Annotated in this window: 46 protein-coding genes and 1 tRNA gene (2 of these 47 cut by a window edge); 18 read left to right on the forward strand and 29 right to left on the reverse strand. The window is 71.0% G+C overall.

Translation table 11 applies throughout. From position 1 onward, the window contains the following. Nucleotides 1-744: the beginning of a hypothetical protein gene (locus ACIQRL_RS07255; protein WP_401328300.1), read on the reverse strand. 1017 nt of this gene lie to the left of the window's left edge; only the first 744 of its 1761 coding nucleotides appear in the window; it begins with the start codon at nt 742-744; its stop codon lies off the left edge, out of view. A gap of 328 nt (nt 745-1072) precedes the next feature. Continuing rightward, the gene (locus tag ACIQRL_RS07260; RefSeq protein ID WP_401328303.1) at nt 1073-2203 is read right to left on the reverse strand and encodes an alpha/beta hydrolase; all 1131 of its coding nucleotides are present in this window, start codon (nt 2201-2203) and stop codon (nt 1073-1075) included. Nucleotides 2204-2402: 199 nt separating this feature from the next. Here ACIQRL_RS07260 and ACIQRL_RS07265 point away from each other — a divergent pair, with 199 nt between their 5' ends. From ACIQRL_RS07265 to ACIQRL_RS07290, 6 genes are all read left to right on the forward strand, one after another. Beyond that, nucleotides 2403-4232: a phosphatidylglycerol lysyltransferase domain-containing protein gene (locus tag ACIQRL_RS07265; RefSeq protein ID WP_401328305.1), complete on the forward strand. Its 1830-nt coding sequence runs from the start codon at nt 2403-2405 to the stop codon at nt 4230-4232. A gap of 192 nt (nt 4233-4424) precedes the next feature. Further along, entirely contained in the window at nt 4425-5336 is a 912-nt protein-coding gene (gene folP / locus ACIQRL_RS07270; protein ID WP_401328308.1) for a dihydropteroate synthase, read from the forward strand. Then, on the forward strand, nt 5333-5827 hold the full coding sequence (locus ACIQRL_RS07275) for a nuclear transport factor 2 family protein (protein WP_401328311.1): 495 nt from the start codon (nt 5333-5335) through the stop codon (nt 5825-5827). Before folP ends, ACIQRL_RS07275 begins: the two co-directional genes overlap by 4 nt. Nucleotides 5828-6074: 247 nt before the next feature. Continuing rightward, nucleotides 6075-6434, forward strand: coding sequence for a dihydroneopterin aldolase (gene folB / locus ACIQRL_RS07280; RefSeq protein ID WP_401328314.1), 360 nt, complete (start codon nt 6075-6077; stop codon nt 6432-6434). Then, a complete protein-coding gene (gene folK / locus ACIQRL_RS07285) occupies nt 6431-7042 on the forward strand; it encodes a 2-amino-4-hydroxy-6-hydroxymethyldihydropteridine diphosphokinase (RefSeq protein ID WP_401328316.1) in 612 nt (203 codons plus the stop codon). The genes folB and folK overlap by 4 nt, the downstream gene beginning before the upstream one ends. A 73-nt stretch (nt 7043-7115) precedes the next feature. After that, nucleotides 7116-7604, forward strand: a complete 489-nt coding sequence (locus ACIQRL_RS07290) for a DUF3180 domain-containing protein (protein ID WP_401328318.1) — start codon at nt 7116-7118, stop codon at nt 7602-7604. Nucleotides 7605-7709: 105 nt separating this feature from the next. On the opposite strand, the gene folE is transcribed toward ACIQRL_RS07290, so the two are convergent. The 6 genes from folE to dacB form a co-directional block, all read right to left on the reverse strand. After that, entirely contained in the window at nt 7710-8315 is a 606-nt protein-coding gene (gene folE / locus ACIQRL_RS07295) for a GTP cyclohydrolase I FolE (RefSeq protein ID WP_266761221.1), read from the reverse strand. A gap of 146 nt (nt 8316-8461) precedes the next feature. Then, nucleotides 8462-10489 carry an ATP-dependent zinc metalloprotease FtsH gene (ftsH, locus tag ACIQRL_RS07300; RefSeq protein ID WP_401328322.1) on the reverse strand — a complete coding sequence of 676 codons (2028 nt, stop codon included), beginning with the start codon at nt 10487-10489 and terminating at the stop codon, nt 8462-8464. Nucleotides 10490-10689: 200 nt separating this feature from the next. Further along, the gene (gene hpt, locus ACIQRL_RS07305) at nt 10690-11250 is read right to left on the reverse strand and encodes a hypoxanthine phosphoribosyltransferase (protein WP_037625953.1); all 561 of its coding nucleotides are present in this window, start codon (nt 11248-11250) and stop codon (nt 10690-10692) included. Nucleotides 11251-11418: 168 nt separating this feature from the next. Beyond that, complete coding sequence (gene tilS, locus ACIQRL_RS07310) at nt 11419-12582, reverse strand: tRNA lysidine(34) synthetase TilS (protein WP_401328326.1); 1164 nt, start codon at nt 12580-12582, stop codon at nt 11419-11421. Between the two features lie 192 nt (nt 12583-12774). Further along, nucleotides 12775-13923: a zinc-dependent metalloprotease gene (locus tag ACIQRL_RS07315; RefSeq protein ID WP_401328329.1), complete on the reverse strand. Its 1149-nt coding sequence runs from the start codon at nt 13921-13923 to the stop codon at nt 12775-12777. A gap of 131 nt (nt 13924-14054) precedes the next feature. After that, the gene (gene dacB / locus ACIQRL_RS07320) at nt 14055-15611 is read right to left on the reverse strand and encodes a D-alanyl-D-alanine carboxypeptidase/D-alanyl-D-alanine-endopeptidase (protein ID WP_401328331.1); all 1557 of its coding nucleotides are present in this window, start codon (nt 15609-15611) and stop codon (nt 14055-14057) included. 79 nt (nt 15612-15690) lie between these two features. On the opposite strand from dacB, the gene ACIQRL_RS07325 reads away from it, so the two are divergent. Both ACIQRL_RS07325 and ACIQRL_RS07330 read left to right on the forward strand, forming a co-directional pair. Further along, the gene (locus ACIQRL_RS07325) at nt 15691-16182 is read left to right on the forward strand and encodes an inorganic diphosphatase (protein WP_328558164.1); all 492 of its coding nucleotides are present in this window, start codon (nt 15691-15693) and stop codon (nt 16180-16182) included. 156 nt (nt 16183-16338) lie between these two features. Continuing rightward, nucleotides 16339-17997, forward strand: a complete 1659-nt coding sequence (locus ACIQRL_RS07330) for a threonine/serine exporter ThrE family protein (RefSeq protein ID WP_401328333.1) — start codon at nt 16339-16341, stop codon at nt 17995-17997. Between the two features lie 46 nt (nt 17998-18043). Here the strand turns inward: ACIQRL_RS07330 and ACIQRL_RS07335 are convergent, their stop codons facing one another. After that, complete coding sequence (locus tag ACIQRL_RS07335; RefSeq protein WP_401329516.1) at nt 18044-19171, reverse strand: DedA family protein; 1128 nt, start codon at nt 19169-19171, stop codon at nt 18044-18046. Between the two features lie 142 nt (nt 19172-19313). Here ACIQRL_RS07335 and ACIQRL_RS07340 point away from each other — a divergent pair, with 142 nt between their 5' ends. Continuing rightward, the gene (locus ACIQRL_RS07340) at nt 19314-19679 is read left to right on the forward strand and encodes a YbjQ family protein (protein ID WP_401328336.1); all 366 of its coding nucleotides are present in this window, start codon (nt 19314-19316) and stop codon (nt 19677-19679) included. Nucleotides 19680-19839: 160 nt separating this feature from the next. Here the strand turns inward: ACIQRL_RS07340 and ACIQRL_RS07345 are convergent, their stop codons facing one another. Next, nucleotides 19840-20607, reverse strand: a complete 768-nt coding sequence (locus tag ACIQRL_RS07345) for a MerR family transcriptional regulator (RefSeq protein ID WP_401328338.1) — start codon at nt 20605-20607, stop codon at nt 19840-19842. Nucleotides 20608-20759: 152 nt separating this feature from the next. On the opposite strand from ACIQRL_RS07345, the gene ACIQRL_RS07350 reads away from it, so the two are divergent. Together ACIQRL_RS07350 and ACIQRL_RS07355 are read left to right on the forward strand one after the other, a co-directional pair. After that, complete coding sequence (locus ACIQRL_RS07350) at nt 20760-22046, forward strand: ion channel protein (protein WP_401328340.1); 1287 nt, start codon at nt 20760-20762, stop codon at nt 22044-22046. A 118-nt stretch (nt 22047-22164) separates the two neighbouring features. Beyond that, nucleotides 22165-23571: a glutamate decarboxylase gene (locus ACIQRL_RS07355; RefSeq protein ID WP_401328342.1), complete on the forward strand. Its 1407-nt coding sequence runs from the start codon at nt 22165-22167 to the stop codon at nt 23569-23571. A 22-nt stretch (nt 23572-23593) separates the two neighbouring features. Here the strand turns inward: ACIQRL_RS07355 and ACIQRL_RS07360 are convergent, their stop codons facing one another. The 4 genes from ACIQRL_RS07360 to ACIQRL_RS07375 all read right to left on the reverse strand — a co-directional run bounded on the left by ACIQRL_RS07360 (nt 23594) and on the right by ACIQRL_RS07375 (nt 26978). Continuing rightward, nucleotides 23594-23791, reverse strand: coding sequence for a hypothetical protein (locus ACIQRL_RS07360; RefSeq protein WP_401328345.1), 198 nt, complete (start codon nt 23789-23791; stop codon nt 23594-23596). Between the two features lie 73 nt (nt 23792-23864). Continuing rightward, a complete protein-coding gene (locus ACIQRL_RS07365) occupies nt 23865-24413 on the reverse strand; it encodes a DinB family protein (RefSeq protein ID WP_401328346.1) in 549 nt (182 codons plus the stop codon). A 144-nt stretch (nt 24414-24557) separates the two neighbouring features. Further along, nucleotides 24558-26018 carry an aldehyde dehydrogenase family protein gene (locus ACIQRL_RS07370; protein ID WP_401328349.1) on the reverse strand — a complete coding sequence of 487 codons (1461 nt, stop codon included), beginning with the start codon at nt 26016-26018 and terminating at the stop codon, nt 24558-24560. 135 nt (nt 26019-26153) lie between these two features. Next, a complete protein-coding gene (locus ACIQRL_RS07375; protein ID WP_266765787.1) occupies nt 26154-26978 on the reverse strand; it encodes a helix-turn-helix transcriptional regulator in 825 nt (274 codons plus the stop codon). A gap of 338 nt (nt 26979-27316) precedes the next feature. Here ACIQRL_RS07375 and ACIQRL_RS07380 point away from each other — a divergent pair, with 338 nt between their 5' ends. Next, a complete protein-coding gene (locus ACIQRL_RS07380) occupies nt 27317-27838 on the forward strand; it encodes an ATP-binding protein (RefSeq protein WP_401328351.1) in 522 nt (173 codons plus the stop codon). 156 nt (nt 27839-27994) lie between these two features. On the opposite strand, the gene ACIQRL_RS07385 is transcribed toward ACIQRL_RS07380, so the two are convergent. The 4 genes from ACIQRL_RS07385 to ACIQRL_RS07400 all read right to left on the reverse strand — a co-directional run bounded on the left by ACIQRL_RS07385 (nt 27995) and on the right by ACIQRL_RS07400 (nt 30003). Continuing rightward, the gene (locus ACIQRL_RS07385) at nt 27995-28279 is read right to left on the reverse strand and encodes a DUF397 domain-containing protein (protein WP_103552684.1); all 285 of its coding nucleotides are present in this window, start codon (nt 28277-28279) and stop codon (nt 27995-27997) included. Between the two features lie 205 nt (nt 28280-28484). Beyond that, on the reverse strand, nt 28485-28967 hold the full coding sequence (locus tag ACIQRL_RS07390) for an SRPBCC domain-containing protein (protein ID WP_401328354.1): 483 nt from the start codon (nt 28965-28967) through the stop codon (nt 28485-28487). A 143-nt stretch (nt 28968-29110) separates the two neighbouring features. Then, complete coding sequence (locus ACIQRL_RS07395) at nt 29111-29488, reverse strand: ArsR/SmtB family transcription factor (RefSeq protein ID WP_401329519.1); 378 nt, start codon at nt 29486-29488, stop codon at nt 29111-29113. Between the two features lie 128 nt (nt 29489-29616). Then, nucleotides 29617-30003 carry a VOC family protein gene (locus tag ACIQRL_RS07400; RefSeq protein ID WP_401328357.1) on the reverse strand — a complete coding sequence of 129 codons (387 nt, stop codon included), beginning with the start codon at nt 30001-30003 and terminating at the stop codon, nt 29617-29619. A 327-nt stretch (nt 30004-30330) separates the two neighbouring features. Here ACIQRL_RS07400 and ACIQRL_RS07405 point away from each other — a divergent pair, with 327 nt between their 5' ends. Further along, nucleotides 30331-30855 (forward strand): hypothetical protein, encoded by a 525-nt coding sequence (locus ACIQRL_RS07405; protein ID WP_401328359.1) that lies wholly within the window; start codon nt 30331-30333, stop codon nt 30853-30855. Nucleotides 30856-31112: 257 nt separating this feature from the next. Next, nucleotides 31113-31670 carry a DUF4232 domain-containing protein gene (locus ACIQRL_RS07410; RefSeq protein ID WP_401328361.1) on the forward strand — a complete coding sequence of 186 codons (558 nt, stop codon included), beginning with the start codon at nt 31113-31115 and terminating at the stop codon, nt 31668-31670. A gap of 209 nt (nt 31671-31879) precedes the next feature. Here the strand turns inward: ACIQRL_RS07410 and ACIQRL_RS07415 are convergent, their stop codons facing one another. After that, a complete protein-coding gene (locus tag ACIQRL_RS07415; protein WP_401328363.1) occupies nt 31880-33007 on the reverse strand; it encodes a DUF2786 domain-containing protein in 1128 nt (375 codons plus the stop codon). 282 nt (nt 33008-33289) lie between these two features. On the opposite strand from ACIQRL_RS07415, the gene ACIQRL_RS07420 reads away from it, so the two are divergent. Both ACIQRL_RS07420 and ACIQRL_RS07425 read left to right on the forward strand, forming a co-directional pair. Then, nucleotides 33290-34033, forward strand: coding sequence for a Clp protease N-terminal domain-containing protein (locus ACIQRL_RS07420; protein ID WP_401328366.1), 744 nt, complete (start codon nt 33290-33292; stop codon nt 34031-34033). Nucleotides 34034-34171: 138 nt separating this feature from the next. Further along, nucleotides 34172-35863 carry a bifunctional 3'-5' exonuclease/DNA polymerase gene (locus ACIQRL_RS07425; RefSeq protein ID WP_401328368.1) on the forward strand — a complete coding sequence of 564 codons (1692 nt, stop codon included), beginning with the start codon at nt 34172-34174 and terminating at the stop codon, nt 35861-35863. 147 nt (nt 35864-36010) lie between these two features. Here the strand turns inward: ACIQRL_RS07425 and ACIQRL_RS07430 are convergent, their stop codons facing one another. From ACIQRL_RS07430 to ACIQRL_RS07445, 4 genes are all read right to left on the reverse strand, one after another. Further along, a complete protein-coding gene (locus ACIQRL_RS07430; RefSeq protein ID WP_401328370.1) occupies nt 36011-39967 on the reverse strand; it encodes a BTAD domain-containing putative transcriptional regulator in 3957 nt (1318 codons plus the stop codon). A 303-nt stretch (nt 39968-40270) separates the two neighbouring features. Then, a complete protein-coding gene (locus ACIQRL_RS07435) occupies nt 40271-41185 on the reverse strand; it encodes a glycosyltransferase family 2 protein (RefSeq protein ID WP_401328373.1) in 915 nt (304 codons plus the stop codon). A gap of 113 nt (nt 41186-41298) precedes the next feature. Next, nucleotides 41299-41724: a DUF3052 domain-containing protein gene (locus tag ACIQRL_RS07440; protein WP_401328376.1), complete on the reverse strand. Its 426-nt coding sequence runs from the start codon at nt 41722-41724 to the stop codon at nt 41299-41301. 28 nt (nt 41725-41752) lie between these two features. After that, nucleotides 41753-42049, reverse strand: a complete 297-nt coding sequence (locus ACIQRL_RS07445; protein ID WP_401328379.1) for a hypothetical protein — start codon at nt 42047-42049, stop codon at nt 41753-41755. Nucleotides 42050-42496: 447 nt separating this feature from the next. Here ACIQRL_RS07445 and ACIQRL_RS07450 point away from each other — a divergent pair, with 447 nt between their 5' ends. Then, nucleotides 42497-44059: an APC family permease gene (locus tag ACIQRL_RS07450; RefSeq protein ID WP_401328382.1), complete on the forward strand. Its 1563-nt coding sequence runs from the start codon at nt 42497-42499 to the stop codon at nt 44057-44059. Here ACIQRL_RS07450 and ACIQRL_RS07455 read toward each other — a convergent pair. Further along, nucleotides 44005-44385: a hypothetical protein gene (locus tag ACIQRL_RS07455; RefSeq protein ID WP_401328385.1), complete on the reverse strand. Its 381-nt coding sequence runs from the start codon at nt 44383-44385 to the stop codon at nt 44005-44007. The two genes, ACIQRL_RS07450 and ACIQRL_RS07455, sit on opposite strands and share 55 nt — an antisense overlap. A 305-nt stretch (nt 44386-44690) precedes the next feature. Here ACIQRL_RS07455 and ACIQRL_RS07460 point away from each other — a divergent pair, with 305 nt between their 5' ends. After that, nucleotides 44691-47261: a hypothetical protein gene (locus ACIQRL_RS07460; protein WP_401328388.1), complete on the forward strand. Its 2571-nt coding sequence runs from the start codon at nt 44691-44693 to the stop codon at nt 47259-47261. Nucleotides 47262-47694: 433 nt separating this feature from the next. Here the strand turns inward: ACIQRL_RS07460 and ACIQRL_RS07465 are convergent. The 5 genes from ACIQRL_RS07465 to topA all read right to left on the reverse strand — a co-directional run. Continuing rightward, nucleotides 47695-47768, reverse strand: a tRNA-Thr gene (locus ACIQRL_RS07465). Between the two features lie 108 nt (nt 47769-47876). Continuing rightward, nucleotides 47877-49460 carry an alpha/beta hydrolase gene (locus ACIQRL_RS07470; protein WP_401328391.1) on the reverse strand — a complete coding sequence of 528 codons (1584 nt, stop codon included), beginning with the start codon at nt 49458-49460 and terminating at the stop codon, nt 47877-47879. 354 nt (nt 49461-49814) lie between these two features. Next, a complete protein-coding gene (locus ACIQRL_RS07475; protein ID WP_261704718.1) occupies nt 49815-51020 on the reverse strand; it encodes a DNA polymerase III subunit delta' in 1206 nt (401 codons plus the stop codon). Between the two features lie 285 nt (nt 51021-51305). Beyond that, a complete protein-coding gene (gene tmk / locus ACIQRL_RS07480; RefSeq protein WP_401328392.1) occupies nt 51306-54695 on the reverse strand; it encodes a dTMP kinase in 3390 nt (1129 codons plus the stop codon). A 107-nt stretch (nt 54696-54802) separates the two neighbouring features. Next, on the reverse strand, nt 54803-57523 hold the 3' portion of the coding sequence (gene topA / locus ACIQRL_RS07485; protein ID WP_401328395.1) for a type I DNA topoisomerase. It continues 78 nt past the right edge of the window; only the last 2721 of its 2799 coding nucleotides appear in the window; the start codon falls outside the window, past its right edge; it ends in the stop codon at nt 54803-54805.

Consider the following 57523-nt stretch of genomic DNA (forward strand, 5'->3'; position numbering starts at 1 on the left):
GGAGTCCGTGTCGTCGTCGGGCGCCATGAAGGCCTCGATGGCCTCCGCCCCGCTCACGGCGACGGACAGCGCGCCCCGGGACCCTCCCGACGCTTCGGTTTCCTCCGGCTCGCCCGACGCGTCGGGTTCGTCGGACGTCTCTACGGCCTCGGGCGTGTCCGGCGCGTCCACCGCTTCGGGGGAGTCCGTCACGTCCGGGGAATCCGGCGTGTCGGGGGAGTCGGGCGTGTCGGTGGTCTCCACCGCGTCCGGAGCCGTCCGCGCGGCCGGCAGGGCGCGGGCCGGCACCGAGGCCTCTATGGCGAGCTGCCGACGCCCCTCCAGGGCCGTCGCCCGCTCCGTCTCCGCCGTGGCGTACCGCCGCAGCAGCGCCGCGTGCTCATTGCGCAGGCCGGCCAGTTCGGTGCGCTTGGCGCGCAGCTTCTGCTCCAGCTTGACGCGCAGTTCGCGCGACTCGTCGAGGTCTGTCTCCAGTTCGGCGATGCGCTCCTCATGGCGCCACTCGTCGCTCGCCCGCGCGCGCGTGAGGTCGGCGACGCGTTTGCCCGCCGAGGTGTCCCATTGGCGCATGACGACCGCACCGGCGACCGCCGTCACCGCGGCAGCCGCGGCCAGGACACGGAGCGCGAACGCATCCGTGAACAGCCAGGGCCCTACGGCGCAGACGAGCGACACGCCGGCGATCGCCGAAGGAGGCAGCACCCTGTGCAAGGGCGGGGAATGGCGGTGGCGTCCACGTGGCATGGCCAGAAACTTACCGCGCGTAGGCGAATCTTGGTGCCCCACACGGTAAAAACACAGTCACCCCGGAACCTTTGTCCTGTACCAACCGTCGACAGAACACACCGCTTGTGCCGCAAGGCCCGTCACGTCCCCCGGTCACGCCGGCTCCTCGATCAATTCCGACGGCTCCGGACGGTTCACCGAATCGGAATCATCGAGGCGCGACATTTCCCCGAGGGGCGACATTTCTCCGTGCCGAGCACCCTAATTCGTCCGCTCGGCGCGTCGGGGCCGGCACGAGCCGACGCGCCGGTACCGCACGGTCGGAGTCCTGGCGGCGCGGCACCCGTCAGCGCTCGCTCAGCCGCCCGCTGATCCACTGCAGTGTCCCCGGGATCTCCCGCCGCCAGGTGTTGAAGTTGTGGCCGCCGCTGTCGAGGATGATCGACGAGATCCTGGTGAGCCGTCTGGACTTCACCAGGTCTATGAAGTCCAGCGTGGCCTTGTAGTTGGATTCACCCGTCCTGCTGCTGCTGACGAGCAGTGAGGTGTCGGGCGCGGGCTTGTTCTTCAGGTACCAGCGCAGGTCGGCGGCATTGCGCAATGCCTTGTCGCCGCGGAAGAGGTCGCCCGTCGTGCGGTCGATCGGCGCCTTGTAGTACGGCGACAGGCCGGCGCCCGCGGCGTACACCCCGGGGTGGTGGAGGGCGAGTTTGAGGGCGCAGTATCCGCCCGTCGAATCGCCGACGATGCCCCAGCTCCTGGGGTTTCGGCCCACCCTGTAGTGGTCCGATACGGCCTCGGGGAGATCCTTGGCGAAGAACGACTCGGTCTGCGGACCGCCGGGAATGTCCACGCACTCGGTGTCCCGCGGGGGAGCGACGGTCGGCCGCAGCATGACGAGGATCATCGGCTGGATCCTGCCGTTCCTGACCAAACGATTCGCCGTCTGCGGGAAGTGCAGAGCCTTGACGAGCGCCTGGGCGGTGCCGGGATAGCCGGTCAGCACGGTGACGGCCGGGAACGTACGGGTGCGGTACTGCGGCTGGAAGTACTCGGGCGGCAGGTAGACATACGCGGGTGAGGCGATACGGGTCGTACGGCCGACGATGTCGATCTTCTGGATCTGGCCGCCGGTCTGCGGCCGGGCCCCGCCCGAGACGGCCACCTGCTCGGTGTCCAGCACCTGGAGGGGGCCGCCGCCCGGACCGCCCGCGCCGTTGTGGTCGACGACCACACCCTCGCCCTTCTCCCGGCCGAGGAGATCCGCCCAGCTGGCGTAGAACCCGAACGCCTGGTTGGCGCACAGGCCGATCGAGGCGAACAGCGTCACCTGGGTGGCCAGCAGCAGCCCCACACGCCCGCTGACGGACCACCAGGTGCTCCGGGCGAGCCGCGGCCACCACCACACCGTGCCGATGAACAGCAGCACGGCGATCAGGATCACCAATGCCAGCACTTTGTTGCTCGTGAGACCCATGGGTTGTTCCGCCTGCGCTTTCCGTCCGGGTCCGTCCCGCTCATTGGCGAGGCCTTGCCCTGGACTTTCCTTGCCTTTTGAACCGGCTTTCCGGAAGGGAGTGAACCTGTCCCCCCAAGACACCGTCCTAGAGGGCGCAATGTCGCCGGATGCCGGAATGGCACCGGATTCAAGGTCTCTCGCAGAACCACGGGATGCGATGTCTGTCAGGATAGATGGGGAATTGTCGGGTGGGGTTCCAGGCCGAACAGGACGGACGCGGCGCATACTCCGCGGTCCGAGCCCGGAGGCCGTCCCCGCCCTGGTCGCCAGGGCCTGCACCCTCGTAGGTCTGCTGGACATCGCCGCGGGCGTCTTCCCGCGCTTCCGTCACAGCCGTATGCACGCCCTGGCCGAGGTGCTGCCCGGCGCGTTCGGGCCCTTCGCCGCGGCGCTGTCGCTCAGCGCGGGCGTGCTCCTGCTGCTGCTCGCCCACGGGCTGCGCCGCCGCAAGCGCAGGGCGTGGCGCGCCGCGGTCCTGCTGCTCCCCGCGGGTGCCGTCGCGCAGTTCGCGTACCGCCACTCGGTCATCGGCGTCGTCATCTCGGCCGCGCTGCTCGCACCGCTGCTGCGCAACCGCGGCGAGTTCGCGGCGCTGCCCGATCCGCGCAGCCGCTGGCGCGCGCTCGCCAACTTCGTGCTCATGGGTGCCGGTTCCCTCGCCCTCGGACTCGTCATCGTCAGCGTCCACGAGGACCGCATGATCGGCGACCCGAGCCTGGCCGACCGCATCAGCCACGTCCTGTACGGCCTGGTCGGCTTCGAAGGCCCCGTCGACTACGCAGGACCCACCTCCTGGACCGTCGCCTTCTCCCTCGGCGCGCTCGGCTGGCTGACCGCCGTCACCACCATCTATTTCGCCTTCCGGCCCGAACACCCCGCCGCCCGCCTCACGGAGGACGACGAGGCCCGGCTGCGCGTCCTCCTGGACAAGCACGGCGCCCGGGACTCCCTCGGCCACTTCGCGCTCCGTCGCGACAAGGCGGTCGTCTTCTCGCCCAGCGGGAAGGCGGCGGTCACCTACCGGGTCGTCTCCGGGGTGATGCTCGCCAGCGGTGACCCCATCGGCGACGTGGAGGCCTGGCCCGGCGCGATCGAACGCTTCATGGACGAGGCCAGGGCGCACTCCTGGACGCCCGCCGTCATGGGCTGCTCCGAGACGGGCGGCGAGGTGTGGACCCGCGAAACCGGCCTCGACGCCCTCGAACTGGGGGACGAGGCGGTGGTGGATGTCGCGGATTTCTCCCTGTCCGGGCGCGCGATGCGGAACGTGCGCCAGATGGTCAAGCGCATCGAACGCGCTGGCTACGAGACCCGGGTACGGCGCATCCGTGACCTCGGCGAAGGAGAACTGGACCGGATACGGCGGGCCGCCGAGGACTGGCGCGGCACCGACACCGAGCGCGGTTTCTCCATGGCGCTCGGCCGGATCGGCGACCCGTCCGACGGCGACTGTCTGATCGCCACCGCGCACAAGGCCGACGACCGGCCCGGCCCGTACGGCGACCTGAAGGCCGTCCTGCACTTCGTCCCGTGGGGTGCGGACGGCGTGTCGCTCGACCTCATGCGCCGCGACCGCGCCGCCGACCCCGGCATGAACGAACTCCTCATCGTGGCGGCGCTCCAGGCGTCACCCCGCCTCGGCATCGAGCGGATCTCGCTCAACTTCGCGATGTTCCGCTCGGCGCTCGCCCGCGGCGAGAAGATCGGCGCCGGGCCCGTGCTGCGCGCCTGGCGCGGACTGCTGGTGTTCCTGTCCCGCTGGTTCCAGATCGAGTCGCTGTACAAGTTCAACGCCAAGTTCAACCCGCGCTGGGAGCCGCGCTTCGTCGTCTACGCCGCTTCCCGCGACCTCCCCCGCATCGGCCTCGCCGCCATGCAGGCCGAGGGCTTCGTCAACCTCGCCCTGCCCCGGATCCTGCGCCGCCGCACACCGGCCCCGCGGCCCTGCGCGCACACACCGGCGGAGCGGGACATGAGGCCCGCGTAGCCGGCCTGCCGGGCGGTGCCCCGAAGCGACGCCCTCGGGCCCTCGCACGAGAGGCACCGCCTCCCGGCCGGAGGCCCCGGCGGATTCCTCCCGGCCGCAGGCCCCGCCGCGAGGGATCCGCACCCGCGTATCGGGAACCACGGGGACCGGCCGAGGGCGATGAGGGCTCCCGCAGGAGCCTAGGCTGGACGTATGAGTATCGAGCGCGGGCGCGGCCGAGTCGCGGGACTGCCGACGTGGGACCGCTGCGCGGTCATGGGGGTCGTGAACGTCACCCCCGATTCCTTCTCCGACGGCGGCCGCTGGTTCGACACGACGGCCGCGGTCAAGCACGGTCTCGGCCTGGTCGCCGAGGGCGCCGACCTCGTGGACGTGGGCGGCGAGTCCACCCGCCCCGGGGCCACCCGCGTCGACGAGGCGGAGGAGCTCAAGCGGGTCATCCCGGTCGTCCGCGGCCTCGCCTCCGAAGGCGTCACGGTCTCCGTGGACACCATGCGCGCCTCCGTCGCCGAGCGGTCCCTCGCGGCGGGCGCCGCCCTCGTCAACGACGTCAGCGGCGGTCTCGCGGACCCCGCGATGATCCCGGCCGTCGCGGCTGCGGGTGCTCCCTTCGTGGTCATGCACTGGCGCGGCTTCCTGGCGGGCGGCAACGTCCAGGGGGCGTACGAGGACGTCGTCTCCGAGGTTCTCGACGAGCTGCACGCACGCGTGGAGGCCGTTCTGGCGGGCGGCATCGCCCCGGACCGCATCGTCGTCGACCCAGGACTCGGCTTCTCCAAGAACCCCGAGCACGACCTGGCCCTGCTCGCCCACCTCGACCGCCTCCGCGCCCTCGGCCACCCGCTGCTGGTCGCCGCCTCCCGCAAGCGTTTCCTCGGCCGTGTCCTGGCCGGCCCCGAGGGTGCCCCGCCTCCCGCGCGCGAGCGCGACGCCGCCACCGCCGCCGTCTCCGCGATCGCCGCCCAGCAGGGCGCCTGGGCGGTCCGCGTGCACGAGGTACGGGCCACCGCCGACGCCGTACGGGTAGCCCGCGCCGTCGAGGGTGCCCGGACCGGCGGGGCATCGGGTGCCGTCGGCGGTCCGGCCGCAGAGGGAGCCCGGTGAGCACACCGCGTACCGACGTCGAGCAGGTCGAACTCGCCAACACGGCGTTCTACGAGGCGATGGAACGGGGTGACTTCGAGGAGCTGTCCTCGCTGTGGCTGGCCCCGCTGGACACGTCCGACGACGACTTCGAGGGCGAGGGCGCCGTCGTCTCCTGCGTCCACCCCGGCTGGCCCGTCCTCAACGGACGCGGCGAGGTGCTCCGCTCGTACGCGCTGATCATGGCGAACACGGAGTACATCCAGTTCTTCCTCACCGACGTCCGCGTCTCCGTGTCCGGTGACACGGCCCTGGTCACCTGCACCGAGAACATCCTCAGTGGCGGCCCCGCCCCCGACGACGGCGACGAGCTCGGCCCGCTCGTCGGCCAGCTCGTCGTCGCCACGAACGTGTTCCGCCGTACCGCCGACGGCTGGAAACTCTGGTCCCACCACGCCTCCCCCGTGCTGGCCGAGTCCGGCGAGGAAGAGGACGAGGACACCGCCGGTTGAGTGGGTGTACGGCCCGCAGGGACCAATGGGCGATTGGAATCGTCCGCCCGGGGTAGGGGCGGCTACCAACCCGTGAGCCGCCGTGTTCCCCAGGGGAAACGCCCGGTGAAGCCTCGTGGCCTTCGCCGGGGCGCCCGTCCCCGAGGGCGGGCGTTGTCAGTGCCCGCAGGTAGATTCGTTCGAGGCCGGTGTGCCGACCGCATTCGGCGCACGACGGCCGTCACCGACAATTGCAGGAGTGATTCGCGTGGATCGTGTCGCGCTGCGCGGCCTCAAGGCCCGCGGGCACCACGGCGTCTTCCAGAAGGAGCGCGAGGAGGGCCAGACCTTCATCGTGGACCTGACGCTGGGCCTGGACACCCGGCCGGCCGCGGCCGACGACGACCTGGCGAAGACCGTGCACTACGGCATCGTGGCGGAAGAGGTCGTCGCCGTGGTCGAGGGCGAGCCGGTCGATCTCATCGAGACGCTCGCGGAGCGCATCGCCCAGACGTGTCTCAAGCACGAAGGGGTCCAGGAGGTCGAGGTCTGCGTCCACAAACCGGACGCGCCGATCACGGTCCCCTTCGACGACGTGACCGTCACGATCATCCGGAGCCGAGTATGACCGCATCCTTCACCGAGGGTCAGAGCGACCCGACCGTACAGCCGGTGCCCGCCTCCGTCGTCGAGCGGGTGGACGCCGCCGACACGACCCTGCAGAACCCCCGGCGCGCGGTGATCTCCCTCGGTTCGAACCTGGGCAACCGCCTGGAGACCCTCCAGGGCGCCATCGACGCCCTGGAGGACACCCCCGGCGTCCGGGTCAAGTCCGTCTCCCCCGTCTACGAGACCGAGCCGTGGGGCGTCGAACCGGGCAGCCAGCCCTCGTACTTCAACGCGGTCGTGGTGCTCAGGACCACCCTCCCGCCGTCCTCGCTCCTGGAGCGGGCCCACGCGGTCGAGGAGGCCTTCCACCGTGTGCGGGACGAGCGCTGGGGCCCGCGCACGATCGACGTGGACATCGTGGCGTACGCCGATGTCGTCTCCGACGACCCGGTGCTGACCCTCCCTCACCCGCGCGCCCACGAGCGGGCCTTCGTCCTCGCCCCCTGGCACGACGTGGATCCCGAGGCGCAGCTCCCCGGCCACGGCGCGGTCGCCCAGCTCCTCGCGGCGGTCACGTGCGACGGTGTCGCGGCCCGCACCGATCTGGAACTCCGGCTGCCCGAGTAGTCGTTAAGGTCAAGACGACCACAGGCCGGCCCGACACGGGGCCCGGCCACAGGCGGGCTACCGAAGGGGCATCGTGAAAGAGCTGCGTATCAGGACACTGGCCGCCGTGTTCTTGGTGGCCGGAGTGCTGTCCTGGGCGGGCGCCCGCCTGTGGAACGCGGTGGGCACGCTGCCCCGGGTCCCGCTGGCCGCCCCCATCGTCCTCGCCCTGATCGCGATCGTCCTCCTCGCGACGGCCCTGTCGCTGCGCGCCCGCCTCAAGGCGCAGCGCGAGCGGCGTCCCGGCGCCAAGGGCGTCGATCCGCTGATGGCCGCCCGCGCGGTCGTCTTCGGTCAGGCGAGTGCCCTGGTGGCCGCGCTGGTGGCGGGCATGTACGGCGGCACCGGCGTCTTCCTCCTGGAATCACTGGAGGTTCCGGCCCGCCGCGACCAGGCCATCTACGCCGGCCTCTCCGTCATCGCCGGAATCGGCGTGATAGCGGCCGCCTTCTTCCTGGAGCGCGTCTGCAAACTCCCGGAGGACGACGACGAACACCACGGCGGGGTCGCGCCGGTGGCGTAACCCCGGCGGGGCCCAGCCCAGGGCAGGACCCCCAGCCCGAGGCGGGCCCGCGTCGGCGGAGGGGTCCTGCCCGCCGTCCGTTCCGGGTCCATTCCGGGTCCGCTGTTAGCGGGCCATGATGAGGCTCATCGCCTCGTTGCGCGTCGCGGCGTCCCGGAGCTGTCCGCGCACCGCCGACGTGATGGTCTTCGCGCCCGGCTTGCGGATGCCGCGCATGGACATGCACATGTGCTCGCACTCGACGACGACGATCACACCGCGCGGCTCCAGGATCTCCATCAGGGAGTCGGCGATCTGCGTCGTCAGCCGCTCCTGCACCTGGGGGCGCCGGGCGTAGACGTCGACGAGGCGGGCCAGCTTGGACAGGCCGGTGATCTTGCCGCTGGTGGCCGGGATGTAGCCGACGTGCGCGACACCGCGGAACGGGACCAGGTGATGTTCACACGTACTGAACACCTCGATGTCCTTCACCAGCACCATCTCGTCGTGGCCCAGGTCGAACGTCGTCGTCAGCACGTCCTCCGGCTGCTGCCACAGGCCCGCGAATATCTCCTTGTACGCCCGCGCGACCCGCCCCGGCGTCTCCCTCAGGCCCTCACGGTCCGGGTCCTCGCCGACCGCGATCAGGAGCTCTCGTACGGCGTTCTCGGCACGCTTCTCGTCGAACTCGCCGATCACGCCCTCGCCGTCCAGCGTCACGGGGTCGGTCATCTGGTCCTCGTTCCTGTGGATCCTGCGCGTGCCTCGACGCGTCCAAAAGGTGCGGGCACACGAAAATGCCGCGCCCCCCAGGCTAGAACCTGGGGGGCGCGGCATCCATTCCGGGCCTGGTGAGGCCGCCCGGAGCCGAGACTGTGTCAGCTCTCGGTGCGGTCCTCCGGGGCCGCCTCCGTCGCCGGGACGGACTCCGTCGCGGTGGCGATGGCCGCCGCCGAGCCGTTCGCCCCGTTCGTCAGTGACAGCTCCTTGGGGGAGAGCACCGGCGGGCGGGTGGACGGCGTGCGACGGGAGGAGCCGGTCCACGCGGGGCGGGCCGGGCGCTTGACGATGGGAGCGAAGACCTCGGCGATCTGCTCCTTGCTCAGCGTCTCCTTCTCCAGCAGCTGGAGCACCAGCGCGTCGAGCACGTCGCGGTTCTCGACCAGGATTTCCCAGGCCTCGTTGTGCGCGTTCTCGATGAGCTTCTTGACCTCTTCGTCGACGAGCGCGGCGACCTCTTCCGAGTAGTCGCGCGGGTGCGACATCTCCCGGCCCAGGAAGGGCTCGGTGTTGTCGCCGCCGAACTTGATCGCGCCGAGACGCTCGGTCATGCCGTACTGCGTGACCATCGCGCGAGCGGTGGCCGTGGCCTTCTCGATGTCGTTCGCCGCACCGGTGGTCGGGTCGTGGAAGACGAGCTCCTCGGCCGCGCGGCCGCCCAGCATGTACGCGAGCTGGTCCAGCATCTCGTTGCGCGTGGTGGAGTACTTGTCCTCGTCCGGCAGGACCATCGTGTAGCCGAGGGCACGGCCGCGCGACAGGATCGTGATCTTGTGGACCGGGTCGGAGTTCGGAGAAGCCGCCGCGACCAGGGCGTGTCCGCCCTCGTGGTACGCGGTGATCTTCTTCTCCTTGTCCGACATGATCCGGGTCCGCTTCTGCGGGCCCGCGACCACGCGGTCGATCGCCTCGTCCAGCATGGAGTTGTCGATCAGCTTCTGGTTGCTGCGCGCCGTGAGCAGCGCCGCCTCGTTCAGCACGTTCGCCAGGTCGGCGCCCGTGAAGCCGGGGGTCCGGCGCGACACTGCGGACAGGTCGACGTCCGGAGCGACCGGCTTGCCCTTCTGGTGAACCTTGAGGATCTCCAGACGGCCCTGCATGTCCGGGCGGTCGACCGCGATCTGACGGTCGAAGCGGCCGGGGCGCAGGAGGGCCGGGTCGAGGATGTCGGGACGGTTCGTGGCGGCGATCAGGATGACGCCGCCCTTCACGTCGAAGCCGTCCATCTCGACGAGCAGCTGGTTGAGGGTCTGCTCGCGCTCGTCGTGACCACCGCCGAGGCCGGCGCCGCGATGGCGGCCGACCGCGTCGATCTCGTCGACGAAGACGATCGCCGGAGCGTTCGCCTTGGCCTGCTCGAACAGGTCACGGACTCGGGAGGCACCGACACCGACGAACATCTCGACGAAGTCGGAACCCGAGATCGAGTAGAACGGAACGCCGGCTTCGCCCGCGACGGCGCGCGCGAGGAGCGTCTTGCCCGTACCAGGAGGCCCGTACAGCAGGACACCCTTGGGGATCTTCGCGCCGACGGCCTGGAACTTCGCCGGCTCCTGGAGGAACTCCTTGATCTCCTGGAGCTCCTCGACGGCCTCGTCCGAGCCCGCGACGTCCGAGAACGTCGTCTTCGGGGTGTCCTTGGTGATGAGCTTCGCCTTGGACTTCCCGAAGTTCATGACCCGGGAGCCGCCACCCTGCATCTGGTTCATCAGGAACAGGAAGACGACGACGATGAGGACGAAGGGAAGCAGAGAGAGCAGGATGCCCACGAAGGGGTTCTGCTTGGACGGCGAGACGGTGTAGCCGTCCGGGATCTGCTTGTTCTGGTACTTGTCCTGCAGTGTGTTGGCGAGGGCAACGCCCTGGTCGCCGATGTAGCTCGCCTGGATCTTCGAGCTGCCGTCAACCTTCTCGCCGTCCTTCAGCGAGACCTTGATGACCTGCTCGTCGCCAGTGGTGATCTTGGCTGACTGGGCCTTGTTGTCGTTGATCGCCCGGACGACCTGGCCGGTGTCCACCGTCTTGTAGCCGCCGGACGAACCGACGACCTGCATCAACACGACCACGGCAAGGACGGCCAGCACGATCCACATGACCGGCCCACGGAAGTATCGCTTCACGTCCATCCATACGGAGCGATGTCGCCCCGTCCCTCCTGCCATAGTGAGTTTGATAAAGACTGTTCTTCGGACGGTACCCCAGCATTGTCACCCGAAGCCGCAGGGGACTGCTGTCAATCCCGTCCACGCATGCTCCAACGGCGCGAAACCCGCTGGGGTTCCCGAAACGTCCTGGAAGGACTGAGCCGCCCTCAGGAAGAGGGCGCTCAGCCGCCGTAGACGTGCGGCGCGAGCGTACCGACGAACGGGAGGTTGCGGTACTTCTCGGCGTAGTCCAGGCCATACCCGATGACGAACTCGTTCGGGATGTCGAAGCCGACCCACTCCACGTCGATCGCGACCTTGGCCGCGTCCGGCTTGCGCAGCAGCGTGCACACCTTGAGCGAGGCGGGCTCACGGGAGCCGAGGTTCGAGATCAGCCAGGACAGGGTCAGCCCCGAGTCGATGATGTCCTCGACGATCAGGACGTGCTTGCCCTTGATGTCGGTGTCCAGGTCCTTGAGGATCCGCACCACACCGGAGGACTGGGTGCCCGCGCCGTACGACGACACGGCCATCCAGTCCATGGTGACGGGGGTGGACAGCGCACGCGCGAGGTCCGCCATGACCATCACGGCGCCCTTGAGTACACCGACGATCAGCAGATCCTTGCCCGCGTACTCCGCGTCGATCTTCGCGGCCAGCTCAGCCAGCTTCGCGTCGATCTCTTCCTTGGTGATGAGCACCGACTTGAGGTCGGTGCCCATGTCTTTCGCGTCCACCCGCATCACTTTCGGTCGTCCGTCCCACTTTTTTTGGGCTCGTTCACCTGCGGGGCGCCCGTGTCACTGGCGGCGGTCCCCTTCGGCTCACCCGCGCGGCCGCTCGGACCGCCCGCGACCCGAGTGAAGGGGTCCCGGGGAGCCGCGTGAGCGGCCCCGGTGCAGGGTCCGGTTTCAGCCTTGCCGAATCACCAGTCTGCCACCCTGGCGCTGAGCGACGACTTTGCCCGGGAGATTGATGGCTCCCTGACCGCGCCATCCGGTGATCAGCCGGTCGATCTCCTCGATGTGGCGGGCGAACAGCGAACCGGCCGGAGCGCCCGCCTCGATGGCCGCGCGGCGCAGGATCCGGCGGCGTACGGCGGGCGGCAGGGCGTAGAGCTTGGCGCACTCCAGGAGGCCGGCCGCGTCGCGTACGGACGCCTCCGCCTGGCTGGCCCACGCGTCGAGCGCGTCGGCGTCGTCCCGGGAGAGCTGGGCCGTACGGGCGAGTGCCTCGACGACTCCTTTGCCGAGCGCCTTCTCCAGGGCGGGCAGGCCCTCGTGGCGGAGCCGGGAGCGGGTGTAGGCCGGATCGGCGTTGTGCGGGTCGTCCCAGACGGGCAGCGACTGGACCATGCACGCCTTGCGGGCGGTCTGCCGGTCCAGGTGCAGGAAGGGACGGCGGTAACGGCCGTCGGCCCCCGAGACCGCAGCCATTCCGGACAGCGAGCGGATGCCGGAGCCACGGGCGAGACCGAGCAGGACCGTCTCCGCCTGGTCGTCGCGGGTGTGGCCGAGGAGGATCGCGGAGGCGCCGTGGCGCTCGGCGGCGGAGTCCAGGGCGGCGTACCGGGCGTCGCGGGCGGCGGCCTCGGGGCCTCCGTCGCGGCCGACGGTCACGGCGATGGACTCGGCCGGGGCGAGCCCCAGCTCGGTGAGGCGCAGCACGACTTCGCCGGCGCGCAGTTCGGAGCCGGGCTGCAGACCGTGGTCGACGGTGATGCCACCGGCGCGGATGCCGAGTTTGGGGGCTTCGAAGGCGAGGGCGGAGGCGAGCGCCATGGAGTCGGCGCCGCCGGAGCAGGCGACGAGCACGAGCGGCGCCGGGGATCCGTCCGTGCCCGGCCGGGGCCGGGAGCTCGGGGGGAGCGGCTCGTGCGGGGCGCGTACGGGCGCGGCCGTGCCGCGCCGCGTTCCGGGGGCGGGGACGCGCTCCGCGTCGGGCGCGCAGGGGCGCGCGGCACCGCGTGCGGGCGTGCGCCGGGTGTCGGGGGCGGGCGGTTGCTCGGTGAGGATGTCGTGGAGTACGCGGCGGACCGCCAGGCGTATCGCCGCGACCGCAGGATGGGGACCCATGTCCGGTTCCCTTCATGAAGTTTTCGGGGGGTTAGCCCGGGATCGGTCACTCAGAGTGTGTCGATGGTGACAGAACCGGGGCGTTCCCCGAGCATTGCACGCCTACCCGTGCTTCACGGTCCCTCGGACGGGTGATAGCAGGAGCGTTTGCCTGCCATCGGCCGGATTCGTTTCACGACCGTCCCGTAGGGTTCACGACTCCGCCTTGCGGTGCACCCGCGCGACCCAGTCCGCCGGTTTGGCGATCTCCGTCTTGGTCGGGAGCGTGTTCGGAGAGGTCCACACACGGTTGAAGCCGTCCATGCCGACCTCGCCGACGACCGCACGTACGAACCGCTCGCCGTCCCTGTACTGCCGGAGCTTGGCGTCCAGGCCGAGCAGCTTGCGCAGGGCCATGTCGAGGCGGGAGGCGCCCTTGGCGCGGCGCTGCTGGAATTTCTCGCGGATCTCGGCGACGGAGGGGACGACCGCGGGCCCGACGCCGTCCATCACGAAGTCGGCGTGTCCCTCCAGGAGGGACATCACGGCGGTGAGCCGGCCGAGGATCTCCCGCTGGGCGGGCGTCTGCACGATTTCCACGAGGGAACGTCCGCCGTCGTCCTCCTCGGTGTCCGGGCGGGAGCCGGAGAGCGACTGGGCGGCCTCCCTGACGCGTTCCAGGACGGTCATGGGGTCGACCTCGGTCTCCGCCAAGAACGACTGGATTTCGCCCTCCAGGTGGTCGCGCAGCCAGGGCACGGCCGAGAACTGGGTGCGGTGCGTCTCCTCGTGGAGGCACACCCACAGGCGGAAGTCGTGCGGCTGGACGTCGAGTTCGCGCTCCACGTGCACGATGTTCGGGGCCACCAGAAGGAGCCTGCCGCCGCCGTTGCCCGAGCCGGTCGGTGCCCCGGCGGGCAGGTCCCGGGTCGCGGGCGCGAACGTCTCGTACTGGCCGAGGACCCGCGACGACAGGAACGACAGCAGCATGCCCAGTTCGACACCGGTGACCTTGCCGCCGACGGCGCCGAGGACCGCTCCGCCCGCGGTGTTCCCGCGCCGTTCCTGCATCTTGTCCAGAAGGGGCTTGAGGATCTCCCGGAACCCGGCGACGTTCGCCCGGACCCAGCCGGGGCGGTCGACGACGAGGACGGGGGTGTCGTGGACGACGTCGTCACCCATACGGGTGAAGCCCCGGACATGCTCCTCCGAGGCCTTCGCGTGCCGGCGCAGCTCCGCGACGATGGCCCTGGCCTCGTCGCGGCTCACCTCGGGGCCCGGCCGTACGAGCCGGGTCGCGGTCGCCACCGCGAGATTCCAGTCGACCATCCCAGTAGATGCAGCACCACCGATGCTCGTCATGCGTCAACCGTACGTGAGCGGGTCCGGCTGCGGTGAGGGGTACGACGCCGGATGCGCCCCGACCGAGGGGCTGGTGGTGCTTCTGGTGCCCGCGGGTCGAGAGGGGGCGGGGTTCCGCCTTCGGCGTGCGGCTACCGGCAGCCGCACGCGACCAGTGCCGTCGCCGTGTGGTCCAACGCGGCCCGCGCCTCCAGGGGGTTCGGGGGGTGGGCGGCGTCGGAGGTCAGGAAGGCGAAGGCCAGCAGGCGGCCGTCCTTGTCGACGACGGTGCCGGCGAGGGTGTTGACGCCGGTCAGGGTGCCGGTCTTGGCGCGGACGACACCGGTGGCGGTGGGGGCGTCGGTGTAACGGGTGCTGAGGGTGCCGGTGAAGCCGGCGACGGGCAGGCCGGTGAGGACCGAACGGAGTTCGGGGTGGGCCGGGTCGCCGGCCTTGGCCAGCAGGGCGGTGAGCAGGTCGGCGGAGACCTTGTCGGCGCGGTTCAGGCCACTGCCGTCCGCGAACTGCGCCCCGGACAGCGGGAGTCCGAGCTTCTTCAGCTGGGCGCGGATCGCCTTCGCGTCGCCGTCGAAGCTGGGTTCCCCACCGGAAGCGAGGGCGACCTGGCGGGCGAGGGCCTCCGCGATGTCGTTGTCACTGTTGGTCAGCATCCGCTCGACCAGGGCGGACAGCGGCGGCGAGGAGACGGAGGCGAGGGCCTGCGAGCGGCTCGTCGCCTTCGAGGGGCCGGGCGCCGTCGTGGTGATGCCGTGGTCGTGGAGCAGGTCCGCGAACGTGCGCGCGGCGGCCGCCGCCGGGTCGGGGGCACGCCCGGCCGGCCCGCTGGTCGTGTCGTCCAGACGGCCCTCGTCGGCCATCAGGGCGGTGACCTTCGCGATGTTCTCGTTGACTCCGATGGGGTGAAGGGCGGGGCCGGAGTACAGCGAGGTGTCGTAGGAGAGCGTCACGTGGTCCATGTGACGGGCCTTCAGGGCGGTGGCCGTCTCCTCGGCGAGGGTGCTCAGGTCCGCCCAGCCGTCCGCGGGCTTGCGGGCGGTCAGCGTGGGGTCGCCGCCGCCGACGAGCACGAGCTCCTTGGTGTCGGGCTCCAGGACCGTACGCGTCTGGATGCGGTGGTCGGGGCCCTGCGCCGTGAGGGCGGCGACCGCGGTCGCGATCTTCGTCGTGGAGGCGGGTGTCTGGACCTGGTCGGCGCCCTTGCCGTAGAGCCGCCTGCCGGTCGCCACGTCGACCACGACGGCGGTGCGGACCGCGCCGAGGACGGGGTTGGCCAGCAGCGGGTCGAGGACGCTCGCGAGGGCCTTCTCGGCGGGTGCGGGCGCGGCGCTCGCGGAGCCGCCGAGTCCGGTCAGCACGGAGGCGGCGCTGGGGGCGGGCCGGGGTGACGTTCGGGGCGTAGCGGATGTACGTGCGTGATCTGTGACACCCTCCGGCTCCCGCGATGCGGCCCAGTCCCGCTCGGCCGTACGCTGGCCGGTGGAGTCCCAGGGACCGGCCACGGCCGCCGCCCCGGCCGCCAGGGCCAGGCCCACGGTGGCCGCGACGGCTGTGAGCTGCGGTGTCGTCAACCGCACGGCACGCGGCCGCATGGCTTGGGTGACCCGCGCCACATGCGGTTTCACCGTCCGCGCGACCCGCACCACATGCGGTCTCGCAGCCCGCCAAGCCCTCAGCTCTGGCACGACCACCAGCCCCTTTCGCGATCACCCACCTGCGTGAGGGACACTTAATCACCAGAACTATGTGCTGATCATGGAGGAGCCACCGGTGGAGTTCGACGTCACGATCGAGATTCCGAAGGGTTCACGGAACAAGTACGAGGTGGACCACGAGACCGGTCGGATCCGTCTGGACCGTCGACTCTTCACCTCGACCAGCTACCCGGCCGACTACGGCTTCGTCGAGAACACTCTCGGCGAGGACGGAGACCCGCTGGATGCCCTGGTCATCCTGGACGAGCCGACCTTCCCGGGCTGCCTCATCCAGTGCCGCACCATCGGCATGTTCCGTATGACGGACGAGGCCGGCGGCGACGACAAGCTGCTGTGCGTCCCGGCGCACGACCCGCGTGTGGAGCACCTGCGCGACATCCACCACGTGTCGGAGTTCGACCGCCTGGAGATCCAGCACTTCTTCGAGGTCTACAAGGACCTGGAGCCCGGCAAGTCCGTCGAGGGCGCCGACTGGGTCGGCCGCACCGAGGCCGAGGCCGAGATCGAGCGTTCCTACAAGCGCTTCAAGGACCAGGGCGGTCACTGACCTCCCCGCGGGCGGTCACTGACCTCTCCCGCTTCCGAACGGGCCGCGTGATCCCCATGGGGGTCGCGCGGCCCGTTCGTGTGTCCGTACGCATACTGAGGCATACGGAAGGCAAGATGGAGAACCACACAGAGGCGAAAGGCGAGGCGGGAGTTGGTGGCGGACCCGGAAGCGGAAGACCGCAAGCCGCAGTCGGACGAGGTGAGGAGTGCTTTCAGCCCGCCCGCCGGTGTGGCGGCCCCGGGGCCGGCGGCGGCCGACGAGGAGTCGTCGACGACATCGGAGTTCGCGCTGCCCGTGGGTCTCGACGCACCCCAGCACGCCGGGCCCGAGCAGGAAGGCTCGGCGTTCAGCACGCCGCGCACCTACAGCGCCAAGCAGGCGCCGCCCGCCTTCACACCGGCCACCGGCATCCCCCTGGTCAGCCTGACCAAGGACGCGCCGTGGCAGGACCGGATGCGCACGATGCTGCGCATGCCGGTGACCGAGCGGCCCGCGCCCGAACCCGTGCACAAGGAGGACGAGTCCGGGCCCGCCGTACCGCGTGTCCTCGACCTGACCCTGCGCATCGGCGAACTGCTGCTCGCGGGCGGTGAGGGCGCCGAGGACGTGGAGACGGCGATGTTCGCGGTCTGCCGCTCCTACGGCCTTGACCGCTGCGAGCCGACCGTCACCTTCACCCTGCTGTCGATCTCGCACCAGCCGTCCCTGGTGGACGATCCGGTGACGGCGTCACGGACGGTGCGCCGCCGGGGCACCGACTACACGCGCCTGGCGGCCGTCTACCGGCTCGTGGACGACCTGAGCGACCCGGAGACCGCGATCTCCCTGGAGGAGGCCTACGGGCGGCTCGCGGAGATCCGGCGCAACCGGCACCCGTATCCCGGCTGGGTGCTGACGGCCTCCGGCGGGCTGCTCGCCGGCGCGGCCTCCGTGCTCGTCGGCGGTGACGCGATCGTGTTCGTCGCCGCGGCGCTCGGCGCGATGCTGGGCGACCGGCTCGCCTGGCTGTGCGCGGGGCGCGGGCTGCCGGAGTTCTACCAGTTCACGGTGGCCGCGATGCCGCCGGCCGCGATAGGGGTCGCGCTCGCGCTGGCGCACGTCGATGTGAACGCCTCCGCGGTGATCACCGGTGGGCTCTTCGCGCTGCTGCCGGGGCGGGCGCTCGTCGCGGGGGTGCAGGACGGGCTGACCGGCTTCTACATCACCGCGTCCGCTCGGCTGCTCGAAGTCATGTACTTCTTCGTGGGGATCGTCTCCGGCGTCCTTCTGGTGCTCTATTTCGGCGTCAAGCTGGGCACGCAGCTCAACCCGGACGCCGGACTGCACATCTCCGAGCGGCCGCTGCTCCAGATCGCCGCGTCCATGCTGCTGTCGCTCACCTTCGCGGTCCTGCTCCAGCAGGAACGATCCACCGTCCTCGCGGTGACCCTCAACGGGGGCGTGGCCTGGTCGGTGTACGGGGCGATGCACTACGCGGGAGGGCTCTCCCCGGTGGCCTCCACGGCCGTCGCCGCGGGCCTGGTGGGTCTCTTCGGGCAGCTTCTCTCGCGCTACCGGTTCGCGTCCGCGCTGCCGTACACGACGGCCGCGATCGGGCCCCTGCTGCCCGGTTCGGCGACCTACTTCGGGCTGCTGTCCATCGCCCAGAACGAGGTCGACAAGGGCTTGGTGTCGCTCACCAAGGCGGCGGCCCTCGCGATGGCCATCGCGATCGGCGTGAACCTGGGTTCGGAGATCTCGCGGCTGTTCCTGCGTCTGCCGGGCGGCTCCGCGAGTGGGCGGCGGGCCGCCAAGCGGACGCGCGGGTTCTGAGGCCCGGTCCCAGGAGACCTGGTCCCAGGAGGCCCGGGCGGGCGGCTCAGTTCTGCGTCGGGCCCTGGCCGTAGGGGTACTCCGAGCCGTACCGCTGCTGCGGGTGGCCCTGGGGGTGCTGCTGAGGGTCCTGCTGCTGGGGGTGTGCCTGACCCTGGTCGTAGCCCTGCTGGTAACCCTGGTCGTACTGCTGCTGGTCGTAGCCGTAGCCCTGGTCCGAGCCGTACGGCTGCTGGTACTGCGGCTGCGGCTGCTGCTGGGGCTGCTGGTACTGCTGCTGGGGCGGGTAGCCGCCGTTGCCCTGATGGCCATAGCCGTTGCCGTTGCCGTGATGGCCGTAGCCGCCCTGGTCGTGGCCCTGCTGGTTCCCGTACGACTGGCCGTGCCCCTGGTTGCCGTACGACTGGCCGTGGCCCCGGTTGCCGTACTGCGAGTCCTGGCCCTCGTGGACCGGCGGCACGCGGAGCGGCCTGGTCGCGTCGTCCATGACGGGCGCGGCGGAACGGGTGTGGGCCGCCGCGGGCTGGGGCGGGACGGGCTCCTGGGGCGGGTTCTTCTTGGCCTGGGAACGGGCGCGCAGGAACTCGATGATGATCGGGACCACCGAGACGAGCACGATCAGGATCAGGATCAGCTCGATGTTCTTGTTGACGAACTCGATCTTGCCGAGCCAGGAGCCCAGCAGCGTGACGCCCGCGCCCCACAGGACGCCGCCGATGACGTTGAAGGTGAGGAAGGGGCGGTACTTCATGCCGCTGACGCCGGCGATGATCGGCGTGAACGTGCGCACGACAGGCACGAAGCGGGCCAGTACGAGGGACTTGGGCCCGTACTTCTCGAAGAACTCGTTGGCCTTGACCACGTTCTCCTGCTTGAACAGGCGGGAGTTCGGGCGGGTGAAGAGCGAGGGCCCCACCTTTTTGCCGAAGAGGAAGCCCGCCTGGTCGCCGAGGACCGCGGCGAGGCAGATCAGCGGGATCGCCGCCCACAACGGGAAGTCCATCGCGCCCGTGGCGATCAGCAGACCGCAGGTGAACAGCAGCGAGTCGCCCGGCAGGAAGAAGCCGATCAGCAGGCCGGACTCGGCGAAGACGACGAGCAGCAGCCCCCAGATGCCGAAGTTGTCCAGGAGCGTGTTCGGATCCAGCCAGCTGGGACCGAGGGCAAGCGTCATCACGGTTCCGGGCTCCTGAGGGGTGAGGAAGGTACGGCGGTCCTGTACGGCCGGCCAAAGCTATCAACGCATTGTGTCCACGCCAGGTTCCACCCGTGACTCCAGGATGCACTGTGCGACGACTGGGACAAAGCTGTGGACCATGGGCATCGATGAATACGGCGGCGGCCAGAGTCCCCACGCTGACGTCATGGTCGTGACGACGAACGACGTTCCCGGCCATCGCGTCGAGCAGGTCATCGGCGAGGTCTTCGGCCTCACCGTGCGCTCGCGTCATCTGGGCAGCCAGATCGGCGCGGGCCTGAAGTCGATGATCGGCGGTGAGCTCAAGGGGCTCACCAAGACGCTGGTGGAGACCCGCAACCAGGCCATGGAGCGGCTCGTCGACCAGGCACGCGCGCGGGGCGCCAACGGTGTGCTCATGTTCCGCTTCGACGTGTCCGAGGCGGCGGACCTGGGCACCGAGGTGTGCGCCTACGGCACGGCCGTGGTCCTGGTGAAGGAATAGCCCCCGCCGCAGGACGGTGGCCCGCACCGGTGGAGGCGGCGGGCCCTGGACTCCGCCGGCGGCCGCTCCGTACGGGTTCCCCCGGCGACCGGTCCGTACGGGTAAGGGGCGCCCGCCCCTGTCGGCGCCCCTTACCCGTCAGGCTTCGCCGGTTTCCCTGTCAGGCTTCCCCGGTGTGCCGGGCGGCGTTCGCCGTGATCGCGTCCCTCAGGTGCTCGGCCAGCCCCGGCCGCATGGAGTCGTAGAACTCCTTGAACCGCTCGTCGGTGACGTACATGTCGCCGAGTCCCCGATGGATCTCGTACGTGCACACGTAGAACCATGTGGTGATGTGCTGCCGGTGCTCCTCGGCCATGTCCATGGCCCGCTCGCCGTCGGACCGCTCCCCGGCCTCCATCAGGGCGTCGTAGCGCTCGCCCCAGGAGGCCACCTCGGCCTGCATGCGCTTCCAGTCGTCCTTGGTGTAGCGGGCGGCGCGGCGCTGCGACTCGGCGTACGTGTCCGTGCCGCCCCAGCGGCGCTCGGCCTCCTCCGCGTGCGCCTCCGGGTCCTTGTCCCCGAAGACCTCGAACCTCTCCTCGGGCGTGAGGTTGATGCCCATCGTGCGTGCCTCCATGGCGTGTTCCACGGCCGCGGCCATCTTCTGCAGCTTCTCGATCCGGGCGGTCAGCAGGTCGTGCTGGCGGCGCAGATGCGCGCGCGGGTCCGCTTCCGGGTCGTCGAGCAGGGCGGCGACCTCGTCGAGCGGGAAGCCGAGCTCCCGGTAGAACAGGATCTGCTGCAGCCGGTCGAGGTCGGCGTCGTCGTAACGCCGATGACCCGCCTGGCTGCGTTCCCCGGGCGCGAGCAGACCGATCTCGTCGTAGTGGTGCAGTGTGCGCACCGTGACCCCGGCGAATCCGGCGACCTGGCCCACTGAGTAGCTCACCTTCCGCTCCTTCCTTCGGTACGCCCTTCACGATGGGGCCTGACGCGACGTGAGGTGCAAGCCCGAAGTCCCGGCGTCCGGTGGCCGTCCGGGACGCGTCCAGGCGCGACGCTCGGGATGTTATGTCCGTTTCGCGCGCTTAGGGTGAGCCCGTGACCCACGAAGCGGCTCCCCCGGGACCGGCCCTCGCCCGGGCGACGCCCGCAAAAACTCTGCTGCCGCTGTTCCTTCCGTCCGTGGTCGTCGGCGCCGTCTCGGCCCTTCTCTACGTGGGCGTGAGCAAGCTGGCCGACCAACTCAAGGACGTTCTCTGGACGGACCTGCCGGACGCGCTCGGCATCGGCGGCTACTCCTCGTTCTGGATGATCGTCATGCTCACCACCACCGGCATCCTGGTCGGTCTGGTGGTGTGGAAGGCGCCGGGGCACGCGGGCCCCGACCCGGCCACCGTGGGGCTCCAGGCGGAGCCGATGGCGCCCTTCATCCTGCCCGGACTCCTGGTGGCGACCGCGCTGATGCTGGCGGGCGGCCCGAGCCTCGGCCCCGAGAACCCGATCATCGCCACCAACGTCGCGCTGGCGTTCTGGGCGGGCCGCAGGTTCGCGCCCGCGGCACCCGGCGCGCTGTGGGTGATGCTGGCCGAGGCGGGGACGATCGGCTCCCTGTTCGGTACGCCGGTCGCGGCGGCGCTGGTCATCTCCGAGGCGCTCGCCGGACGGCAGGTGAAGGGACTGCTGTGGGACAACCTCTTCGCGCCTCTGACGGCGGCTTCGGTGGGCTCGATCACCACGGCGCTGATCGGCCATCCGAGTTTCGCCCTGGATATGCCCCCGCTCGGTGATCCCGGCTGGGCCGATGTGCTCTCCGCGCTGGTGATCGCCTCCGCAGCGGCTGTACTCGGCATGGCCGGGGTCTACGTGTTCCCCTACGTCCACAAGGTGTTCTCGCTCCTGCGCCACCCCATGATCGCCCTGCCCGTCGGCGGGCTCGTCCTCGGCCTGCTGGGCTGTCTGGGCGGCCCGCTCACGCTGTTCAAGGGCCTGGACCAGGTCGATGAGATGGCCCGGAACCCCGACGCCTACTCGGCGGGCCGGTACGCACTGATGGCCGTGGTGAAGCTGGCCGCGCTGATCGTCGCGACGTCCTGCGGGTTCCGGGGCGGACGGATCTTCCCGGCCGTCTTCGCCGGTGCCGCGTTCGGTCTGTGCGCCCACGCGCTCGTGTCCTCGGTCCCGGCCTCGCTGGGCCTGGCCGCCGGAGTACTGGGCGTGCTGCTCGCGACCACCCGGCAGGGCTGGGTGAGCCTGTTCACGGCCGCCGTCCTGGTGTCCTCGCCCACGATCATCGCCCTGCTCTGCATCGCCTCCCTGCCGGCCTGGCTGCTGGTGACCGGACGGCCGCAGCTGCAACTGCGCGACGACGGAAGTTCGGTCCGGTGAACCACCGGGTGGCCCTCATCCGATGAACCAGATGAACCAAAAGGGGACGCACCGTCCCGCCGAACCGTTGGGAGAACCAAAGGGACGCCCCGTCCCGCTGAACTTTTGGGAGAAGCTCATGCCGCTCCACCAGGGCCAACAGAAGCCCGACGACCACCCACTCTCCGTCAACCCCTTCTACGGCGAGACCAATCCGGTCAGCGGCATGATCGAGGCACCGCCGAAGCACCGCCTCCCGGACGGCCCGCTGCCCCCCACGACCGCGCTGCAGCTCGTCCACGACGAGCTCATGCTGGACGGGAACTCACGGCTGAACCTGGCCACCTTCGTCACGACCTGGATGGAACCGCAGGCCGGGGTCCTGATGGCGGAGTGCCGGGACAAGAACATGATCGACAAGGACGAGTACCCCCGCACGGCCGAACTGGAGCGGCGCTGTGTGTCGATGCTCGCCGACCTGTGGAACGCGCCGGATCCGTCGGCCGCGGTGGGCTGTTCCACGACCGGGTCGAGCGAGGCGTGCATGCTCGCCGGCTTGGCGCTGAAGCGGCGCTGGACACTGCGCAACGCGGACCGCTACCCGGGCGCGCGGCCCAACCTCGTCATGGGCGTGAACGTCCAGGTGTGCTGGGAGAAGTTCTGCAACTTCTGGGAGGTCGAGGCCCGCCAGGTCCCCATGGAGGGCGACCGGTTCCACCTCGACCCCCAGGCCGCGGCCGAGCTGTGCGACGAGAACACCATCGGGGTCGTCGGCATCCTCGGCTCCACCTTCGACGGGTCGTACGAGCCGATCCAGGAGCTGTGCGCGGCGCTGGACCGGCTCCAGGAGCGCACGGGCCTCGACATACCGGTCCATGTCGACGGCGCGTCCGGGGCGATGGTCGCGCCGTTCATCGACGAGGACCTGGTCTGGGATTTCCGGCTGCCCAGGGTGTCGTCGATCAACACCTCCGGGCACAAGTACGGCCTGGTCTACCCGGGCGTCGGCTGGGCGCTGTGGCGGACGGCGGCCGAGCTGCCGGAGGAACTGGTCTTCCGGGTGAACTACCTGGGCGGCGACATGCCGACCTTCGCGCTCAACTTCTCCCGCCCCGGAGCACAGGTCGTGGCGCAGTACTACACGTTCCTGAGACTCGGCCGTGAGGGCTACCGGACGGTGCAGCAGACGACCCGGGACGTGGCGCGCGCGCTCGCCGAACGGATCGACTGCATGGGCGACTTCCGGCTCATCACCCGGGGCGACGAACTGCCGGTGTTCGCCTTCACGACGGCGCCCGAGGTGACCGCGTACGACGTCTTCGACGTGTCCCGGAGAATGCGCGAGAGCGGCTGGCTGCTGCCCGCGTACACCTTCCCGGAGAACCGGGAGGACCTGTCCGTGCTGCGCGTGGTGTGCCGCAACGGCTTCACGTCCGACCTCGCCGACCTCTTCATCGAGGACCTGACCCGGCTGCTGCCCGAACTGCGCCGCCAGCCGGGTCCGATGACCCACGACAAGGAGGCGGCGACGAGTTTCCACCACTAGCGAGCCCTCGCGCCCTACCCGCTCACGGCTCTCCGGGAAGAGCCGCGAGCGGCGGGTGGCTGCCGATGGCGGCCGGTGGCTGCGAACGGCGGCCGGCACAGAGCACGAGGAGACGGATCGCCGGCATGCCGTGAGACGGCGCGCCCAGGCTCAGGCGCATGCCGGCGATCACAGGCCGCGTGCGCTGCGTGCCGTCCGCGCCGCATGCCGTCATGCGCATCCCTGCGATCGTGCTGGTGATCGCGTGATCGCCCGCCGTGTGCGCTGCGTGCCCTCCGGCCCGGGGGCAGGGCTCAGCCCCAGGAGGTGCCCTGCTCCAGCGCCACCAGTTCGAAGGCCGTCTTGCCGTCCAGGGACTCGCGGATGATGTCGGCGTGCCCGGCGTGCCGGGCCGTCTCGCGGATCAGGTGGAGAGCCAGCCAGCGCATCGAGACGCGGCCCTCGGGCGGGAACCAGGGGTCGTTCGGGAGCGCGAAGGTGTCGTCGAGGCTCGGCACCGAGCCCAGGAACGCCTCCGTCTCGGCGGCGACCTTCTCCCAGTACGCGAGCTGCGAGGCGACCGACTCGCCGTCGGCGAGGACGAAGCACTCGTGCCAGTTCGACTCGTCCCGCTTCACCGCGGGCTGCTCGCCCTTGGCGCGGGCCACCCAGCCCTGCTCGACCTCGGCGACATGCTTGAGCAGCCCGGAGAGGGAGAGTTCACTGGCGCTCGGCCGGCTCGCGGCCTGCTCCTCGGTCAGCCCGAGCAGCGACCGGCGGATGCCGCCGCGCTGCTCCTCGATGAAGGCGAGCAGCGCCCCGCGCTCGTCGCCCTGCTCTTCCGCTCGCACATGCGTGACCATGACCGGCCGCCTTTCATCGGGTCCTTCTGACTGACACCGATGACGCTACGGACCCTTGCGGTCAGGTTCTGTCCGCAAGGGTCCGGGCACGCTGAACGATCACGCGAAGGCATATCGGAAGGGGAGGTCACAGGGTCGGACGGGTCAGAAGGGGAAGCGGCTCCGTCCGTGCTGCACCGAGATCCACTTCGTCGTGGTGAAGGAGTCGACCGTCGTCTCGCCGTTCAGGCGGCCGATGCCGGAGTGCTTCTCGCCGCCGAAGGGGACGAGGGGCTCGTCGTGGACGGTGCCGTCGTTGACGTGGAACATGCCGGTGTCGATCTGCTTGGCGAAGTTCACGCCGCGCTCGATGTCGGCCGTGTGGACGGCGCCCGAGAGGCCGTACGGGGTGTCGTTGGCGATCCGGACCGCCTCCTCCTCCCCGTCGAACGGGACGAGGAAGACGACCGGGCCGAAGATCTCCTGCCGGAGCAGGTCGGAGTCGGCGGGGAGGCCGGTCAGGACGGAGGGCTCGACCATGTTGTCCGTGGTCGAGCCGTGCAGCAGGGCGGTGGCGCCCTCCGCGATCGCCTGCTCGACGACGCTCGACAGCGCGTCCGCCTGGGAGGAGTTGATGACCGGGCCGATGACCGTCTGCGGGTCGCTCGGGTCGCCGGTCTTCAGCGTCCTGACCTTGGCCACGAACTTCTCGGTGAACTCGGCCTCGATCGACCGGTCCACGAGGACACGGTTCGCGGCCATGCAGACCTGGCCCTGGTGGACGTAGCGGCTGAAGACCGCCGCGTCGACCGCGTAGTCGATGTCCGCGTCCTCCAGGACCACCAGGGCGCTGTTGCCGCCCAGTTCGAGCACCGAGCGCTTGAAGTTCGCGGCGCAGACCGTGGCCACGTGCCGGCCGACCTTGTCGGAGCCGGTGAAGGAGATGACCTTCGGGACCGGGTGCTCGATGAAGGCGTCGCCGATCTCGGCGATGTCCGTGATGACGACGTTGAGCAGACCGCCGGGCAGGCCCGCTTCCTCGAAGATCTTCGCGACCAGGGAGCCACCGACGATCGGGGTGTTCTGGTGCGGCTTCAGGACCACGCCGTTGCCGAGGGCGAGGGCCGGCGCCACGGACTTGATCGACAGCAGGAAGGGGAAGTTGAAGGGGCTGATGACGCCCACGACGCCGACCGGGACGCGGTAGAGACGGTTCTCCTTGCCGTCGACCGGCGAGGGGATGATCTTTCCCTCGGGGCGCAGCGCCAGCTGGACCGACTCGCGCAGGAACTCCCGGACGAGGTGCAGCTCGAAGGCCGCCTTGAGGCGGGTGCCGCCGAGCTCGGCGATGATCACCTCGGTGATCTCCGCCTCGCGCTCGTCGATGACGGCGAGCGCCTTCTCGAAGACCGCGCGGCGCGCGTAGGCGTTCGTCGCGCCCCACTGCTTCTGGGCGCGCTCGGCGGCGCGATAGGCCTCATCGACCTCGTCGACCGTGGCTATCGTGATCGACGCCAGCTTCTCGCCGTCGTACGGGTTGAAGTCGATGATGTCCCATGAGCCCGTTCCCGGGCGCCACTCGCCGTCGATGTACTGCTGGGCCAGGTCGGTGAAGTAGGACGACATGTGCTCCCTCAATCCCTGTGCTGCCGAGGCAGTCCTTGGCCCGGGTCAGCAGACATCCGATCACGGTCTGATCACACGTCATCGTACTTGTGTTTCAAGGGAGTTGAAGGTGACCGAAGAAGTCTGTGGACACGCTCAGGAGAGCTGGAGCAGACCCCGCAGCAGATCGCGGCTCTCGGACGGCCCCGGGCTGTCCTGCTGGAGCTGCTTGAGCGCGCTCTCGTACTGGGTGACGTCCTCGCGCTTGTCCAGGTAGAGCGCGCTGGTGAGCTGCTCCAGATAGACGACGTCCGACAGGTCGGACTCCGGGAAGCTCAGGATGGTGAAGGAGCCGCTCTCGCCGGAGTGCCCGCCGAAGCTGAACGGCATGACCTGAAGTCGTACGTTGGGCTGCTCCGAGACCTCGATCAGATGCTGGAGCTGTCCGCGCATCACCTCGCGGTCGCCGTACGGGCGGCGCAGCGCGGCCTCGTCGAGGACGATGTGGAACTCGGGGGCGTTCTCGGAGACGAGGTACTTCTGCCGCTCCAGGCGCAGGGCCACACGCCGGTCGACGTCGGCGGCGGAGGCACCCTTCATCCCGCGCCGGACGACCGCGTGGGCGTACGCCTCGGTCTGCAACAGGCCGTGCACGAACTGCACTTCGTACACCCGGATCAGGTGGGCCGCGCCTTCGAGGCCGACGTAGGTGGGGAACCAGCTCGGCAGGACGTCGGAGTAACTGTGCCACCAGCCCGCGACGTTGGCCTCCTTGGCGAGCGAGACCAGGGAGGTGCGCTCCGCTTCGTCGTTGATGCCGTAGAGCGTCAGCAGGTCCTCGACGTCGCGCGTCTTGAAGCTCACCCTTCCCAACTCCATGCGGCTGATCTTCGATTCGGAGGCACGGATCGAGTAGCCGGCCGCTTCACGGGTGATGCCACGCGCCTCACGCAGGCGCCGCAGATGTGACCCCAGCAGCATGCGCCGCACCACCGAGCCGCTCGACTCACCAGCGCTCACGTTCGTCAGCCTCCCCAACCGTCTTCCAGACGCCGCAGTCTGCCACTAAAACACTTCAAGCAGTACTCGTTCAGTTACGGAAACGGAAAGTAGCCAAAGGAGGGGCACAGGAAAAGATCAGCGTGGCGTCAAAAACCTTGAATAAGGTGACGGAAGAAATGAGCAAGAAGTAGGAGAGGAAGGTCCAATTCGGGCGCGTGCACGTGCATCTGCCCTTGCATCTGCTGTACGCATTCGGAACCATGGTCCCCGCGCCACCGCTGCATCGCAACGACCGCGAACACCCGGGAGTGCCTCGCATGGGGACGAATGGATCGACCATGCTCGAACCCTTACGGCAGGGACTTCCGCCTCTCGATCCCGCGGCCGTGTCCAGCGCCGCTTCGTGCGCCTTGCCCGCCCGCTACGAAGCGGTGCGCGAGGCCCGGCAGTTCACCCGCGGAACGCTGGACCAGTGGGAGATAGGCGACCGTTTCGACGATGTCTGCCTGGTGGTCTCCGAGCTCGTCACCAACGCCCTGCGGCACGCGCTGCCCTCGGACACGCCCCGCAAGGACGACCAAGGGCCGCCCGTACGGCTGCACTTGATGCGGTGGACCTCACGTCTGGTGTGCGCGGTGCGCGACCCCAGCCACGACAGTCCCGTCGCCGGCGACTCGGACGACTTCGCGGCGGAGTCGGGGCGCGGCCTCTTCCTGGTCGACTCGTTCTCGGACAGCTGGGGCTGGCACCCGCTCGCGGGAACGCTCAGCGGCAAGGTCGTATGGGCGCTGTTCCGGCTGGGCTCGCAACCGGGGGCGGCTCCGCTCTCCCCCGAATGACGAACCGCGGCGCCTTTTGGCGCCGCGGTTCTACGCGCGTTACGGAACGCGGCGTGACCATCACCCTTGGTTGTTGCCGTCCGTGCCGTGCTCAACCCCTTCGGTGACCGGCTCTCCCGTGACCGGCCCGTTCCGGACGGCTTGCGAACGCGTCCGTCAGCCCGCGATCAGGTGATCGAACTCGCCGTCCTTGATGCCCAGCAGCATCGCTTCGATCTCGGCGCGTGTGTAGACGAGCGCGGGACCCTCGGGGAACCGCGAGTTCCGCACGGCCACGTCGCCGCCGGGCAGTCGCGCGAACTCCACGCAGGAACCTTGCGAGTTGCTGTGCCGGCTCTTCTGCCAGGCGACGCCGTCCAGCTCGGTCGCAGCCATGCCGTTGTACACGAATTCAGCCATACCGTTGTACACGTCATCCACGTCGAACACGTCGTGGTCCACAGGTCGCTCCCCGGTCGTGCAGTGGCTGAGGTGGCCATAGATGCAGTAGTCAACTGACTCGGATCATAGCTCTGTTCATGTGCAGATGCATGGGCAGATGCACGTGCACGCGGGGTGGTCCTGCGGTTACAGCTTTTACCGGTCCTTGACTACCGGCTGTCGTTCGCCCGACTACGGCCTGCAGCTCACCGGACTGCGGGACGAACTACATCCGGTCCAGCGCATTCCCCAGAGAACGCAGCACATGCGATCTCCAGCCCCCGTCCATGATCTTCCGCGCCATCATCTGTGCGGGATCGTCCGGATCGAATCCCTCGTGTACTAGGAAGAGACGCGTACCGCGCCCTTCCTGTTCCAGTGTCCAGGTAATGGTCCAGTCCGCAGGACGGGCCGCGTCCGCGTCCGCCCACCGGACGCTCAGCATCCGCCCTGGTTCGTAGGCGAGAACGCGCACGTCAACGGTGCCGGAGAAGTTCGAGTTGGGGCGCGGGACCGCCGTCAGCGTGTACCGGTGGCCGACTTCGAGCCGGAAGTCCTCGGACCCCGGCATCTGCCACTGCGCGAGCAGTCCGGGCTCGGTGAGCGCACGCCAGACCTTGGCGGGCGGATGCGGCAGGAACTGGTCGACATGGATGGCCGTGAGGTCGTCGCCGGGACCGGAGTTCGGGTCCTGCGGGGCAGGGTTCACGCCACGCGGACCGGAATTCGCCTCCTGCGGGCCGGGGTTCGGGTGCCGCGGGCCAGGACGCATGCCCTGCGGACCGGAATTCGCCTCCTGCTGGCCGGGGTTCGGGTCCCGTGGGCCAGGGTTCACGCCGTGCGGATCGGGGTTCATGTCTCGGCATCGTCGGGCATGCGGTCCAGGAGATCACCGAGACCCTTCAGACTGTCCCGCCAGAACCGCTCGTACGGATGCAGCCAGTCCTGGACGTCGGCGAGCGGGGCGGCCTCCAGGCGGTAGATGCGCTGCCGGCCCGCGCGCTCCTCGGACACGAGTCCGGCCTCCCGGAGCACCTTGAGGTGTTCCGAGAGGCTGGGGCGCCGCATGGCGAAGTGGTCGGCCAGCGCCTGGACGGGCTGGGGCCCCCGCTCGCGCAGCAGCCGGAGCACCTCGCGACGGGTGGCGTTGGCGAGCGCGGCGAAGAGCTGGTCCTCATGGGCCTCGCCCCCGGGACCGGCCCCGGCCCCGGCTTTCGGACCGGCCCCGATCCCCGTTCCGGCCCCGGTCTCCGTTCCGGTCCCGATCCCCGTTCCGGTCCCGGTCCCGATCCCCGTTCCGGTTCCGGCCCGGGTCCCAGCTCCCGTTCCCGTCATGGCGAGCTCAGCACCCTTCGCTCCTACTCCGAGGCCGTCTCCTGGGCCTTCTCCGTGATCAGCATCAGACCGTTGCCGTCCGGGTCGCGGAACGAGGCCATGCGGCCCCAGGGGAGGTCGTCGGGACCCTCCACCGCGACACCGGCGGCGGTGAGCCGCGCACAGTCGGCGTCGACATCGGTCGTGACCAACATGATCCCCCGGGTCTCGCCGGGCGTGAAACTCCCCATGCCCGGACCCGAGAGGGTGAAGACCGTCTGCGCCCCCTCGGGCGCCACCTGGAGCCACCGGCCGGGCGGCATGGCCAGGTCGGCGGTGACCTCGAAGCCGAGGATCTCCGTGTAGAAGCGAAGGGCCCGGTCCTGGTCGGCGACGGGGAGCGTGACGAAGGAGGCGTGGGTGATGTTCATGCGCCGCAGCATAGGTAGGGAATTACCTACGCGTCAACTGTAGGGAATCTCCTACCTATGGCGCCGGCTGGGGGAAGGGAGGAACATCGTCCCGGCGTCCGGCGGCACATGGCCCGTCCAGGTCCCGGGGATGCGGACGGACGCCCCGGGGTCCCTGTGCGCTCGTGCCCCTGACCCGGCGCAGGTGAATTGCCCAGGCACATCGGCCCAGGTGCGTTGCCCGTGAGCAAACGCACGCCGGATTCCCGGCGGGGGTCCCCAGGTCCTCCTGATAGCTTGCTGCGATCGTTCGGGCGACCCGCATCCATCCCACCCTTGGGGGCTTCAGTGACTACGGCGACCTTCCCGTCCCGCCGGGCGCGTATCGCGGCAGCGACCGCGGGACTGGCGGCGGCGGCGCTCGCGCTGACCGGGTGCAGCAGCGGGAGCACCGACTCCGGGAACGCGTCCGCGAGCCCGAGCGCGTCCGCCACGGACGCCACCGGAACGGGTGGCGCGGGTACGGGCGGCGGCTCCGGGAGTACGCCCTCGGCGGGCGGCAAACTCCAGGGCAGCTGGCTGACCACCGCGGGCGGCAAGGCCGTGGTCCTGATGATCAACGGCAAGCAGGCGGGCCTCTTCGCGACCGGCGGCACCGTGTGCAGCGGCACCTCGACCGACGAGGCGAGCATGCAGATGATCCGCCTCTCCTGCACGGACGGCAGCAAGAAGCGCGCCGTCGGCATGGTCGACTCCGTCAGCGGTACGACGCTGAAGGTCACCTGGCAGGGCGGCCTCGGCAAGGAGACGTACACCAAGAGCGAGGGCGGGAAGCTCCCCACGGGCCTGCCCACGGCGGGCCTGGGCTCCTGATCCGACGAGCCGCACGAGCTCCGGCGCCCGGTCTTCCCCTCGTGTCGGGACATTCCCGTCGAGGTGATCCGTCAGTGCCCTCCGACGGTCCGTTCAGACAGTCGCTGCCGTCGGTCCGTTCCGACAGCGCGGGGAAGGTCCGCGGACAATAGCGGGCGATATCGGTCCCGGGCGGGTGAACGGCCAGGGGCGCGCGACTCCGGTGTAACCGTGTGCGTGATGATCCATGCACATCATCACGACTCCCAGGGGAACCCATGCGCGCTCTGCCCATCGCCGTCACCGTCCTCGCGGCGGCCCTCGCTCTGACCTCCTGCGACGGCGGCGGCTCCGGCGACTCCAGCAGTTCCGGGAAATCCGGTGACGCGTCCGGCTCCGCGAAGAAGCCCGCCGTCGCGGCCTGCGTGATCGGTGACACCGGCATCCAGGTCGGTCCCGCGAACGCCGCCACGGCCGCCGGGGACACCGGCAACATCCCGGTCACCCTCACCAACAAGGGCACCCAGTGCACCCTGAAGGGCTTCCCCGGGCTGTCCGTTCAGGCGGGCGGCACCTCGGCGGACATCCCCGCGGACACGTCCGCGGCACCGGAGCAGCTGACCCTCGCCAAGGGCGACACCGCTTCCTTCACCATCACCTACGTAGGGGGTGCGGCGGGCGACACCAAAACCCTCGCCGTGAAGACGCTGAAGATCGGCCTGCCCGGCGCCGACACCACACAGAGCTTCCCGTGGTCGTACGGTCCGGTCGCGGGCAAGGGCTCGGCGATCGAACCGAACGCCTCGGTGACGCCGTTCCAGCACGCGGGCGACTGACGCGCGGGCGCCCTGCCGGACCTCCACGGGAGGGGCGGGACTCCTGCACGGGAGGGGCGGGACTCCTGCACGGGAGGGGCGGGACTCCTGGAGGAGCGGCCTCAAATTCCCACAGGAGCCGCCGAACACCTACGGAAACGGCCGGGCGCCCACAACAACCGCAGGACGCCTACGGAAGCGGCCGGGCGCTTCCGGCGACAACCGGTCTCCTACGGAAGCGGGCGCCTGCCCCGGACCTGGGCCCGGTCCGCCGCCGCGGCACCCTCGTGCCATCCGGCCTCGTCGGTGACCCCGCGCATCCGGGTCGTGACGGTCTCCGGGAACATCTGGTCCAGGTGGTCCGCGACCGCCACGTCACGGGCCGCGAGCACCGGCAGCAACTCCCCCTCCGTGGCGGTCACCTGGCCCTCGGCGACCGACGCGAGCCGGTCGCCGATCCGGTGCGCGTACGCGGCGAGGAACGACTGCCGGAAGGTCTTCGTGCGCTTGCGGCCGCCTGCCCGCTGCGCCGCCTCCGCCTTCGTCATCGCCGCCGTGGCCTGCACGAGAAGCGAGGTGTAGAGGAGTTCGACCACCTCCAGGTCGGGTTCGAAACCGACCACGGTCGAGAAGCAGAGGGCGTCGTTCCAGACGGCCCGGCAGCGGTTCGCTCCCGCCACCGCGTCCAGGAGCACCGCCTTGGCCGTCTCGTACGGTGGCTCGACGCCGATCCGGCAGGCGCCGGGCGCGTCCTTCGCGTGGGTACGGGCGGCGAGCAGCGCCTCGTCGATGCTGTGCCGCGCCATCAGCTCCTGCGCCTTGGCACTGAGCGCCTCCGCCTCCTCCGGGAACCCGGTCGCCTCCGCCTTCGCCAGCAGGGCGCGGATGCGGGTGAGCATGCGCGTCTCCTGAGGGGCGGCCGCCGTGGCCGGCGCCCTCGGCGGATCCAGCGGTTCGATGGAGGGCAGGCGCAGGAGCAGACGGTAGAGCTCCAGGACGGCCGTGGCGTGGGAGAAACGGTCGGTGCGGACGTCGTGGGGGTCGGCCTCCAGCTCGTCGAGCTGAGCTGCCCAGCGCGCACCCCGGGACGCGCGGTCGCCGTCCCGCTCCTGGAGGATCAAGGACGTCACCAGGCGTACGTGTACGTCGTCCAGGTCGCGCCGCACGATCCGTACGACATCGGCGGGCTGCCAGCCGCGACGCCAGGCCGCCGCGACGAACTCCTCGCCACGCCGGGCGAGTTCGGCGTCGGAGGCCGGGTCGGCGGCGAGCAGGGAGGCGCCGGTGTCGAGGGCCGTGTGGGAGTCGGCGTAGAGGGCGGCCCCGAAGGCGCGCTCCACGGTGCTGGACGTACTCATCCCCCGATCGTGTCACGGGCCGGCCTGGGCCGAAGTACGGCCCGATGCCGAAGCCGTCGACTCGTCCACACCCTGTGGACAGTGCGTCGACCGTCGAACCGGGGACGACAGGAACCCTCCCCCGCAGCCGCCCGGCACCCACCCGCCCCGTCCTCCCCACGCCCTACTGGTGCCCCGCCGATGCTTCGCGGGTGCCCCACCGATGCCTCACGTGCGCCTCACGCGACGGCCAGATGTCAACTTCGGGTTGACAGTCCCGGACTGTCAACCTAACGTTGACACATGACGACGAATCCATCCGGCAAGGCATCCGTGCGTCTCGACGACCTCATCGAGGCCATCAAGAAGGCGCACAGCGACGCGCTCGACCAGCTCCAGGACGCGGTGATCGCGGCCGATCACCTGGGCGACGTGGCCGACCATCTGATCGGGCACTTCGTGGACCAGGCACGACGTTCCGGAGCGTCCTGGACGGACATCGGCAGGAGCATGGGCGTCACCCGGCAGGCCGCGCAGAAGCGGTTCGTGCCGAAGGCGGAGGTGGACCTCGACCCCAGCCAGGGGTTCGGCCGCTACACGCCCCGCGCCCGGAACGCGGTCATGGCCGCGCACAACGAGGCGAAGGCCGCGGGCAACACGGAGGGACTCCCCGAGCACCTCGTCCTCGGCCTCCTCTCCGAGCCCGAGGGGCTCGCCGCGAAGGCGGTCACCGCGCAGGGCGTGACCCTGGACGCCGTCCGCGCGGCCGCAGCCGCGGCGCTCCCGCCGGCGGCCGAGCAGGTCCCGGAACTCATCCCGTACGGCCCCGCCGCCAAGAAGGTCCTGGAACTCACCTTCCGCGAGGCCCTCCGCCTCGGCCACAACTACGTCGGCACCGAACACATCCTCCTGGCCCTCCTGGAGTACGAGAACGGCGACGGCGTCCTCAGCGGCATCGGCATCGACAAGACGGTGGCGGAGGCCTACCTCGCCCGCGTGCTGGAGGTCGTCGCGGCGGGGGGACAGCAGAAGGCCGAGGACGAGTAGAGGCATCCGCCGACGGATCGGCGGGGCTCAGGAGCGGACGGATCGGCAGGGCTCGGGAGACACGGGATCCGAGCCACCGCCGAGCCCCGCGCGTCGTGTCCGCGGCCATTGTCAGACCCTCCTGCGAGACTCGGAAGCATGACCGAGCGCTGGGCTCTCGCGCCGGCCGAGGACGGTGGTGCGGAGATCGCCGCCCTCGGCCCGGACGGGCTGCCCACGGGACCGGTGCGCCGGGAGGCGGACCTCGCGGAGGCCGTGCGGACGCGGCCGGACGTGAGCCGGTGGGTGTGGCGGTCGACGGCCGATGTCTACCCGCGCCTGCTCGCCACGGGGGTGCGAGTGGAGCGGTGTTACGACATGGAGGCCGCCGAGACCCTGTTGCTCGGACACGAGGGGCGGCTCGGCGAGCCCCGGTCGGCGGCCGCCGCGCTGGCGAGACTGCGCGGCGGCCCCGTGCGGCCGGACCCGCCACAGCGTTCCGCCGAACCCGGTTCGCAGTCCTCCCTCTTCGAACCGCGCCCGGTGCACCTGCCCCTGTCGGATCTCCTCACGGTCTACGCCGACCAGCAGCGCCGCCACGACACGACCGCGCGTCCGGAGCGGATGCGGCTGCTGACCGCCTCCGAGTCCGCGGGGATGCTGGTCGCCGCCGAGATGAACCAGTCGGGACTGCCGTGGAGCGCGGACGTCCACCGGGACGTGCTGCACGAACTGCTCGGCGAGCGGTACACCGGAGGCGGTGAGCCCCGGCGCCTCGCCGAGCTCACCGAGGAGGTGTCCGCCGCCTTCGGGAGACGGGTCAGACCCGATCTGCCGGCCGACGTCGTCAAGGCGTTCGCGCAGGCCGGGATCAAGGTCAAGTCGACCCGGCGGTGGGAGATCGAGTCGATCGACCATCCGGCCGTGAAGCCGCTCCTGGAGTACAAGAAGCTGTACAGGATCTGGGTCGCCCACGGCTGGTCCTGGCTCCAGGACTGGGTGCGCGACGGACGGTTCCGGCCCGAGTACCTACCGGGCGGGACGGTCACCGGACGCTGGGTGACGAACGGCGGCGGCGCCCTCCAGATCCCCAAGGTGATCCGGCGTGCCGTCGTCGCCGACCCGGGCTGGCGGCTGGTCGTCGCCGACGCCGACCAGATGGAGCCCCGCGTCCTCGCGGCCATCTCCCGCGACCCCGGTCTGATGGAGGTCGCGGGCCGGGAGAGCGACCTCTACCAGGCGGTGTCGGACCGGGCCTTCTCCGGCGACCGCGCGCAGGCCAAACTCGCCGTGCTCGGCGCCGTCTACGGCCAGACGTCCGGCGACGGACTGAAGAACCTCGCCCTGCTCCGCCGCCGCTTTCCCCAGGCCGTGGCCTACGTCGACGACGCGGCCCGCGCGGGCGAGGAGGGGCGCCTCGTGCGGACCTGGCTGGGGCGGACCTGCCCTCCGGCGGCCGGGGCCGGCGACGGCAGTGGGGAGGAGGCGGGCATCCCGCAGGACGAACCCGTCGACACCGCCGTCGACCAGGGCTGGGTGCCGGGGTACGCCTCCTCCGACTCCCGCGCCCGCGGCCGGTTCGCGCGCAACTTCGTCGTGCAGGGCAGTGCCGCCGACTGGGCCCTGCTCGTGCTGGCGGCACTGCGCCGCACCTGCTCCCGGCTCGCCGCCGAACTGGTCTTCTTCCAGCACGACGAAGTGATCGTGCACTGCCCCGCCGAGGAGGCCGACACCGTGGTGGCCGCCATCCGCGACGCGGCCGAACTCGCGGGCCGCCTCACCTTCGGGGAGACGCCGGTGCGGTTTCCGTTCACGACGGCGGTCGTACGGTGCTACGCGGACGCCAAGTAGCGCGTCCACCCGGTCTCCCTCGTCCTCGCCGGCTTCCGCAGGTTTCGCAGCCTGGCGACACCCTCCGCGGGACGGCACATCAGGTCGGCGTCGACATCGGCGCAGGCCCAACGCCCTTCGGTGGGGCGGTCGGCGCCTGCGAAGGCACTACTTCGACAGCAGCTTTCGGAGTTCGCCCGTCACCGGACTGTCCGTCTCCTCCAGGGCCTCCAGCGCCGACGTCCACTCCTGGTACGCCGCTTCGGCGTCGCCGCGTTCCCGCAGCAGCAGTCCTCGCTGGTGGCGGGCGAGGCCTCCGGTGTAGCGGTCGGCGCGACGGTCGGCGCGGCACCGCAGCAGATCGCACTCGCGCGCGGCCCGCTCCCCCTGGCCGACGCCACGCAGGGCGCGCACCAGGCCGAGCCGGGTCTGCGACTCGCCGTGCCAGTCGCCGTGGCCGCCCAGAATGCGCAGGCTCTCCTCGAAGTGCGGTACGGCGGCGGCCGGTTCGCCGAGGGTGAGGTGGGCGTAGCCGATGTTGCAGTGCGCGGAGTGCCGGATGATCACGTCCTGCACGGCGTCGCCGATGGCGAGGCTGCGCTTGTGGTGGTCGATGGCGGCCCGTGGATCGGTGTGCTCGTACAGGTTGCCGAGGTGGCTGTAGGTGATGGCCTCCATGTGCGGGTCGCCCAACTCCCGTGAGAACTTCAGACTTTGAAGGAGGGCTTCACCGGACTCGGCGTAGCGGCCGAGGCTTTCGAGGAGCATGCCCCGGTTGTTCAGTCCCCGCCGCATGCAGGACACCGCCCCCAGGCGGCACCAGATCGCGAGCGCCTCGTCGTTCAGGGTGAGGGCCTCCCCGACACGGCCCGTCATGAAGTGCAGGCCCCCGAGGTCGCCGAGCGCGAACGCCTCCGCGGCCTCGTCGCCGAGGAGCCGCGCCGCTTCGAGCGCGGCACGCTGAAGGACCTCCAACTCGGCGACCCGGCCACTGCGTTGGACGTAGGGGTTGAGCATGCGGGCCAGCAGGGGAACGTACGGCGAGGTCCGCGCGTACCGCTCCGCCAACGCGACCACGTTCGCCAGCTCCGTGTCGCCCCAGGCGAAGGCCTCCCGCCCGGAACGGAACGGGGGCGTGGCCGCGACGTCCGCCGTGTGCCCGGCCGGCTGCGAGGCGGTCGGCCTGCTGCGGTCCTCACGGTCGAGACCGGGTTCGAGGACCGCCTCCAGGGAACGGGCGGCGACTCCGGCGTACCAGCGCAGAGCCCGCTCGGCGACGACCGCGTCATGACCGAGGGGAACGGAATCGCCACCGTGACCTGCCGGGGCGGCCCGGTCTCCGACGCCGTCGGCGACGGCCTCGCCCCCGGAAGCGCTCCCGGCGGCCGGAGCTCCCGCGCCCCTGCCCACGCCCGCTGTCGCGAGGACGCACTCCGCCGCGCCCGCTATCTCCCGGGCGAAATCCCGTACGAGGTCATGCGGCGCGTAGCGGCCGTAGGCGGTCTCCTCCAGGAGGGCGACATCGACGAGGCGGTCGAGCGCGGCCTCGGCACGGCGTTCGTCGGTGCCGGTGAGGCGGGCGACGAGGGTGGCTCCGTAGGCGGGCAGGTCGAGGGCGCCGATACGGCACAGGACGAGCGCCGCGTCCCGGTCGGCCTCCCGATCGGAGGCGCGCAGCGCGTCGTGCGCGACGGCGAGCGAACGGCGCACGCTCAGGTCGTCGTACTCCAGATGATGCAACCGGCCTTCCGTGGCTGCCAGTTGACCGGCCAGAACGTCAGGGGTCAGGGCGCGGCGCGCGGCGAGGCGGGCCGCGACGACCCGCAGGGCGAGTGGCAGCCGGCCGGTGAGTTCGACGAGGGCATGCGTACCGTCGAGTCCGTCCCGGCGGCCGGAGACCGCGCGGAGCAGGGCCGCGCTGTCCTCGTCCGTCAGCGGCGCCAGCGGGAAACGGTCGGCTCCGTCCAGGGCGGTGAGCGGCGAGCGGCTCGTCACGATCACCGCGCAGCCCGCGCCCGCCGGCAGCAACGGCCGCACCTGGGCGGCGTGCGCCGCGTCGTCCAGCACCATGAGGGTGCGGGTGGGCGCGAGCATCGAACGGAGCAACGCCGCCGCCGCGTCCGGGTGTTCGGGGATACGCCGGGGTTCCGCGCCCAGGTCGCGCAGCAGCGCGGCGAGCGCCTGGCCGGCGGTGAGCGGGGTCATGCCGGGGGTGGCGCCGTGCAGGTTGACGTAGAGCTGACCGTCGGTGAATCGTTCCCTCAGCCCGTGGGCGACGTGCAGCGCGAGCGCGCTCTTGCCGACACCGGCCATCCCGCTGATCACCGCGACGCGGGGCATCCCGGTGGCGGGGTCGCCGCCGGGAGCGCGGCCGCGCGAACCGCTCTGCGCGTCGGCCGCCGACCGGTCGGCGGCTGACCCGCCGGGGGACGCCCCGTCGGCCGGTCCGGCAGCCGTCCCGGCGATCGTCGCGCCACCGGGCGCACCACCGGGCGCGGTTGCGGACGCGGGACCGGTGGCGGACGCGGACGCGCCGTCGGACGCGGTTGCGGGCGTCGCGTCGGACGGTGTGCCGGTGGGCCCGGCGTCCGGGTGTGGCGGGGCCTCCGGACGCGTCAGGCGAACGGAGTACTCCGGGTCCAGGATCTGGCGCAGCCGGTCGCGGGCGTCTTCGCGGCCGGTGAAGTGCGCCGGGGGCGGTGGAAGTTGGGCAGGGCGGGGCGGCGAAACCGCACCCCGGTCACCCCGGTCGCCCCGGTCGCCCCGGTCGCCCCGGTCGCCCCGGTCGCCCCGGGGGGAGCCTGCCGGGGATTCCGCCGCACCGCCGTTCCCGTCCCGGCCACCCCGTCGGCCCCTGCCGCTGTCCCTGCCCCTGTCCCCGTCGCCGTTGCTGTCCCCGTCCCTGCCCCTGTCGCCGTTCCAGCTCCGGTCGCTCTCCCGGTCGCGGTCCGCGCCCCAGGTCCCGCCGCTGTTCCCCTCACCATCCGTGCGTCGGGTCCGGCCGTTGACCCTGTCCCCGTCCGCGCCCCGGGACCAGTCGTCGTCCCCGTCGCTGCCAGTGCCCCGGGACCGATCGTTGTTCCCGTCACCGTCCCTGCCCCAGCTCCGACCACTGCCCCCGTCGCCGTCCGCGCCCCGGGGCCAGTCCTTGCCCCCGTCGCCGTCCCTGCCCCGGGGCCTGCCGCTGTCACCGTCCATGTTCCGGTCGCGGCCCCAGCCCCGGTCGCCGTTCCTGCCCCGGTCCGTGGTCCCGGCCGGAGCCCCGTCACCGCTCAGGCCCCTGCCGCCGGCTGGGGCTCCGATGCCGACCCGGGTCCGGCCCCCGCCCGGGTTCCGGTCGGCGGTGTGGGCCTCGTCCGGGGTCCAGTCGTCGTCCCGCAGGATCTCCAGGTGGGCCCTGCGCACCGCCGGGCCCGGTTCGACGCCGAGTTCGTCGAGCAGGCGGGCCCGCAGGTCGCGGTGGACGGCGAGGGCCTCGGCCTGGCGTCCGGTGCGGTGCAGGACGAGCATCAGAAGCCGGTGGAACGACTCACGGAGCGGATGCTCGGCCGTACGAGCGGCCAGCTCCGGTGCCAGCCCGTCGAGCCGGGAGGCCGTCGGGGCGAGGTAAAGCTCCGCCTCGTACCGCCACTCCAGGACGAGCAGCCGGGCCTCCTCCAGACGCTGGACGACGGCGTGTCCGCCGGTCTCGGGCGGCAGACCGCTCAGCGGGGTGCCACGCCACAGCGCGAGCGCGGCGGTGGACTCGCGCAGCGCCCGCTCCCAGTGGCGCTCGGCGTGCGCGTCGCGCGCGACGGTGGCGTGCCGTTCGAAGACGCGGACGTCCAACTCGCCCTCGCCGACCCGCAGGACGTACCCCGGAGGTACCGCGCGCAGCCGTTCCGGATCGTCGAGGAGGCGACGCAGCCGGGTCACATGGTTCTGCAGGGACGCCTGGGCGGAGGCGGGCGGTGCCCCGCCCCACAGCGCGTCCTTGAGCACGTCGACGGAGACGACCCGGCCCGGTTCGAGGAGCAGTGCGGCCAGCAGGGCGCGCGTCTTGCCGCTGCCGATCGAGCCGACCTCGCCGTCGGCGCCGTACAGGACCGGCGGCCCCAGCAGCCCGAACCGCAGCCCGTTCCGCATCTCGCCGCCCCACTGCCTTTCCGCCCGGCCGCTCCGGCCGCGCACCACGGCGGTTTCCCGCCCTCCCGGGGCGAGTTCACGCCGACCGACTGATCGTTCCCACGGGAACCGTTGGCCTCATGTTAGCGATCCGTTGGCGCGGCCTGATGTGATCAGTCCATCGGATCTGGCCCGACGGTGCGCGCGTACTACGCGTAACTCGGGGGAGTGTCGCCGCCGCGGCCGGATCCGGGGACGTGAGAGGCCCCGGTCGCGAGGTGATCGACCGGGGCCTCCGTCCGCACAGGATCGGTGAGCCGGGGTTCAGATGACCGGCGGGCGCCCGAGACGGGTCAGCCGCCACACGGTCCGCCAGCGCATCGGACGCCGCTCTCCACCGGACTGCCGCAACCCCTCGGCGAATCCGCCGAACCAGGCCCTCAGCCCGCCGACGGACCGCGTCCGCAGCAGCGTGAGCACGATCCAGATCCCCAGGTGCAGCGGGATCAGCGCCAGGGGCAGCCGGCGGCGGGTGAGCCAGACCCGGTTGCGGGCGGTCACCCGGTAGTAGATGGCGTGCCGGGCGGGCGAGGTCTTGGGGTGCTGGAGGAGCAGTTCGGGCTCGTACAGCACGGTCCAGCCGGCGTCTATGGCCCGCCAGGCGAGGTCGGTCTCCTCGTGAGCGAAGAAGAACTCTGCGGGCCAGTCCCCGGTCTCGGCGAGCATCGGCATGGACAGCGCGTGGCCGCCTCCGAGGAAGCCGGTGACCGGTCCGCCGCGCATCGGGTCCTTGGCCCCGACCCTCGGCACATGGCGGCGCTGTGTCTCCCCGAGCTCGTCGGCGATGCGGAAGCCGACGATGCCGAGCCGCGGCCGGGCCGCGTACAGGTCGCGCACCTTGCGCAGCACGTCGCCGTCGATGAGCAGCCCGTCGTCGTCGAGCTCGACGACGACGTCCACGTCCCCGAACTCACGGAGTCGGCTCAGGCCGACATTCCGGCCACCGGGGCAGCCGAGGTTGTCGTCCAGTTCGACGGCGGTCACCTCACCCGGCAGGCCGAGGCGTTCGGCGAACTCGGGCAGCGGGCAGCCGTTGCCGACGATCACGATCCGGGTGGGTGCCACGTCCTGCTTGGCCACGGAGGTGAGCAGTGCGTCGACCTCGACGGGCCGGTTGCCCATGGTCACCACGGCAACGGCGATCCGTGGCCCCTCCTCCGTCTGTGACACGACACCCACCCCATCCCGGCCGACAACTGTGCCGCGATGCTAGCCGTTCACCGGAATGACCCCTCACGTACGCCGTCACGTATGCCGCGCGTACGTCCTGGTCTACGCGCATACGTCCATGATCAGGAGCGCCGATTCTCCTTGCGACGGACGAATTTCAGCCCCGACCAGTCCTCCCCCAGGGCCGCCACCTTCACGTCGACGACACCGAGGGGCAGGAAGAGGTCCCGCAGATCGTTCTCCGTGATGTCGCTGCGGTGCCCGGCCGCGCGGCGGGGCCAGGCGATCCAGAGCATGGCCTCGTCGGACAGGTCCGTGACCAACCCGGCCGCCTGTGCCGCCAGTTCGGCACGCTCCCGGAAGAAGGCGACGGTGACGTCCGCCCCCTTCGGGCCGCCGTCCCCGACCTCGCAGTCCTCGGGCAGCCCGGGAATCTGCCAGTCCCGCGGCCCGTGGGCCAGCCGTACCCGGTGCCCCGCCTTGATGCCGATCTTCCGGGCGAGCGGAGTACCGGAGTACCCGCCGCCCGCCGCGCTGGATGCCGTCATCCCCGCAGGATGACACCGCGTGGCGCGGTCAGCCCGTGTACGCGCCCCTGACCTCCAGGTGCTCGGCGGCGGGCGGCCCGGCCAGCCACTTCTTCAGGCCCGCCTGGAACTCGCGGAACTCCGCGATCGCGGGCAGCGGGTTCTCGATCCCGTCCGCGAGTTCCAGCTGGGCGAGGTAGGTGACGCCGTCGGGCAGCCGGTACGAGGCGTAACGCACGCCCGCGGGCCGCGCCTCCTCGACGGCGGTGAACATCTTGTGCAGCGCGTCCTCCAGCTCGCCGACGAACTCGGGCTTCACCGTGGCACGCACCATCAGAACGGTCATCTTCTCGACTCCTCCTCCGCGGACCCCTCCGTGCGGCGCCCCGTCAACCTCCTGACGCGCGGGAGCGCGAAGGTGTGACAGGCGCCGGGGGGGGTGACGGGCACCGGACGGGTGACAGGCGCCGGACGGGTGACGGGCACCGGACGGGTTACGGGCACCGGACGAGTGACGGGCGCCCAAGGGGTGTCCGGCGTCGCGGGGGTGACCGGCCTCGCGGGGCTCTCGGGCCGGTGCAGGGAAAACCAGTCCGCCGGTGCGGGGAAAGCCGGTCCACGGAGTGGAACCCGCTCGACTACCGGTTGTCGGCGAGCGGGTTCATGCTGGTGGGAGCGGCCGGGTGCCCCCGGACTCCCTCGGTGACCCCCGGGGGTGCCCGAGACTCCCGAGCCGGGGACAGCGGGCGCCCGGTCCACCGTCGGCGGGCGCCACCAGGTTCCGGAGGGCGCAATGAGCTCACCATCCGTCCCGCCGCCCGCACCGCTCCCACCGCTGGGGCCGGGGGCCACGGACAAGGGCCTCAAGGGCGGCGCCCTGGGCCTGTTCTCCAGCACGGTGATCGGACTCGCCTCCACGGCGCCCGCCTACAGCCTCGCCGCCACCCTCGGCGTCATCGTCGGAATCGTGGGCTTCCAGTCACCGATCGTGATCGTGCTGGCCTTCGTCCCGATGTTCCTGATCGCGTACGGCTACAAGGAGCTCAACCGGGCCGACCCCGACTGCGGCACCACGTTCACCTGGGCGGCCAGGGCCTTCGGCCCCCGTACCGGCTGGCTGGGCGGCTGGGGCATCGTCGCGGCCGACATCATCGTGATGGCCAACCTGGCCCAGATCGCCGGCGCGTACGGCTTCCAGCTCGTCGGCGCGGACGGGCTGGCACAGAACACGTTCTGGGTCACCGTGGTCGGCGTCCTGTGGATCGCCGTGATGACCCTGATCTGCTACATCGGCATCGAGCTCTCGGCCAACCTGCAGAAGGCACTGCTGACCATCGAGATCGTGGTGCTGTGTCTGTTGGCGGTCACCGCCCTGGTCAAGGTGTACGGCGGTACGGCGCCGGCGGTCTCGTCGGAGATCTCGTGGTCGTGGTTCAACCCCTTCGAGATCAACTCCTTCGACGACCTGACCAAGAGCATCCTCGCCGGTGTGTTCATCTACTGGGGCTGGGACACCGCGGTGTCCGTGAACGAGGAGACCGTCGACCGCGACCGCACCCCGGGGCGCGCCGCCGTCATCTCCACCGTCATCCTGCTGCTCGTCTACCTCATGGTCACCACCTCCGCGCAGGCGTTCGCCGGCGTGGGCCAGCAGGGCATCGGCCTGGGGAACCCGGACAACTCCGGAGACGTGCTCTCCAGTCTCGGCGCCGAGGTCTTCGGCACCGGGGGCTGGGGCACGGTCGCCACCAAGCTCCTGATCGTGATGGTGCTGACCTCTGCGGCGGCCTCCACCCAGACGACCATCCTCCCCACGGCCCGTACCACCCTGTCGATGGCCGCCTTCAAGGCCATCCCCCAGCGCTTCGCCCGCATCCACCCCCGGTTCCTCACTCCGACCTGGTCCACCGTGGGCATGGGCCTGGCCTCGATCGCCTTCTACGTGATGCTGACCCGGGTGAGCGAGAACGTCCTGGCCGACTCCATCGGCTCGGTCGGACTGATGATCGCCTTCTATTACGGTCTCACCGGCTTCGCCTGTGTCTGGTACTACCGCAGGGTCCTGACCCGCAGCCCACGCGACCTCTGGACGCGCGGGATCATGCCGGGCCTGGGCGGGGCCATGCTCCTCTACTTCTTCATCAACGCCTGCTTCGTGTACGCCGCCGCCGACTACGGCAGCACCTCGTGGACCATGCCGTTCCCGCCGCACTGGCAGCTCGGCGGCGTCTTCGTCACCGGCATCGGCGCCCTTCTCGTCGGAGCCGTCCTGATGTTCCTGTACAGCGCGTTCCGCCCGTCCTACTTCCGCAAGGAGACGATCGCGGTCTCGTCCCACGACCCGGGCGGCCACTGACCGGCACCCGCCGGAGGGGACGGAGCCGGACAGCGGTGAGCCGTCCCGGTGGCGCGGGGGAAGAGGCCACCGGGACGGTGTTCCGGAGAGGGCGCGTCAGGCCCTCGCGCCACCGCGACCTCCGGCGAGCCGTCGGACCGCACCTCGCCGTCCTCGTCGACGTCCGACGGAATGATCGACAGCGCGCCGGCGTGCAGGTCCTTCGTACTCAGCAGGGTGAAGCCGACGAGCGCGGCGATGAACCCGAGGATCGCGCTCAGGGTCAGAGCGCCGTGGAAGGCGTTCATGAACGCGTCCTGCCCGGTGGCCGGCACCTTGTCGCGCATTCAGCGCCGACGATCCACGGTCGTGGACCGGTGTCGGTCCACCGCTGCGTGCCGGTGTGCGTGACTGTCGACGTCGGGCGTGTCATCAGGGTGGAGGGATGATCAAACCGTTGAGTTGCCCCGCAGTTGGCATCCGACCGCGGTTTGCCCCGAGCCTGACGACGCAGCCCCGAACCTCACGAAGCAGCAGTACAACCAAAAGGAGAGGTCAGCGGTCTCATGCGTGTCCGGCACCCACCTGTCGGCCGTTCTGTCAGCGACAGGCGTGGTCGTACGGCTGCCTGTCCGCGCTTTCCAGGAGTCCCATGCGCCTCAAGCAGGTCTCGCTCGCGGCGGCGATATCCGTCGTCGCAGGTCTGACCACCGCCACCGTCGGCCTCACCGGTCCCGCCGCCTGGGCCGACGGCGACAACGCGGCCGCGCTGCCGCTGTCGCACTACGCCCACATGGTGGTCGACGGCGCTCACCAGCACCTCTTCTTCAGCCAGGGCGCCGGCACCACCGGCATCGTGGTGACCGACCTGTCCGGCGCCCCCGTCACCACCATCGACGGCGAGCAGGGCGCCGACGGCCTCGCGCTGTCCGCCGACGGCAAGACGCTGTACGCGGCGCTGACCGACGGCGACGCGATCGCCGCCATCGACACGGCCACGCTCGCCGAGACCGGCCGCTTCGGCACCGGCACCGCCAGCGCTCCGGTCTCCGTCGCCCAGGCCGGCGGCAAGGTCTGGTACAGCTACACGGCCGACGACGGCAAGGGCACCGTCGGCTCGCTGGACCCCTCCGCCGCCGACCCCGCGCCGATCCCGCAGCCCGTCATGCCGCACTGGTCGGCCGCACCCCTCCTCAGCACGGGCGGCGGGGTGCTCGCGGTGAACGCGGCGCAGGACGCCCACTCCTCCATGACCCACATCGCCACCTACGACGTCTCCTCGGGGACCCCCTCCCTCAAGGTCGACATGGGCCTCGGCGGCGCCGCGACGGGTCCCGTCCAGGTCACCCCGGACGGCACGAAACTGCTCGTTCCGCAGTCGACCGCCGTGTACGTGTACAGCACGGCGGACCTCAGCACCGCCAAGCCCTACGCGTACTACACCGGCGGTGTCAGCTCCTCCCCCGACTCCGTCGCCATCGACTCCGACGGCACGATCGCCCTCGGCAGCATCGCGGGCTCGGGCGCGGGCGCCTACCTCTACGCGGCCGACCAGATCGCCGAGAACCACGTCGCCTTCCCGGCCGGCACCGTCGCAGCCGACGGCCTCGTCTGGGGCGCCGACGGCCGCACGCTCTACGCCGTCACCCAGGGCAACGGGTCCTACGCCCTCGACGTCCTCGGCGACGCCAAGCTCACGGACACCACGCTCTCCCTGAACGCCCCGTCGCCGTACGCGATCCCCGCCCAGCGGTTCACGGTGAACGGAACGGTGGGCGGCCACGGCTTCGTGCCGGCCGGCGCCACGCTGAAGGTCACCCGCGACGGCACCGATCTGCCCGACGTCACGGTCGGCGCGGACGGCTCGTTCGGCATCACCGACACCCGCCAGGACGAGGGCGGGTACACCTACGAGGTGTCCTACGCCGGCGACGCGACGCACCGGCCCGCGACCACCTCGCTGAAGGTATGGGTTTCCAGGGTCGGAACCTCCATCCCGTACCCGGAGTTCAGCTCGGCGACGCCGCACAAGGTGGCCTTCACCGGCACGGTCATGACCGACCTGACCCGCGGCCCCTTCGCACATGGCGACACCGTCCAGGTGACCCGGACGAACGAGGACACCCACGAGTCGACCCAGCTCCCCGCGGCCCCGCTCGACCCGGCCACCGGTCGGTTCACGGTCGCCGACAACCCGGGGACAGCCGGATGGTTCACCTACCGCCTGTCGTTCGGGGGTGACATCACGCACCAGCCGTACTCGAACGACGTGAGCGCCACCATCTCTCCCTACGCCCCGGCCCTCACGCTGAAGGCCCCCACGACCGCCACGCGCGGCGCCGCGCTGAGCTTCGGCGCCGTGCTGGGCGACGGCCCGTACGACAGCGGCGAGACGGTCACCGTGACCCGAACGGACGCGGCGCACACCACGACGCCCGTGACGTGGACGGCCCCCGTGGCCACCGACGGCACGATCACCGTCAAGGACACCCCCTCCATCGGCGGCGCCAACGCCTACACGATCAGCTACGCCGGCGACACCGACCACCTGGCGGCCACCGCCTCCGCGACCGTCCAGGTCTCGCGCGCCACGACGAGCCTGTCCGTGACCGCCAACGCCTCGACCTACGCGTACGGCGCGACGGCCACCGTCACCGCCCACCTGGGCACCACGTACAACGGCCGTACGGCCTCGCTCTACGCCACGCCCGCCGGCGGCAAGAAGACGCTGGTCAAGACGGGCACCGTGGACAGCAAGGGCAACCTGACGGCCACGTACAAGCTCGTCAGCAACACGACGTTCACCGCGTCCTACGCGGGCGACTACCGCTACGCCCCGGCCACGGCCACCCGCACCGTGAGCGGCCAGGCGAAGGTCGCGCAGGCCCTGGGCGGCTACTACACGACCACCACGTACAGCGGCACCACCTACCGCGTCTACCACCACACGGCGCGCCCGACGGTGACCACGACCGTGTCGCCGAACAAGTCCGGCCAGTGCGTGCACTTCCAGGTCCAGCAGTACTACAGCGGTGCCTGGCACACGCTCAGCACCTCGGGCTGCTTCACGCTCGACTCCAAGAGCGCCGTGGCGGCGCAGCTGAGCCTCTCCAACGCGGTCAACCAGAAATTCCGGGTGCGCTCGGAATACGTCCACAGCTCGAAGGACACCGCCAACGTGAGCACGTGGGGCGGCTGGCAGTATCTGACGGTCAGGACCTGAGCACCTGAGCCCACAGGGGCTCCCCGCAGCGCGGGATTTCGTCGGCTGCGCATGTCTCGTTCCCTACGACACCGGACATAAGCGGAACGCTGCCGTGTACATGAGGACGTCCCAGCAGGGCGCCCCTGCCGAGGTTCCGGCCGCCCTGATCGTTACAAGCCGGAGAAGCCGAGGCGGGCGGCGCCACTGCCGTCATCGCCGACTAGGCCGATGACGTCGAGGGAAGGCGTCGCCGGTCGGCCGGTGCCCGGGAAGACCGAGTGCGGTGTGGACGGGGCGAATTGCGGGCCGTCGCTCGACCTGGACCGCAGCCAGTTGGAGCTACGTCCGGGATCCGTCTATCGCGGCCAACAGCCCGCGCTCAGCACAGTCGCCGCATCCGAAAAAAGCAAAAGCCCCAGGTCACGGCGAGTGAGTCCTGAGGCTTCCACAGAGCCGCCTTCGGGATTCGAACCCGAGACCTACGCATTACGAGTGCGTTGCTCTGGCCATCTGAGCTAAGGCGGCGCGCTGCCCACACCTATGGTGCGATCAGCAACGTCGGTAAGTCTACACAGTTTCCGAGGGTGCTCCGCACACGCTTCGGGGCATGCGCTCCAGGGGTGCGCAACAGGGCTATGAGCAGCGCTTTCCCTTCGCGGGAGGGGTGCCCTGGAGGAGATAGCGGTTGATCGTGGAGTCGATGCAGGTGCTGCCGCGGCCATAGGCGGTGTGGCCGTCGCCCACGTAGGTGAGGAGGGTCCCGGAGGAGAGCTGGGAGGCGAGGGACCGGGCCCAGGGGTACGGGGTCGCCGGGTCGCGGGTGGTGCCGACGACGAGGATCGGGGCCGCGCCCTTCGCCTCGATGCGGTGGGGTTCGCCGGTGTTCCGCACGGGCCAGTACGCGCAGTTCAGGGAGGCCCAGGCCAGGCCCTCACCGAAGACGGGGGACGCCTTCTCGAAGGCGGGGAGCGCCCGCTCCACCTGGTCCGGGCCGGAGAAGGCGGCCGGCAGGTCGAGACAGTTCACGGCGGCGTTGGCGGACATCAGGTTCGCGTACTGGCCGTCGGCGTCCCGCTCGTAGTAACTGTCGGAGAGGGCCAGCAGGCCCGAGCCGTCGTTCTTCTTCATCGCGGAGGTGAGCGCGTCGCGCAACTGCGGCCAGGCCGTCTCGTCGTACATCGCCGCGATCACCCCGGTCGTCGCGAGGGCCTCTCCGACCTTGCGGCCGTCCGGGTCGCCCGCCGGAATGGGCTCCTTGTCCAGCTGCTGGAAGAACACCTTCAGGTTCCTGCCCACCTGATCCGGGCTCGTACCCGCGTCGCCGAGCGGGCAGTCGCTGTGCCGCACGCAGTCCTTCGCGAAGGACTGGAACGCCGTCTCGAACCCGGCCGTCTGCTCCTCGTTCAGCTTGCGCGCGGTGAGCGACGGGTCCAGCGCGCCGTCCAGGACCAGCCGTCCCACCCGGTCCGGGTAGAGGCCCGCGTACGTAGCCCCCAGGAACGTGCCGTACGACGCCCCCACATAGCTGAGCTTCTGGTCACCCAGCACGGCCCGCAGGATGTCCATGTCACGGGCCGCCTCGACCGTGGAGACGTGCCGAAGCAGCTCGGGCGAGTGCTGTCCGCAGCCCTCGGCGAACTTCTTGAACGCCTCGACGAGCTGATCCGTCTCCCGGCCGTCGTCCGGGGTGGTGTCCGTCTGCGTGAACGCGTCCATCGCACGGCCGTTGAGGCACTCGACCGGCTCGCTGCGGGCCACTCCCCTGGGGTCGACCGCGACCATGTCGTAGCGGGCGCGGACCTCGGCCGGATAGCCGATTCCGGCGTACGACTGGAGATAGCCGACCGCCGAACCGCCCGGCCCGCCCGGATTGACCAGGAGCGAGCCGAGGCGCTTGCCCGGTCCCGTGGCCTTCTTGCGGGAGACCGCCAGCCTGACGTCGCCCGCCCCCGGCTTCGCGTAGTCGAGCGGCGCCTTCATCGTGGCGCACTCGAAGCCGGGGACACCGCAGCTGCGCCAGTTCAGCTTCTGCTGGTAGTACGGCGCCAGCGCCGCCGGTGTGGCGCGCGGCAGCGCGGTGAGCGCCGCCTCGGTCGTCGCGGCCGTCTTCGTTGAACTCCCCGAGGAGCAGGCGGAGATGAGCAGCGCCACGGCGGCCAGGAGCACGCCGCTCGCACGGAGGGGTCGGGTCGGCCGAGAGGTGCGCCTCATGTGCATCTCGCGAGCGTAACGTTGCGCCATCGATTGATCACCTTCCGTCGCGGAAGCGGCCCGTACGAGTGACTCGGTCAACCCGTCACCGGACGCGTCGTCCCCTGGCCGGGCCGGACGCCCACCGAATGACCTGGGCCGCATGCACCCGTCGGATGATCGGGGCCGCGTTTCCTGGCCGGTTGGCGGGGTCACACAGCGCCGCCGCGCCCCGCACCGTAGGCGGGCCGTGCACAGCCGCCGCGCCGGACACGGCAGGCGGGACGCACACCGCCGACGCGGCGTGCACCGCCGCCGGGCCGTATCGCCAGGGCAGTCGGTGCGGGCAGGACGGCTGGAATACCGGCGCGCCCACGGGGATCAGCCCGCTCGGAGCGCCATCGTCATCGCCTCCACCGCGAGCAGCGGGGCGACGTTGCGGTCGAGTGCCTCCCGGCACGCGGCGATCGCGTCGATGCGGCGCAGGGTCGACTCCGGCGAACTGCCGCGGGCCAGCCGCTCCAGTGTGTCCCCCGCCTCCACGTTGGCGATGGCCAGGCGGGAGCCGAGCTGAAGGGCGAGTACATCGCGGTAGAAGCCGGTGAGGTCGATCAGCGCCAGATCGAGGCTGTCGCGCTGTGTACGCGTTCTTCGGCGTTTCTGCCGGTCCTCCAGCTCCTTCATGACGCCCGCCGTGCCGCGCGGCATCCGGCCGCCCTGAACCGCGCCGAGTGCCGTCTTCAGGTCCTCGGTCTCCTTGACGTCGACTTCCTCGGCGAGCTGTTTCGCGTCCTCCGAAGCCGTGTCGATCAGCTCCTGGGCCGCCTTGAGGCAGCCGCCGATGTCGTCGATCCGCAGCGGGAGCTTGAGGACGGCGGCGCGGCGCTGCCGGGCGCTCGGGTCCGTGGCGAGGCGGCGGGCGCGCCCGATGTGGCCCTGTGTCGCGCGCGCGGCGGCCGCCGCGACGTCGGGCTCGATGCCGTCACGGCGTACGAGGATGTCGGCGACCGCTTCCACCGGCGGGGTGCGCAGCGTGAGCAGTCGGCAGCGGGAGCGGATGGTGGGCAGCACGTCCTCGATGGACGGTGCGCAGAGCAGCCAGACCGTGCGGGGAGCGGGCTCCTCGACGGCCTTCAGCAGGACGTTGCCCGCACCCTCCGTGAGACGGTCCGCGTCCTCCAGGACGATGACCTGCCAACGGCCGACGGCGGGGGACAGCTGGGCTCGGCGGACCAGGTCGCGGGTCTCCTTGACGCCGATGGAGAGCAGGTCGGTGCGGACGATCTGCACATCGGCATGGGTCCCGACCAGGCTCGTATGACAGCCGTCGCAGAACCCGCAGCCGGGGATTCCGCCGAGAGCGCGGTCGGGGCTCACACACTGCAACGCGGCCGCGAACGCGCGTGCCGCCGTGGAGCGGCCCGAGCCGGGCGGGCCCGTGAACAGCCAGGCGTGCGTCATCTTGGACGCCTCGGGGAGCGGGGCCTTCGCGGCGACCGCGGTGACAAGGGCGTCGGCGTCCCGGGCAGCGGCGGCAAGCTGCTCGCTCACCTTCTCCTGGCCCACCAGGTCGTCCCACACAGGCATGGGCTCCGCCCTTCCGTCGCATTTTGTCTCGCGTCGTCCATTGTGCGGGTCGCCACTGACAATCGGGCCCACCCGCCAGTTCACCGGACTCGGGGCAGCGAACACGGCTGCCGGCTGCCGGCTTCTGACTACTGGTGTCGACCACCGGCCACTGAGCACTGGCCACAGACCACTGGCCAACAACACCGGCACAGGACGCCGGCGGAGCAACGTTCTGCCCCGCCGCGCCTCCTCACCAGTCCAGCCCGGCCAGCCCGACCGATCCGGCCAGTCCGTGGGCGGGGACTAGCGTCGCCGCCCGCCGCGTCCCTGTCCGTGGCCCTCGTCCCAGTCGTCCTCTTCCTCGCGCGGGCCCAGCAGTTCGTCCGCCAGGGTCGGGAGGTCGTCGAGCGGGGTCTCCTCGGCCCAGTCAGGGCGGGGCCTGCGGCGCGGGGCGCCCGTCTCGTCCACCTGCGGCAGTTCCCGCGTGCGGTCGACGGGACCCTCGGGCCGGGCCGTCGGCCGCTCGTCCCGGAAGTAGCCCCGAGGCATCCGGTCCGCCGGATCCCCGGCCGACGCGTCGGCCCTGGCCCCCGCACCCCCGTCCCGTACCGGAGGAAGCACGGTCGTCTCGTCGGCCGCACCCGGCGCCGGGGACACGGGCGGCAGCACCGTCGTCTCGTCCGCCGCCCCGCCCGGAACCGGCGGCTTCGGCAGCGTGGCCGTGTCCTCGCCGTCGGAGCGGGACGCCGGGCGCGAAGCCGCGCGGCCCTCAGCCGGTCGTACGGGCGGAAGCACCACGGTCTCGTCGGCCGCCGGGTTGGTGACGACCGGCGTGGGGAGAGTCGTCTCGTTGTCCGGTACGGAAGCCGCCGCGGCCCATGAAGGCACGGAGGCGGACGAAGAAGCGGAAGCAGCGGACGGTGAGGGAGCAGTCGACGGAGCAGCCGACCGGGACGGAGATGCCGAGGCCGTCGAGGCCTCACCGGCATCGCGTCCCGACCCGGCGCCGGCGCCCGAACCGGTCGGGGCTCCGCCCCTCGGACCGGCTCCGGTACCCGTCCCGGTGCTCGACACCGCGGCCTCGGCCGAAGCCGCCGCGGCCGCCGAGGCGGCAGCCGCCTCCGCGGCGATCCGCCGGGCCTCCTCCGCGCGCAGCAACGCCTCCTCGGCCTTGCGCTGCTTCTCCAGACGGCGCGCCTCGGCCTCGGCGCGCAGTCGCGCCTCCTCCTCGGCCTGCCTGCGCACCCGCTCCTGCTCCGCGGCGCGCATCTCCTCCTCGGCGAGAAGCCGGACCCGCTCCTCCTCGGCGCGGCGGCGGGCCTCCTCGGCGCGCTGCCGGGCCTCCTCCGCCTGGCGCTCGGCCTCGCGCCGCTGGGCCTCTTCCAGTTCGCGCTGCTTGCGCTCCTCCTCCTCGGCGCGCAGTTTCGCGAGCTGCGCCTGGCGCTCGCGCTCCAGACGCTCCTCCTCCGCCTTGCGAGCCGCCTCTTCCTCGGCCTTGCGCCGGGCTTCCTCCTCGGCCGCCCTGCGCGCCTCCTCCTGGGCCTTCACCTCGGCCTCGGAGAGGGGCAGCATCACGTCGAGCCGGTGCCGTACGACCGTGGTGACGGCCTCGGGCTCCTGTGCGGCGTCGACGACCAGGTAGCGGCTCGGGTCGGCGGCGGCGAGCGTCAGGAAGCCGGACCGCACGCGCGTGTGGAACTCGACAGGCTCCGACTCCAGGCGGTCGGGCGCCTCGGTGAACCGCTCGCGGGCGGCTTCCGGCGACACGTCGAGCAGGACGGTCAGATGCGGTACGAGCCCGTCCGTCGCCCACCGGTTGATCCGGGCGATCTCCGTCGGGGACAGGTCACGGCCCGCGCCCTGGTAGGCCACGGAGGAGTCGATGTAGCGGTCGGAGATGACGACGGCGCCGCGCTCCAGCGCGGGCCGCACCACCGTGTCGACGTGCTCCGCGCGGTCGGCGGCGTACAGCAGGGCCTCCGCGCGGTGCGAGAGACCCGCGGACGACACGTCGAGAAGGATCGAGCGCAACCGCTTGCCGACCGGCGTGGCGCCCGGCTCGCGGGTCACCACGACCTCGTGGCCCTTGCTCCGGATCCAGTCGGCGAGGGCCTGCGCCTGGGTGGACTTGCCTGCCCCGTCGCCGCCCTCCAGAGCGATGAAGAAGCCGTTCGTCGTGGGCACCTGCGCCGGGTCGTCACCGCCGCGCAGGGCGTCCAGCAGGTCCTTGCGCAGCGGCACCCCGGAACGGTCGTCGGCCTTGGCGAGCACCACGGCGGCGACCGGCAGCAAAAGCGCGCCGACCAGCATCAGGGTGAAGGCGGCGCCTCCGTGCGCGAACACGAACTTGCCGCTTTCCAGGCGGTGCGGGCCGATCGCGGCGGCCACCAACGGCGCCACGATCGCGCCGACCGCCACGAAGACCCGTACGACCGCGTGGAGGTGTTCCGTCGTACGGGCTCGGCGGTAGTCCTCGGCCTCCTGGTCGAGGAGCGCGTGCCCGGTGTTGGCGGCCACACCCGCGCCGACACCGGCGAAGGCGACGATCAGCAGCACCGTGGTGACGTCCGGAACAAGGCCCGCGGCCAGCAGCGCGACCCCGGTGAAGGCGATCGCGAGCGCGAGCAGCCTGCGCCGCGACAGCGACGGGAGCAGCGAGGGGGCCGTGCGGATCCCGACGACGACCCCGCCGGTCAGGGCCAGCACCAGCAGCCCGTACAGCACCGGTCCGCCGCCCAGGTCGATGGCGTCCAGCACCGAGACGGCGACGGCGGCCGAGATCGCCCCGGCGACGGCCGCGCAGGCCGGCACCAGGAGCGGAATGGCGCCGGTGCGGCCCTTGTCGATGCCGGTGCCCGTCTTCGGGCGGCGCAGTCCTTCGAGCGGCGACCGCGCGCGCGGGGTGCGGGCGTCGGGCAGCTCGAGGAAGGTGATCACCGAGAGGGAGGCCGCGAAGAGTCCGGCCGCGACGTACGAGGCGAGCGCCGCCTGGTGCTGGTCGAACCAGTCGATCCCGGCGCCCAGCAGGTTGCTGACGAGGGAGACGACGACCAGGGTGACGGCCGCGATCGGCACCGCCGCGAAGGCCGTACGCAGGGACAGCCGCCGCAGCGCGTCCATGTGGTCCGGCAGCGGGCGCACCGTGGCGCCCTCCAGCGGGGGCGCGGGCAGCAGTGCGGGCGCCGCGCTCTCCCGGCACACGGTCCAGAACCGCTCGGCGACACCGGACACGAAGACGATGACCAGCAGGACGGCGAGCGCGTGGTCCGGGGTCCAGGCGATGAACAGGGGCGCGACGATGAGGAGCGCGGCCCGCAGGCCGTCGGCTCCGAGCATGGTCCAGCGCCGGTCGAGGAGGCCGTCGGGCGAGGTCAGCGATGTGAGGGGCCCAAGAAGCACGGCCCCGAAGAGCAGCGTCGCGAGGACGCGCGCTCCAAAGACGGCCGCCACCGCGAGGGCGGCCCCGCGGGCGCCACCGCCGAAGGAGCCCTCGGAGATCGCCGCCTGGAGGGCTAGGACGACCAGGACCAGAAGGGCCAGCGCGTCCGCGACACCTCCCACGAGGTGGGCGCTCCACAACCGCTTCAACTGCGGCTGACGCAACAGCGCGCGGACGGCACGCTCGCGTGAATCCGCGACCAGGGCGTCGTCGGGGGCCCAGTCCTGGGCCGTTGGCTGCTCGGATCGCGTCATCCTGCCAGCCTATCCGGACCCACTGACTCCCCGAAGGGGTGCCCGAACATACGGACGCCCCCACACGAAATGGTGTAGGGGCGTCCACTTCTGCGAAAGGGGAGGACTCAGCCTTCGGAGGCCGCCGTCTTCTTCGCTGCGGTCTTCTTGGCGGGCGCCTTCTTCGCAGCCGTCTTCGAAGCCGTCGTCTTGGCGGCCGCCTTCTTGGCCGGTGCCTTCTTGGCGGGCGCCTTCTTCGCGGCGGCCTTCTTCGCCGGACTCTTGGCACGCTTCTCGGCGAGCAGCTCGTAGCCGCGCTCCGGCGTGATCTCCTCGACGCTGTCGTCCGAACGCAGCGTCGCGTTGGTCTCGCCATCGGTCACGTACGGCCCGAAACGGCCGTCCTTGACCACGACCGGCTTCCCGCTGACCGGGTCGTCGCCGAGCTCCTTCAGCGGCGGCTTGGCGGCCGCGCGGCCCCGCTGCTTGGGCTGGGAGTAGATCTCCAGAGCCTCTTCCAGCGTGATGGTGAAGAGCTGGTCCTCGGCGGTGAGCGAGCGCGAGTCCGTGCCCTTCTTCAGATACGGCCCGTAGCGCCCGTTCTGCGCGGTGATCTCGACGCCCTCGGCGTCCTTGCCGACGACGCGCGGCAGGGACATCAGCTTGAGGGCGTCGTCCAGGGTCACCGTGTCGAGCGCCATCGACTTGAAGAGCGAGGCGGTACGCGGCTTGACGGCGTTCTTGCCCGTCTTCGGGGTGCCCTCGGGGAGCACCTCGGTGACGTACGGGCCGTAGCGGCCGGCCCTTGCGATGATCTGGCGGCCCGTCTCGGGGTCGGCGCCGAGCTCGAAGTCACCGCTCGGCTTGGCGAGCAGTTCCTCGGCGAGTTCGACCGTCAGCTCGTCCGGTGCCAGATCCTCGGGCACATCGGCGCGCTGGTGGTTCTCGGAGTCCTTCTCGCCGCGCTCGACGTACGGGCCGTAGCGGCCGACGCGCAGCACGATGTCGTTGCCGACCGGGAAGGAGGACACCTCGCGGGCGTCGATGGCGCCCAGGTCGGTGACGAGCTCCTTGAGGCCGCCCAGGTGGTCGCCGTCGCCGTTGCCGGCCTCGGCGGCGCCGGTCGCCTCGCCCTCACCGAAGTAGAACCGCCGCAGCCACGGCACGGCCTGCGCCTCGCCGCGCGCGATGCGGTCGAGGTCGTCCTCCATCTTGGCGGTGAAGTCGTAGTCGACGAGCCGCCCGAAGTGCTTCTCCAGGAGGTTGACCACGGCGAACGACAAGAAGGAGGGCACCAGGGCCGTCCCCTTCTTGAAGACGTAACCGCGGTCGAGGATCGTGCCGATGATCGACGCGTACGTCGACGGGCGGCCGATCTCGCGCTCTTCGAGCTCCTTGACCAGGGACGCCTCGGTGTAGCGGGCCGGCGGCTTGGTGGCGTGGCCGTCGACCGTGATCTCCTCGGCGGACAGCGGGTCGCCCTCGCCGACCTGCGGAAGGCGGCGCTCGCGGTCGTCGAGCTCGGCGTTCGGGTCGTCCGCGCCCTCGACGTACGCCTTCAGGAAGCCGTGGAAGGTGATCGTCTTGCCGGACGCGCTGAACTCGGCGTCACGGCCGTCGGCGGCCCGGCCGGCGATCTTCACGGTGACGGAGTTGCCGACCGCGTCCTTCATCTGGGACGCGACGGTCCGCTTCCAGATCAGCTCGTAGAGCCTGAACTGGTCGCCGGTCAGTCCCGTCTCGGCGGGGGTGCGGAAACGATCGCCCGAGGGGCGGATCGCCTCGTGCGCCTCCTGCGCGTTCTTGACCTTCCCGGCGTACGTACGCGGCTGCGCCGGCAGGTAGTCGGCGCCGTAGAGCTGCGTGACCTGGGCGCGGGCGGCCGTGATCGCCGTCTCCGACAGGGTCGTGGAGTCCGTACGCATATAGGTGATGAAGCCGTTCTCGTACAGCTTCTGGGCCACCTGCATGGTCGCCTTCGCGCCGAAGCCGAGCTTGCGCGAGGCCTCCTGCTGCAGCGTCGTCGTACGGAACGGCGCGTACGGCGAGCGGCGGTACGGCTTGGACTCGACCGAGCGGACCGCGAAGTCCGTGTCCTGGAGGGCGGCGGCGAGCGCACGGGCGTTCGTCTCGTCCAGGTGGAGCGTGTTCGCGCCCTTGATCTGGCCCAGCGAGTCGAAGTCGCGGCCTTGCGCGACGCGCTTGCCGTCGACCGCGGTGAGGCGGGCGACCAAGTTCGACGGGTCACTGGCGTCGCCGGTGCGGCCGGTGCCGAAGGTGCCGGTCAGGTCCCAGTACTCGGCGGAACGGAAGGCGATGCGCTCGCGCTCCCGCTCGACGACGAGCCGGGTGGCCACGGACTGGACGCGGCCCGCCGACAGCCGCGGCATGACCTTCTTCCACAGGACCGGCGAGACCTCGTAGCCGTAGAGGCGGTCGAGGATGCGGCGGGTCTCCTGGGCGTCGACCATCCGCTGGTTCAGCTCGCGCGGGTTGGCGACGGCGCTGCGGATCGCGTCCTTGGTGATCTCGTGGAAGACCATCCGGTGGACGGGAACCTTGGGCTTCAGGACCTCCAGGAGGTGCCACGCGATGGCCTCGCCCTCGCGGTCCTCATCGGTGGCGAGGAAGAGCTCGTCGGAATCCTTCAGCAGGTCCTTGAGCTTCTTGACCTGGGCCTTCTTGTCAGCGTTGACCACATAGATCGGCTGGAAGTCGTTCTCGACGTCCACGCCGAGGCGGCGCACCTCGCCGGTGTACTTCTCGGGCACCTCCGCGGCGCCGTTCGGAAGGTCACGGATGTGCCCGACGCTCGCTTCGACGACATAGCCGGGGCCGAGATAGCCCTT

The sequence above is a fragment of the Streptomyces sp. NPDC091209 genome (assembly GCF_044757755.1).
Lineage (GTDB): Bacteria > Actinomycetota > Actinomycetes > Streptomycetales > Streptomycetaceae > Streptomyces.

Excerpts from the sequence above, each read along its gene's own strand:
- ACIQRL_RS07260 (WP_401328303.1), bottom strand. The coding sequence starts at position 2,203 with ATGGGTCTCACGAGCAACAAAGTGCTGGCATTGGTGATCCTGATCGCC.
- ACIQRL_RS07265 (WP_401328305.1), top strand. The coding sequence starts at position 2,403 with ATGTCTGTCAGGATAGATGGGGAATTGTCGGGTGGGGTTCCAGGCCGA.
- folP (WP_401328308.1), top strand. The coding sequence starts at position 4,425 with ATGAGTATCGAGCGCGGGCGCGGCCGAGTCGCGGGACTGCCGACGTGG.
- folK (WP_401328316.1), top strand. The coding sequence starts at position 6,431 with ATGACCGCATCCTTCACCGAGGGTCAGAGCGACCCGACCGTACAGCCG.
- folE (WP_266761221.1), bottom strand. The coding sequence starts at position 8,315 with ATGACCGACCCCGTGACGCTGGACGGCGAGGGCGTGATCGGCGAGTTC.
- ftsH (WP_401328322.1), bottom strand. The coding sequence starts at position 10,489 with ATGGACGTGAAGCGATACTTCCGTGGGCCGGTCATGTGGATCGTGCTG.
- hpt (WP_037625953.1), bottom strand. The coding sequence starts at position 11,250 with ATGCGGGTGGACGCGAAAGACATGGGCACCGACCTCAAGTCGGTGCTC.
- tilS (WP_401328326.1), bottom strand. The coding sequence starts at position 12,582 with ATGGGTCCCCATCCTGCGGTCGCGGCGATACGCCTGGCGGTCCGCCGC.
- ACIQRL_RS07315 (WP_401328329.1), bottom strand. The coding sequence starts at position 13,923 with ATGACGAGCATCGGTGGTGCTGCATCTACTGGGATGGTCGACTGGAAT.
- ACIQRL_RS07335 (WP_401329516.1), bottom strand. The coding sequence starts at position 19,171 with ATGACGCTTGCCCTCGGTCCCAGCTGGCTGGATCCGAACACGCTCCTG.
- ACIQRL_RS07340 (WP_401328336.1), top strand. The coding sequence starts at position 19,314 with ATGGGCATCGATGAATACGGCGGCGGCCAGAGTCCCCACGCTGACGTC.
- ACIQRL_RS07355 (WP_401328342.1), top strand. The coding sequence starts at position 22,165 with ATGCCGCTCCACCAGGGCCAACAGAAGCCCGACGACCACCCACTCTCC.
- ACIQRL_RS07360 (WP_401328345.1), bottom strand. The coding sequence starts at position 23,791 with ATGCGCATGACGGCATGCGGCGCGGACGGCACGCAGCGCACGCGGCCT.
- ACIQRL_RS07365 (WP_401328346.1), bottom strand. The coding sequence starts at position 24,413 with ATGGTCACGCATGTGCGAGCGGAAGAGCAGGGCGACGAGCGCGGGGCG.
- ACIQRL_RS07370 (WP_401328349.1), bottom strand. The coding sequence starts at position 26,018 with ATGTCGTCCTACTTCACCGACCTGGCCCAGCAGTACATCGACGGCGAG.
- ACIQRL_RS07375 (WP_266765787.1), bottom strand. The coding sequence starts at position 26,978 with ATGCTGCTGGGGTCACATCTGCGGCGCCTGCGTGAGGCGCGTGGCATC.
- ACIQRL_RS07380 (WP_401328351.1), top strand. The coding sequence starts at position 27,317 with ATGGGGACGAATGGATCGACCATGCTCGAACCCTTACGGCAGGGACTT.
- ACIQRL_RS07400 (WP_401328357.1), bottom strand. The coding sequence starts at position 30,003 with ATGAACATCACCCACGCCTCCTTCGTCACGCTCCCCGTCGCCGACCAG.
- ACIQRL_RS07410 (WP_401328361.1), top strand. The coding sequence starts at position 31,113 with ATGCGCGCTCTGCCCATCGCCGTCACCGTCCTCGCGGCGGCCCTCGCT.
- ACIQRL_RS07415 (WP_401328363.1), bottom strand. The coding sequence starts at position 33,007 with ATGAGTACGTCCAGCACCGTGGAGCGCGCCTTCGGGGCCGCCCTCTAC.
- ACIQRL_RS07420 (WP_401328366.1), top strand. The coding sequence starts at position 33,290 with ATGACGACGAATCCATCCGGCAAGGCATCCGTGCGTCTCGACGACCTC.
- ACIQRL_RS07425 (WP_401328368.1), top strand. The coding sequence starts at position 34,172 with ATGACCGAGCGCTGGGCTCTCGCGCCGGCCGAGGACGGTGGTGCGGAG.
- ACIQRL_RS07430 (WP_401328370.1), bottom strand. The coding sequence starts at position 39,967 with ATGCGGAACGGGCTGCGGTTCGGGCTGCTGGGGCCGCCGGTCCTGTAC.
- ACIQRL_RS07440 (WP_401328376.1), bottom strand. The coding sequence starts at position 41,724 with ATGACGGCATCCAGCGCGGCGGGCGGCGGGTACTCCGGTACTCCGCTC.
- ACIQRL_RS07445 (WP_401328379.1), bottom strand. The coding sequence starts at position 42,049 with ATGACCGTTCTGATGGTGCGTGCCACGGTGAAGCCCGAGTTCGTCGGC.
- ACIQRL_RS07450 (WP_401328382.1), top strand. The coding sequence starts at position 42,497 with ATGAGCTCACCATCCGTCCCGCCGCCCGCACCGCTCCCACCGCTGGGG.
- ACIQRL_RS07455 (WP_401328385.1), bottom strand. The coding sequence starts at position 44,385 with ATGCGCGACAAGGTGCCGGCCACCGGGCAGGACGCGTTCATGAACGCC.
- ACIQRL_RS07460 (WP_401328388.1), top strand. The coding sequence starts at position 44,691 with ATGCGCCTCAAGCAGGTCTCGCTCGCGGCGGCGATATCCGTCGTCGCA.
- ACIQRL_RS07470 (WP_401328391.1), bottom strand. The coding sequence starts at position 49,460 with ATGCACATGAGGCGCACCTCTCGGCCGACCCGACCCCTCCGTGCGAGC.
- ACIQRL_RS07475 (WP_261704718.1), bottom strand. The coding sequence starts at position 51,020 with ATGCCTGTGTGGGACGACCTGGTGGGCCAGGAGAAGGTGAGCGAGCAG.
- tmk (WP_401328392.1), bottom strand. The coding sequence starts at position 54,695 with ATGACGCGATCCGAGCAGCCAACGGCCCAGGACTGGGCCCCCGACGAC.